This is a genomic window from Azospirillum humicireducens, assembly GCF_001639105.2.
In the GTDB taxonomy this organism is placed as follows: domain Bacteria; phylum Pseudomonadota; class Alphaproteobacteria; order Azospirillales; family Azospirillaceae; genus Azospirillum; species Azospirillum humicireducens.
On record NZ_CP028904.1, the window covers coordinates 173,015 to 228,917 of the forward strand.

Sequence of the window (55,903 nt, forward strand, 5' to 3'; positions counted from 1 at the left end):
GATCGCTGAGCGGCGGCGCCACCGGCAACTACACCCTCAGCTATGTCAACGGCACGATGAGCGTCACCCCGGCGACGCTGACCGTCACCGCCGCCGACAGCAGCATGGTCTATGGCGACACCCCGCCGTCCAACATCGGCTACACCGCCACCGGCTGGAAGAACGGCCAGACCGACAGCCTGCTGAGCAGCGTCACCACGTCCACGACCGCGACCGCCACCTCGAACGTCGGCAGCTACGCCACCTCGGCCTCCGGCGGCTCGCTGGGCGGCAGCGCCACCGGCAACTACAGCCTCAGCTATGTCGATGGCACGATGAGCGTCACCCCGGCGACGCTGACCGTCACCGCCGGCAGCGGCAGCATGGTCTATGGCGGCAGCGTGCCCACCATCGGCTACGCCACCACGGGCTGGAAGAACGGGCAGACCGGCAGCCTGCTGACCGGAGTCAGCACGGGCACCGCCGCGACCTCCACCTCGAACATCGGCAGCTATGCCACGTCGGCCTCCGGCGGCACGCTGGGGGGAGACGCCACCGGCAACTACACCATCCTCCATCAGTCCGGCGCCGTGTCGGTCACGCCGCGCCAGATCAGCGTGACGGCGGACGGCAAGAGCCGGGTCTACGGCGACGCCAACCCGACCCTGACCTACAGCGTCGGCGGCGACGGTCTCGTCAACGGCGACACGCTGTCGGGCACGCTCGCCACGGCCGCCGGGGCGACGGCGTCGTTGGGGTCCTATGCCATCGGCCAGGGCACGCTGGCGGCCTCGCTCAACTACAGCCTCGTCTTCAACCCCGGCACGCTGTCGGTCACCGCACGCCCGATCACAGTTACGGCGGACGGCAAGAGCCGGATCTACGGCGACGCCAACCCCGCCCTCACCTACAGCGTCGGCGGCGCCAGCCTCGTCAATGGCGACACGCTGTCGGGAACGCTCGCCACGGCAGCGGGGACGGCGTCGGCGGTGGGAGCCTATGCCATCGGCCAGGGCACGCTGGCGGCCTCGCTCAACTACAGCCTCGTCTTCAACCCCGGCACACTGTCGGTCACCGCGCGCCCGATCACCGTGACGGTGGACAGCAAGAGCCGGGCCTTCGGAGACGCCAATCCCGCCCTCACCTACAGCGTCGGCGGTGCCGGCCTCGTCAACGGCGACACGCTGTCAGGCGCACTCGCCACGGCAGCGGGGACGGCGTCGCCGGCCGGCTCCTATGCCATCAGCCAGGGCACGCTGGCAGCCTCGTCCAACTACGCGCTGACCTTTGGGACGGGCGTGCTCACCGTGCAACAGGCCGACAGCAGCAGTGTGCCGCCGACCAACGCACCGCCCCCGCAGGAGGTGGCACGTCAGGTCATTGTGGCGACGCTGCCGCGCAATCTGGTCGAAACCACGGGTCAGGGGACGGACACCGCGTTCTCCGGCGACGGTATCGTCCTGTCCGTCGGCGACAGTGCCCCCAACACCGGAACCCGAAGCGCGACCGCGTCCGCCAGCCCGGGTGCCGACAGCCAAGGCGGGAACGGCGTGCGGCAGGACGGCGGCGACGCCGCCTGCATCGGCGGGGCCGCCGGAGCAGCCTGTGCCGCTCAGCCGCATCCGGCCAACACGCGGGTCGGCCGCTTCCTGCGCTTCTTCCAACAGCCGTGACGGATTCAGTGATGATGTTTCAGATGTACGGAACCGAAGCCCGTCCGTCGCGGTCCCGTGGATCCGCCTCCCGCTTGCTCGGGGTGCTGGCAACGGGAGCGGCGATGGGGGCGGCGGCGATGGGACTCGCCGTCGGTGCGCCGGGCGCCGCCCTTGCCCAGTCCACGGCGATGGAACGCCACCTGCCCCCGGCGGCGGAAGGAACCGGCGGGGGACTGCGCCCTGGCCCGGCACCGGCGGCGTCCGGGGACGACACCCCGCTGGGGGTCGATGTCGCCGGCTTCCGCCTCATCGGGCTGAACGGCGCGATCATCCGCCAGCCGCAGGCCGGCATCACGGTCGCGGGCGCGGAGGGGCTGGATGATGCCGGGTTCCGCAAGGCGCTGGCCCCCTTCATCGGCAAGCCGCTGTCGCGCAAGCTGCTGACCGAAGTCCAGGCGGCGGTGGCGCAGGCCTACCGCGAGGCGGGCCGGCCCTTCGTCTCGGTCACGGCACCGCCGCAGGAGATCACCTCCGGCGTGCTGCATCTGCGTGCGGTGGCCTTCCGGACCGGCCGCGTGCAGGTCCAGGACGGCGACGGCGGGCCGCAGGATCCCGATCCGGCGCTCGCCGCCGGCCTGCGCGCGCCCACCGGCCAGTTGATCGAGGCGGACCGCATTTCCGAGGATCTCGACTGGCTCAACCGCTTCCCCTACCGGCAGCTCAACGGCGTGTTCGAGCCGGGGTCCGATCCCGGCACCAGCAACCTGACGCTGGAACTCAGCCGCCGCAAGCCCTGGCAGGCCTTCGCCGGTTGGTCCAACACCAGCAGCGTCAAGGATCACGACAGCAACCGCCTCTTCGCCGGCTTCAGCGCGGGCATCGAGGCGATGCATGACCTGACCGTTGCCTATCAGTTCACCGGCAGCCCGGATGTCGTGTCCAATCCCGCCTCGGTCGGGCGTTCGGACGGGCGCTGGCCGACCTATGTCAGCCATGCCGGGCGCATCGCGGCGATGACCTTTCCGCGGCAGGCGCTCAGCATCGCCCCGAACTACGTCGCGACAGGACAGGAGAGCGCCGGCAACCTCCTGACCTTCCACACCACCACCGTCGAGTTGCCCATTCTCTACCGCTCGGCGCTGTCCAACATCGACGAGCGGCTTGCCGGGTGGGGAGACATCTATGGCGGCATCACGCCGAAATGGATGTCGCGCAAGACCCTGTACCAGGGCACGACCCTCGGCAACGGATCGGCGGGCGTGTTCGACCTGACCGCCGGCTGGGCCGTCGCCTGGCAGCGCGCCGGCAACGACACGGCGGATGTCGACGTCCGCGCCGTGGTCAACAGGACCGGCATTGTGCCCGGCAACACCGATGCGAATTGGAACAGCTTCACCAACGGACGGGTGGCAGGGGCCGACTATGCCTATGGATACGGCACGTTCAACCAGGCGACGGCGCTCACCGCCATTCCCGCCCTGACCGGCTTCACCTGGACCACCGCCTTCACCGGCCAAATCGCCGGCAAGGCACTGCCAGAGACCGAGCAGCTTGCGCTTGGCGGATATTATGCCGCCCGCGGCTATACGCTGCGCGACGGCAGCGCCGACACCGGCTTCGTGCTGCGCAACGAGCTGCGATTGCCGGCATTCCCGATCCTGGGCGCTCTGGAGACAGCGGGTGTGCCCGGCGTCGGGCGGCTGGAGGATGCAGCCGCTCCCTTCGCCTTCCTCGATGTCGCCTATGGCCACACCTACAATCTCGATGCCCTGCAGGGGGTGAATGAACGCGCCGACACCAGACTCGTCGGCCTCGGCCTCGGCCTCGACTACACGCTGGGCCGGAGCGTGCAAGGCGGGCTGAGCGTCGGCGTCGCATTGACGGACGGGCCGGAAACGGACCGCGGCACCGTCACCGCCCAGGCACGGCTCTTGATGTCGTTCTGAGAGTCTGTTTGGCAACCTCAGTCGGCCTCCACCACATTGTACAGTGAACCGCACCGGGTTTGTCGGAGGCTCCGTTTTCTGAGAAACCGGGGTCATCATGACGAAGCAAGCATCACCCAAATACGCCCCTGAAGTCCGCGAGCTTGCGGTTCGGATGGTGTTCGAGCACGAAGGCGAACATGCGTCGCTGTTCGCGGCGATCAGCGAATTTCCACCACGAGCGCGGACGCTATCCCTCCGAGAAAATCGGCGCGGTTCAGACCCCTACCGGCTGGGGAAGCCCCCCACTGCTCAAAACCCAGGTGATGCTCTCAGCAAGCGCTGCTTACCGGCAGCGCCGGACGTTTCCGACCGACATTTTCGACAAGGCAAGCGACTCTAACTCCTGCGGATGGTCGCCAGGACACTGTCGACCTCTTCCTGGAGTTGATCGGATTGCTGCGCAAGGGTCCGGGCAGCGGCGAGAACCGAACCGGCCGCATCTCCGACCTCGGCCGACGATCGGGTCACGCCGGAGATGTTGGCCGACACCTCGCTTGTGCCCTGGGCTGCTTGGCTGACGTTTCTTGCGATTTCGTGGGTGGCCGCCGCCTGCTCCTCGACCGCCGACGCGATGGTAGACGCGATCCCGTTGAGTTCGCCGATGGTGCTCCCGATGCTGCGAATCGCACCCACCACGTCTTTCGAAATCCCCTGGACGGCAGCGATCCGCTGAGCAATGTCTCCACTGGCCTGAGACGCCTGCCGGGCCAGCGCCTTGACCTCGTTCGCAACCACGGCGAAGCCTTTGCCATGGTCCCCGGCGCGCGCCGCCTCGATGGTCGCATTCAGTGCCAGCAGGTCGGTCTGCGAGGCGATGGATTGGATCAGGCCGATGATCTCGCCGATCTTCTGGGCTGCGGTGGAGAGCTCCTCGACGGTTGTGTCGGTGCGGCGGGTCTCCTCGACCGCCTTGACCGCGATCTGTGCGGACCGGGCGACCTGCTGGCTGATCTCGCCAATGGAGGCCGTCAACTCTTCGGACGCTGCGGCAACTGTCTGCACGTTCGTCGTCGCCTGCATGGCCGCCGCCGCCGCCACGGTGGTCTGTTCGCTTGCCCGCCCCGATGTCACCGACATCGCGTGTGCGGTTTCCTGCATCTCCGATGCGGCGACGGTCAGTGTGCGGGCGATTGCGCCGACGCTTGTTTCGAACTGCCGGGCGACACGCTCCATATCCGCCCGTTGCCGCTCGACGGCCAGTCGCTTGTTCTGCTCCTGCTCCTCACGCAGCCGGTCGGCTTCCTGCGCGCTCGTCTTGAGCACCTCCACCGCACGGGCAATGCGTCCGATCTCGTTGCGACAGTCGGTGAAGGGGACCTGCGTCGCCCGGTTGCCTTGGGCCAAGCTGTCCAATGTTCCGCACAAGGCATGCAAAGGCCGGGTGATGCCGCGTCCGAGGACGGCAGCGCTTCCGCCGGTCAGCAGAAGCGCCAGAAGTCCGGTGCTGCCCAGCTTGATCGCCCGCTCGCGTACCGCCGTATCCACATCGTCGACGTAGACACCCGCCTGGATCGCCCATAGCCACGGGCTATAGCCGCCGACATAGCTCAGTTTCGGCAGCGCTTCGGTGCCGCCGCTCCGCGGCACGGCATATTCGGTATAGCCGCCACCCTGCTTGGCCGTCTCGACGATGTCGGAGACCAGACGCTTGCCATTCGCGTCCGTGTAATCCAGCCGGTTCACACCCTCGTTTTTAGGGTTGCTATGCACGATGGTGAGGCCATCGAACTGGTAGACGCCATAGTAGTCGCCATCCCCCCATCGCATCGAGCGCAGAGTGCGCTTGGCAAGATCCTGTGCCTGCTCCCGGGTCAAGCGGCCGGACTTCACGTCCTCATCGTAGGCTTCCACCATTTTCAGGACGCTGCCGACCATGTCGCGCAGCTTTTCCTGACGCTCCGTCAGAATGGTCTGCCGCAAGCTCATGATCTCACTGACCGAGACGCCACAGAATGCGATTGCCGCAATTCCGATGATCAGCGAAAGGCGCCAAAACATCGAGAGATGTTTCATTTGATAGATCTCCCTCCGGGAGCGCTTCCTTGCAGAGGACAGATTAAGGAGGAGCGCACTTCTCGAGCCGATCCTGTCCCATCTGGTTGCAGTCCATCGGAATCGATGAAAGAACAAGGCGTTGCTCAGCGGCGGTCAAGCGTGATGAAGCTCTCGATCCGACGGCATACAACCGCCGCAAGCAGAGCCTTGACAATGTCGCCGGGCACGAAAAGGAACGTGCCGGACATGGCTTTCCACCATCCGAGGCCGGTGACCAGAGAGAGCCAGATGACCCCGCAAGCGTGGACGACGATGACGCCGCCGAACAGGCAGGCGGCGACATCGCATGCGACGCGTGCAAACGGATGGGCGATCCGCTCGGATCGCCGGGCGAGGCCACCGACGAGAAGCGCAGCGGGAACCCAGCCGTAGATATATCCCGCAGACGGCCCGACGAGAACGCCGAAGCCGCCGCGGCCACCGGCCAGGACCGGCAAGCCCAAGGCAACGAGCGCGACGAACAGCAGCATCGCCGTCACCGCCCGGCGCGGTCCGAGCAGGAGCCCGGCCAGCATCACGCCGAACGTCTGCAACGTTATGGGAACCGGCAGGATGCCGAGCGGAATCGGTGGAGTGGCGCCAAGCGCCACGACCATTCCGGCACCCAGTGCAGCCAGGGTCATGTCACGAAAGCCAAGTGACGGTGCCATGCTGGTCATGGAGCGGCTCGCGAAGAAAGTGAGGGTTTCGCGATGGGCATGAGTCCATCGCGGTGGTAGCGGCGTGCTGAGGGTCTGGAGCGCAGATCGACCGCTTCGGCGATCTCCTCGGCACGGAGCAGGATGCGCAGCCCTAGAGGGACCGCAAGAGCAAGGACGGATCGGTTGAGCCCACGCAACGCCTGAGCCTCGCGAATTTCCGTCATCTCTTCGGACATGACAGGCACGAAGCGGATCGCGAGCATCAGGGTGAAGGCGCAACGCTCGGCATCGATCAGACCGATGCGGTCGAAGGGACGGAGCAACGTGACCAAGGCAGCGCTGAGTTCGGCCCAACTCCACAGCGTCGTGACGATCTGGGCGGCACAGACCAGCGCCGAAAAGCGCAGGAAGAGGCGAAGACCACTCATGCCGCCACCCGTCGCCACGTCGAACAGCGCGGTGATCGCGACGATGAGCAACGCGGTCCTGATGTCGCGGAAGGAGTCCCGAAGCGAACCGTTGGCGACGACGAGCCCGGCAGGGGCAACCACCGCGACCATCGCCAGAAACTCGATGCGGTCGACCTGGGTCAGCACGGTTCCAAGGGCGGCGAGGACGCACAGGGCGGTTGCAGCCCCGGACCGCCCCGCAGGATTGCCTTGCGACGTGTTCATCCATGCCTCCGACGATAGAAGGCAACCACATCCCCAGGACTTCCATCGGAGACAATGCGTCCGCCGTCGACCACCAGAACACGGTCGAATCCGGCGACGAGGTCCAGGTCATGGGTGACGACGACGGCCTGCTGCGGCAGGTCGGCAAGGACATCGCGCAAGCGGTTACGATTGGCGAGGTCGAGTTGCGAGGTCGGCTCGTCGAACAGAATAGTGCGCGGATGACGCGCCAGGACACCGGCGAGCGCGATCAACTGGCGTTCGCCGCCAGAGAGCTCGTGGATGCGCCTGTCGGCCAGACGGGCGATGCCAAGCCGGTCGAGCGCAGCCATGATGGCAGCATCGACTTCGGCCGCATTTCCTTCCAAGCCGAACGCAAGGTCCTCACGTACGATTGGATAGACGATCTGGTTGTCGGCGCTCTGGAAGAGAAAGCCGGTGCGTGTCCGGACGGCCGCGGCATCGGTGCTGGGCGAGAGCCCGTCGACGCTGACGCTGCCGGATGTCGGCACGATCAGCCCGACCATCAGTTTCAGAAGGCTCGACTTGCCCGAGCCGTTGAGGCCGAGCACGCCGATACGGCGCTCGTCGAGGACGAGATCGATTCCCGCAAGCGTATTGCGGCCGCCGCGGTTCAGCCGGACATCCGAGAAGACCACCGTCTGACCGAAGGAGCGAGGGTCGCGGCGTTGATCGCCGAGGGACCGTTCGGCGGCGAGCGGGCTGGCGGCGGCCTCTTCCAACGGCGGAACCCGGTAGAACGCCACATGGCGTATCGATCCCCTGCTGAAAAGGACCGATTCGCCACCTCCCGCGATGGCGGCTTCGCCCGGACCGTCGCCAAGGGAATTCCGCAGACGACGCAGCATGTCCGGCAATCGAGCTGTCAAACGCATGGTGACTTTCCTCCCGGTCGGCCAGCGAAACCGCCAACCGCCAAAGATTAGGCAACTTTTCACGATCGGCCCTTTGCGATTGAAAGGGGGCCGCGGCGCCCCCTTCAATGACGGGCCGACGATCTCAGCCGAAGATCGCCTTCATCAGGATGAAGCCGACCGACGGGCAGACGAGGCAGCCGAAACCGGTGTAGAAGGTCGCGGTCAGCGCACCGTAGGGCACCAGACGCGCATCGGTGGCCGCGAGGCCGGCGGCGGTGCCGCTGGTGGTCCCCATCAGGCCGCCATAGACCATGGCCGCGGCCGGGTTGGTCAGGCCGAAGGGCTTGGCCAGGAACGGCGTCAGGATCATCACCGCGATGGACTTGACGACGCCGGCGGCGACCGACAGGGCGATCACGGTGGAGGAGGCGCCGACCGCCGAGCCGGTCACCGGGCCGACGATGAAGGTCACCGCGCCGGCGCCGATGGTGGTCAGCGAAACCGTATCGCGGTAGCCGAAGGCATAGGCGACGGCAACGCCGACCACGAAGGCGAGCGCCGTGCCGATGACCAGCGACAGCACACCGGCAAGGCCGGCCTTCTTCAGCTCGGACAGCTTCACGCCATAGGCGGTCGAGACGATGCAGAAATCGCGCAGCATGGCGCCGCCCATCAGGGCGAAGCCGGCGAACATCGGGATGTCGGCGATGCCCTTCTTGCCGCCGGTGGCGATTCCGCCGAAATAGGCCAGGGCCAGCCCGACGATGATCGCCACCGCCGAACCGTGGATGCGGTTCCTGGTGATGTGTTTGGAGAAGGCGAAGCAGAGCCAGGTCAGGATGCCGACGATCACGAAGGCGAAGATCAGCGGACGGTCGCCGACCAGGGACGCGACGAATGCGTTGTTCATGACGATGTCTCCCCTGTCAGGCCTTGCTGGGTTCGGTTTCGTCGCCGAAGGTCGAGGTCGCGGCCCCGGCCATCGCGGCCAGCGGACGGATCAGGACGAAGCAGACGACGACGGACAGAATCCCGGCGATGAAGGCGATCCAGCCGCCCGACAGCGCTGCCGCGACGTTCTGGGTCGCTGCCATCGCGATGACGACGGGGATGTACATGGCGTTCCAGAACATGATGCCGTCTTCCGACGCCTTGGGCAGCCAGCCCTTCGCCTTCACCCATGGCGTCACGAAGACGAGCAGCAGCATCGCGAAGCCGACGCCGCCGATGTCGCTGGGAATCCCGAGCAGAATGCCGAGTGTCAGGCCGATTGCCGTTCCGATGAACATGCACAGGCCCAGGACCATCACACCGTAGATGATCATTTGGCGTATTCCTCGAAGAGAATGCCGGCTCAAGCCCCAAATGGAAGAGCCTGCATTCAAGGGGTGGTTTTATTTATGCGAAACCACTTCGACTTTGCCGATCGCCAATTCTGAAGAATTTTTTCGATGGAGGTCGGCCTCCCGAGAAATGCCGAAACATTCCCCGGGAGAGTTTTACTCAACTTATTCGACGACCATGATCAGGGCGCCGGGCTTGACGCGGTCGCCGACGGCGACGGCGATCGACTTCACCGTGCCGTCGACCGGGCAAACCAGCGGGTTCTTCATCTTCATGGCTTCCAGCACGGCGAGCTCCGTGCCCTTGGTCACGCTGTCGCCGACCGCGACCTTGATGGCTTCGATCTTGGACGGCATCTTCGACTTGAGTTCCATGGTGTCTTTTCCTTGATTTGATGCGGGCCTGCGGCCCTGGTTCACGGCGCCGGGCCGAGGGGGGGCAACGTGTCGATCTCGTCGAGCACCCGGCGTCTGTCGACGAGACGGACGCCGTCCATTCCGCGGCCTGCGACCGCAGCGACGTCCGACACGAGTTCTGTGAGCTTGATGCCGAGACCGCCGGGAGCGGCGACCTCGACGTCGTATTTCCGGTTGTGCCGCTTCGCGACATCGGCGAGCGCGGCATGGAAGGCGCGCAATCCGGCGGCCGAGCGGGCGACGACGACCGCGTCGATGTCGGAGGACGACTCCATGTAGGGCAGACCGGTCAGTGCCTGGAGAGCCGCCGATCCGAAGAGACCGACGGCGACCCCGTGGACCTGGCCGAGACCGGCGAGCTCCAGCAGCTCGCCCGCCGCCGGGAAGTCACCGGATCCGATGCGGCCGGCGATGTCCCAAGGCGTATGGATCCCGACGACGCCCGACCGCGGCAGCGCCACGGCGGAGCGCACCCGAACCCCGTCCTCGCGGAAGGGGAAGGACACACCGATCTGGATGCTGCCGTCCGGCAGCGGCGCCTTCGGCGTGCAGACGATCCCGGGAATCGCCGTGGCGAGAAAGACGTCGCGAATACGCTCCGCCACATCGGGGCGGCGATGCATCGGCAGCAGGCCGTCACGGAGCGCGTCGGCGACGGGACGGCGATGGGCCGGCCCGATGTCGACCATGACGTGGCGCGTCAACGCCGGCAGGGCTGGTGCGGGCGTCATCGCGTTTTCGTCCAGGTCGGATCGGTCTTCGCCATCGCCTGGACCTCGGCCTGGGCGCGGACCAGATCGTCGAAGGCACGGGTGGCGACGGGTCCGCTCAGTTCGAACGGCTCCGCCCCTTGGCCGATGCCGGGGACGAGATGGAGGACAGTGGCGGGGGCCGATGTCCGAAGGTCGGGATCCACCTTCACCACCCTGCCCTTGATGCGCAGGATCGTCCGTGCCGCCCGTTCGACGGTCTCGCTGCTGGCGAGCGTCGTCGCGCGGACGAAGACCTCGTATTCCGGGTGGGTGCGGCGGCGGCGATAGGTGATGATCCGCCCGGTCGGGGAACAGGCATGGCCCGTCTCCGAGATCGGGAAGCTGTCGCCCATCGGCAGCCCGCCGACCACCAGTTCCGCCCACCCTTCGCCGGCCGGCGACGGCGCGAGCGACAGGTCGTCGCGCAGGGGATGGCCGTCGAGGGTGAGCCAGCCGAATTCCTGGCAGCCGTAGAGGTCGTGGACGGGCCAGCCGAAGCGCTCGACCCGGCTCAGGAGGTCGAGATCCAGCGGCGTGCCCGCCACGACGATGCGGCAATGCTGAGGGAAATCGCCGGCGAGGCCGAGGGAGACGGCCTCGCCGATGCTGGCCCGGATGAAGGACGATTCACCCAACACGATGTCCGGGTGCCGTCCGCAGAAGGCGGTGATGAAAGCCCCGCGGCTCGACCGGTCGAGAAAGAACCACTCGATGCCGCAACTCTCCAACGCCAGACGGGAGAAGACGTTGACGAGCGGCGGGTAGGTGACGAGCATCCGGTCGCCCGGTTTCGCCCCGATGGCCTCCATCACCCGGCGGGTCGCCTCGCAGCGCGCCTCGATCTCGGTGTGGGCGACACCGACGATGTTCTGGAACGCCGACGATCCCGTCGTGAAGGTCAGATAGGCGAGGTTGAAGGGGGTGTGCACCTCCTCGACGATGTGCGCGGCCGTCGGACCGGCGATGCCCTTGTCCGCCAGCGTGCGGCGGGGCATCTCGGCGAAGGTCGGCACGGTCGAGAACGCGTCGGCCACCGCCGCGTACTGTTCGAAGATTTCGGACATGGCACACCCCTTTCCTGTTCGCCCTGTTCCCGGTCGTTGCGTCGTCAGTTGGCGCGCGGGCGGAAACGGTCCTCGACGGCGGCGAATTCGGCACGCAGCAGCTCCTGGACCTTCGGGCGGACGGTGCGCCCGCCGCGCTCGGCGCCGAGCGCGCCGCGGCCGCGCGGACCGGTCAGCGCCGTCGCGGCCCCGTCCGACTTGGCCTTGCGGATGTCGGCGATCTGGGCGGCGATTGCGGGACGCATGCCATCGATGCTCTCGACCAGGCGCTCCACGCCGCCGAGCTTGTAGAAGAAGGCCGGACCGGCGGCGAAAACCGGGTTCGCCTTGGCCAGCTCCTCCAGCAGCTCGACGTCCTTCTTGATGATTCGCGACACCGAGGTAATCGGCATGACGTGGATCATCGTCTGGAATTCGGAGGTCAGCGACAGGATGCGGTCGGCCTGCAGTCCATGGCAGAGGAAGGCACCGGAGATGGCGCGCCCGACCACCATCGCGACGATGGGATGTCCGGCCAGCCGCGCCTCGGCCAGTGCCAGCTGATAGGCGCCGGTCGCCTTGTTCATGCCGAACAGCTCCTCGACCTTGCCCGGACCGTTGCCGGGGGTGTCGACGATCAGCACGATGGCGCGCTTCCTGGCCGCTTCCTTCTCGGCATCGGCGGCGAGAGTGGCATAGACGGCCTGCGCCATCTTGTAGCCTTCCTCCATGCCGATGATGCCGGAATAGACGACCGGGAACTTCTCGTTGAAGGCCTCGGCGTCGGAGGCGATGACCGTGACCGTCTCACCGTCCAGCTGGGCGGTGCCGACCACGGCGCCGGGGCCGAAATCCGGATCGTCGAAGGTCCGCGCACCGACGGTGCCCTCGGTGAAGCTGCCGGCATCGACGATCAGGTCGATGGCCGCGCGGCCTTGTCCCAACAGAGTTTCCATGGGTCTTTCTCCGATCACAGCGCCAGACGGCGGACGGACTTGCGGAAGTCCGAAAGCGGGCCGTCGGCGAGACCGACAGGGTCGTTGTTGCCGGCATGGCGCCAGATGTCGCGCGCATCGGTCGGCTTGAGTTCCGCCGCCAGCGCGACACCGCGCAGCTGCTTCTCGACCAGTTCCGGCGAACCGATCCGGCGCATCGCCTCGAAGGACGCGACCGGCAGGGCGCAGAGGTCGGCAAGCTGGGCGCGGAAGGCGGCGACGGTGTCGTCCACCAGGAAGTTGGCGTCGCCCATCACGTATTTGTGGCGGCCGCCGGTGGTGCGGTACACAAGGGCGCGGTTCGAGGCGTCGAACTCGTCCTTGCCCATCTCCTGCTCGATCACCTCGGGACCGGTGAGGCCGAGGCGGCCGAACTCGCTCATCACGATGGCGTCGGTGGCGGCGGCGACGAAGCCCATGCCGCCGAAGCAGCCGATGCGCGAGCCGATGAGGGCGACAACCGGCACCTTGTGGCGGGCACGCTGCAGGGCGTCCATTACCTCGGCATGGGCGAGAAGCCCGGCGTTGGCCTCGTGCAGGCGGACGCCGCCGGTCTCGAAGGAGATGGCGACGAGCGGACGCGCCGCCGCCGGCAGGTCGGGGTTCTCGGCGACGAGGCGGTCGTTGAACTCGATGGCCATGTCGATGATGCCGACCATCTTGGCGCCGCCGACCTCGCCGACCGAACCGCCGATGAAGCGGCCTTCCTGCGAGATCACGAAGACCGGGCGGGTGCCGATGCGGCCGACGCCGGTCACGATGCCGTCGTCATTCTCCACCGCTTCGCCAAGGGCGACGAGATGGGGGCTGACCAGGCGGTCGAAGGGGCCGCCGAGTTCGACGAAGCTCCCCTCGTCGACAAGACCGACGGCGCGGTCGCGCGCGCTGCATTCCAGGAAGGAATTCGTCTGAAGTCTGCTCCAGTTGGGCATGCTCGGAACTCCTCGCTTCAAGCCCGCGCCTCGGCCAGCGCCTGGCGCAGGCGCAGGGCGACGATGGCGGGCGAAGCGTTGTTGTCGTTGATCTCGATGGACAGGCCGGCGACCCCGGATTCGGTGACGAAATGCTCGACCACGCGCTTCCACAGGGCGTCGAAGCCCTTGACGGGGGTGACGATCCGCACCGACACCGCGCTTTCGCCGGTCTTCGGCTCCAGCAGCACCTCAAGGTCGCCGGAGCCGACGACGCCGCAATGGGCACGCCCGGCGAGCGGGGCGGAGCGGCCATCCCCGGCGACGGTGAATTCGATCGTTTCGAGAGACATGTCGGACTCCGATCACCAGTTGCGGAAGCGGGTCGGCGGGTTGTAGAGGCCGCCCGAGATGTCGACGAGGTCGCGCATCGAGCGGGCCGCGAGCAGGTCGCGGTTGGCACGGTTGCGGTCGATGCCGAGGTCTTCCGGGGTCTTGAAGATGTTCGCTTCGCGCAGGCGCTTGGTTTCGGCCGGATCGGCCTTCAGCCCGACCTCGGTGTAGCCGGCGGCGGCGCGGATCGCGGCCATGCGGGTGGCCATGTCCGGCGCGCGGTTGAGGTAGGCCACGCCTTCCTCGGTCACGATGTGGGTGACGTCATCGCCGTAGATCATGACCGGCGGCAGGTCGAGACCGGCATTCTCCGCCAACTGCCAGGCGTCGAGCTTCTCGACGAAGGTCGGGGCGCGGCCCTCGCCGAAGGTCTCGGCACCCTGCACGACCAGACGCTTGCCGCGCGGCATGACGCCGATCTGGTCGGCCATGTGCGGAACCTCCTGCCCGCATTTCAGCCAGCTTTCGGTCACATGGCGCCGGCCCTTGGGGTCGCAGCCCATGTTCGGCGCGCCGCCGAAGCCGGAAACGCGGTTGGCCGTCGCGGTGGAGGAGTTGCCCCACGGGTCGATCTGCAGCGTGCCGCCGATGAACATGTCGAGCGCGTAATGCCCGGCGGTCTGGGCGAAGGCGCGGTTGGAGCGCAGCGAGCCGTCCGGCCCGGTGAAGAAGATGTCGGAGCGCGCCTTGACATACTCCTCCATCCCCAACTCGCCGCCGAAGCAGTGGATGGTGTCGACCCAGCCGGCTTCGATGGCCGGGATCATCGTCGGGTGCGGGTTCAGCACCATATGGGTGCAGACCTCGCCCTTCAGGCCGAGTTCGGCGCCGTAGGTCGGCAGGATCAGCTCGATGGCCGAGGTCAGGAAGCCGATGCCGTGGTTGATCCGCTTGACCTTGTATTCGGCATAGATGCCCTTCAGGGCCAGCATGCCGAGCAGGATATGGTTGTCGGTGACCAGGCCGGGGTCGCGGGTGAACAGCGGCTCGATGAAGAAGGGCTTCGGGCTCTCGACGACGGCGTCGACCCAATCGGCCGGGATGTCGACGCGGGGCAGCTTGTCGACGATCTTGTTCACCTGGGCGATGACGATGCCCTGGCGGAACTTGGTCGCCTCGACGATGACCGGCGTGTCTTCGGTGTTGAAGCCGGTGTAGAGGTTGCCCTCGCGGTCGGCCTCATAGGCACAGATCAGCGAGACGCGCGGCGTCAGGTCGAGGAAATAGCGGCCGAACAGCTCGAGATAGGTGTGGATGGCACCGAGCTGGATCTTGCCTTCGCGGATGAACTTGGCGACGCGGCCGGACTGCGGTCCGCCGAAGGCGAAGTCGAGCTTCTTGGCGATGCCGCGCTCGAACATGTCCAGATGCGAGGCCAGCGGCACGCAGGATTGGACCATATGAAGGTCGTGGATCTCGGCCGGATCGACCTGGTTCAGGCAATCGGCGAGGAAATCCGCCTGCTTCTGGTTGTTGCCTTCGATGTTGACGCGGTCGCCGGAGCGGATCACCGCCTTCAGCAGGGCGACGGTGTCCTCGGCCTTTACGCGCTTGCCGGCGCCGATGTAGGGCGCGGCGGCCTCGAGGCGCTGGCGGGTGTCGGCTGCAAGCTTATCCCACCGTTGTTCGGTCTTCATGAGAATGCCCCTATGCGGGTCTTGGGAAGTTGCGAGGGGATCGGGGCCACAGGCGGAAACAGGCCGGTTTCCCCGGATTGGATTTCACCGGAATGGACGTCGCGAACGGTTCCAGCGGCGTCGCAGATGCGCAGCGCCCCGTCGGCCGCGAGGCCGATGAGGGTGGCGCAGATATCCTCGTCGCCGTCGGTCAGACGGACGACATGGCCGAGATGAAGTGCGTGGGCGGTCCAGGCTTCGGCGAAGGCCGGCAGTCCCTGCCCTTCCCACCGCTTGACCCAACCGTCGAGAAGCATGGCCAGACTTGCCACCAAGCCATCCCGGTCGACCGGACGGCCCGAGAGCGTGGCCAGGGAAACGGCGCCTTGGCGCAGGTTTTCAGGGAACCCGGCCTCGGGAATGGCAAGGTTGATGCCCATGCCGATCACCACGAAATCGAGGTCCCCGTCACCATCGCAGGCCGCTTCGGCGAGGATGCCGCAGATTTTCCGTCCGCCAGCCAGCAGGTCGTTCGGCCATTTGACGCCGGCAGCGACACCGGTCTCCGCGAGGATCGCCTCGCGCAGTGCCACGGCGGCCAGCAGAGGCAATTGGGCCGCCTCTCGCAGGCCGCGGCCGGTCCTGACCAAAACGGACAGGCAGAGGCTGCCGTCGGGAGCGGAGAACCATCCCCGCTCGCCCTTGCCACGGCCGGCGGTCTGGTCTCGGGCGATCAGGATGGTGCCATGGCCGGCGCCGGCCCGGCCGAGTTCGACCAGACGGCGGTTCGTGCTGTCGAGCCGGTCGGCCTCGATGACGATCCGGCCGATGCCATCGCTCCGCTCGATCGCGGATAGCCGTGTGGCACCAGGATGTTGGCAGGGAGCGGTGGGCATGGGATCGATCTCCGGGCCGGAGCCGGGGTCAGTGGGCGGCAACGAGGCCGATGGTCGAAGCGAAGATGCCGACGGCGATGGCCGAGACGATCAGGCCGCAGACATTGGCGCCCATGGCGACCGGAAGAATCATCGCGTAGGGGTTGTCCTCGGCGGCGACCTTCTGGGCGAGCTTCGCTGTGGTGGGCACGCAGGAGACACCGGCGATGCCGACCAGCGGATTGAAGCCGTTCTTGTTGAACATCCACACGACCCAGCCGCCGAGCAGACCGCCAATACCGGACACCAGCAGCGCGGTGATGCCGAGGACGAGCAGGATGGCGACGCGGCCGTCGAGCAGGGTGGAGGCTTCGCAGAGCACGCCGAGGACCAGGCCCAGCATCAGGGTCGACGAGTAGGTGATCGTCTTCTCCAGCAGCTCCTGGTACGGCTCGATCTCCGCTTCCTTGATGGCGACGCCGAGGAAGAAGGACATGATCAGCGGGGCGGCGACCGGCAGCAGCAGGCACAGCAGGGCGGCGGCGACGATGGTGAAGATGAACTTCGACTTCGACGAAACCTCCGGGAACTCCATCTCGACTTCCAGCGCCCGATACTTGGCCGGCACCAGCAGCTTCATCAGGTACGGATAGCCGGCGTAGGTCAGCGACAGGTACAGGTAGGCGATGATCGAGATCGGAACGAAAAGTTCCTTGGCCATCATCAGCGAGGCGAACAGGACCATCGGGCCGTCGGCGCCGCCGATGGAGCCGACCGCAGCCGCCTCGCCGGGGGTCAGGCCACAGTAATAGCCGATCACCAGCGTGACGAAGGTGCCCATCTCGGCGAAGATCGCGCAGGTCATCGCCGCCCACGGGCGGGCGAGGATGAAGGAGATGTCCGCCATGGTGCCGATGCCGAAGAAAAGCATGCAGGCGACCAGAGAATTGGAGAAGGCGAAGTTGTAGATCGGCTGCAGGAAGTAGATCTGCATGTCGTTGACGAGCTGTACCGGATCCGAAATCATCGGATCGAGCATCAGGGTGCCGATCTTCTGAGCCTGCAGGAACATCACGCCGGCGTTGACGCACATCATCGCGATGCCCATCGGCACCATGATGAGGGGCTCCAACGTACGCTTGAAGCCGAGATAGGCCAGGAAGAAGCCGAAGACGATCAGGGCGATGCGGGCGAAGGCGATCATCGGCTCTTGCACGAAGAGCGTTCCGATGCCCGGAAAGACGGTGAAAAGTTGCTGTAGCACGGGAGTTCTCCTCAGCGCATGGCTTATTCGGCTGAACCAGCCATGGTTTTGTTGAGTAGAACGATCACCCCGATCACGGCGTAGGCGATCACCGCGGTGAGGCCGTAGGCCATCAGCGCGTAGGCGATGACGTTCATGGATTTTCTCCTGGAACAGGGGCGTTCGGTGGGGGCGGCTCGAAGCGCGAGGTGGCTGAGACCGGAAATGTCTCCGCCTCGAGCAGATGGACGGCGACGGTCACCGCCAGCAGGTCGGCGGCACCGCCAGGGCTTAGCCGTCGGGACACGCAGTCATCGGCAAAGCGATCGATCTCGGCGATGCCCCGTTCGCTGAGCGCGCCACCGAGGTCACGCACACGGGCAGCACGCTCGCGCACGAAGGCCAGGCCCTCGGGCCCGCCGCGCCAGAGGACGGTGGTGTCCTCGGCCTCGGCGACGATGGCGACGAGCGCATGAAGAAGGGCGCGATTGAGGCCGGCTCCCTGCGCCAGCGCGGCGCGCAAGGCCGGGAGACCATGACCGGATACGGTCGGGAAACCGGCTTCGACCTCACCCCGGATGCCGGTGACTCCATGGCGGGCATAGAGGATCTCGCCCGCAGTCAGGGGATCGCGGTACGACGTCGCCAGTTCACGTTCGACAATCCCGCGGGTGATGGCGGCGACGGCGGCGAACAGACGGTCGGGGGACACGGGGCGGTGGCCGTCGTGAGAAAGGCCGGCGGCAGCGGCGGTGAGACCGAGGGCGAAAAGTGCGCCACGCTGCGTGTTGACGCCGTTGGAAGCGGCGAACAGACGCCTGTCATAGTCGCGCCCGACGGCACGGACCGGCGTCAGGATCGCCGACGGTTCGCCGACATGGGCGAGGCCGATGGCCGCACAGCGATGGAAGCAGGGTGCGATGGCCGCAGACGTCAGCATGAACGTCTGCAGATCCATGTCCGAATGCGATCCCATCGAACGCGGCGTGACGAGGCCGGGCTTGGGATGAGCCGAAACTTCGAGAAGGATGCCGGTCAGGCAGGCCGAACCGATGGTCCAGACGGCGGGAGGCACCTTTTCATGTCGGTGCGGAGCGATGGTGGAGCCGGTGAGGCCAGCCAGCGGTGACAAATACATGATGGCAACCCATCGGGTATCATCCAGCGGATGATGACATCCGCTGACGAACCCAATAAACGACGCCCATGTCGATCGACACGCGTCGTTCAGAGATCACCCTCACGCAGTCACGGTATCACTTGGTGAATACCCGGCAAGCCCCCACCATTTCAGGCGATGCAAGGCGAGCCGGAGCCCATTTGGTCGATCACTTTTCTCTTTGCCGATCTCGCGACCCCGACGATTGGCGTAAAAACGAATGGCATAGCCCTATGGGGGGTGTCAATGGACCAAAACCGCGCCCAAGAGCTCCAACGGATGGATATTCGCGTCATATCGAAGGGTTTCCAAGGCCCTAGCCGATGAAGTGCGGCGGCATGCCGCATCGATTTGGCAAGATTTGCTCGATTGCCGACTGATGGGGATATCAACTTGTGTGTCGCTCACCAAGCCTGCCAGGCGGGCTTTGCAGTTGTCCGAAACGGGGCGCGGGGAGGAGTTGGGGGCAAACGGTCAGGGCAGCGCCAGAAGCACCACCTAAGCGAGAACATCACTGCAGCCGAACCAGATCGCCAGGGACGCCAAAATGTCGCAATCGACGATATCGACAATATGGCGGCGAGTGGGTAACGTTTTGAATATTGATATATAAGAAAACGATGTTCCCCCCAGATGTCGCCCCGGTTCCGGAGGATGAAAGGCCATTTCTCCTCTTCTGCAGGGTGCCGCAAACACACTCCAGCAGGTTCAGGGAACAATGAAAGGTTGCGCCATGAAAGCAGCCACTGCGGTGATGCTTCCGGTTCTGCTGCTGACTTCCCCCACTTTCGCGACTGAAACGGAACAGTTCATCTATAGTACGGGCGGAGGCGCCCAGGCGATTGTCGGGCTGCTCCTCGTCGCATTGTTCGGGTTGCTCATCGCGGAGGTCTGCCACAAGACGCTGGCCGCCGCCGCGGTCGTCGGAACGATGCTCCTCATTTCGGCGGCGACGCCCATGAAGATCATGGATTTCGCCTCCGCCATCCGGGCAGTCGACTGGAACGTGATCTTCCTGCTCGGCAGCATGATGGCCATCGTGTCGATTCTGGTCGAGACTCGGGTCTTCGACTGGCTGAACGGCCGCATGGTACGCTGGGCAAGGGGACGGCCAAGCGCGCTCGCCAACATCATCATTGCCGCCACAGCCCTTCTTTCCGCCTTTGCCGACAACGTCACCACCGTGCTGTTCCTGGCACCGGTCGTCTCCAAGGCGGCAAAGAGCCTGCGCCTGTCGGTTTGGGCCTTGGCGATGCCGATGGTCATGGCTGCGAACATCGGCGGCACCGCCACGCTGATCGGCGATCCGCCCAACGTCATCGTCGGAGTGGCCAGCGGTCTGTCCTTCATGGACTTCATCTTTTTCCTGGCCGTTCCGATCATCGTCATGGTCGTCGCTCTCTGCTTCCTTGCAGCCTTCTGGTATCGCGACGACCTTTCCAGCGCACATGCATCCGAAGCGGTGCCGGAGCGGGTGGAGTTGCGCGATCCCAATGTGCTGGCCTGGACACTGTGCATGGTGGGGCTGACGTTCCTGGGCTTCTTCACCCACAGCCTGACGCAGTTGCCGGTCGGCGTCATCGCCTTCGCCGGAGCGGCCTTGGCCATGCTGGGACGGCATGCCATCCTGCGGCGGCAACTCGGCGCGAAAAGGGCGGACCATGTGTTCGCCCATTCCTTCGAACATGGCATCGAGTGGCTGACGCTGGGCTTCTTCATCTTCCTGTTCATGGTCATCAGCGCGGCCGAGCACACCGGACTCATCGCCAGCGCCGCCGCCTGGCTGAATGACGTGGTCGAAACGGTGTCGACAAGTCTCGGCCTTGGGCTTCGGGCAAAGCTGCTGATGGCAGGACTGCTCATCCTGGTGTTCAGCGCGATCGTTTCCGCGGTGGTTGACAACATTCCCTACACGATCGCGGCGGTAACGATTGTGCGGGTGCTCGTGTCCGGCTTCGCGACGGAGTTGGAAGAAACCGGGATGGACGGGTCCGAAGTCCAGTTGATGAGCAATGTGCTCTGGTGGTCGCTGGCGCTGGGGGCATGTCTGGGTGGCAACGGGACGCTGATAGGGGCGAGCGCCAACGTGACGACCGTGGGGCTTCTTGAAAAGGACGGCCATCATATGCCGTTCATCGAATTCCTGAAATTCGGGGTTCCGGTGACGGCGATGACCGTGCTGATCGCGGCGGTGTATCTGACCTGCTACATCTATATCGGGCCGGTCAGGACGAACGTGATCGGTGCGGCCGCTCTGGCTCTGCTCGCTGCACTGGCCATTGTCCGGTACATCGTTCGCCGCCCACAGCGGAACATGTCAATGGCAAGCGCCGAGTGATGGCTACGGCTTGGCGCGTCAATGCCGTCCAGCACGAGTGGCATCCAGCTTATGGGGCATGACGGAAGACCAGTGGGGGTGCGGGGTGAACCGCGCCGGGTTTGCCAGGCCATGAGGCCTGCCCGCCCCCAATAGGGGCAGGATCACTCCTTGCATACATACATACAAGAGCTACAATGCCGTTGTTTTGTATGTGAATGAGGGTGAGGCATGTCGCGCGCCAATGACGATCTGGTTTGGATGCCGACAATCGATCGCGCGGCCGGCCCGGTGTACCGCTCCATCGCCGATAGCCTGGAAGAAGACATTCGGGCGGGGCGCGTCGCACAGGGTACTCGCCTGCCACCGCAGCGTCTCCTTGCAGGGAAGCTGGGCGTCGATTTCACGACCATCACGCGCGCCTATGCCGAGGCGGCACGACGCGGTCTGGTGGAGGGGCGCGTCGGTCGCGGCACTTTCGTGCGCGCAAACCGTGCGGAACCACCGATGCCGCCCGCCCCCCTGCAGGCGGCGCATCCCGCCGATCTCCGGATGAACGCGCCGCCTCTGCCCATGGGACTGGGCTTGCAGGACGACCTGCGGCACGACATGGCCGCCTTCGCAGCGGATATGGAACTGGATCTGCTGCTTCGCTACCAGCAGGTCGGCGGCAGTCAGGCCGACCGTCAGGCCGGAGCGCGTTGGCTGGAAGGCCGCTTGGCAGTGCCGCCGGAGCGGGTGCTGGCCTGTGCTGGCGCACAGGGCGCCCTCCTGGCCTTGCTCAGTGTCCTGTGCGAGCCAGGCGACGTGGTGTGCTGCGAAGCACTGACCTATCCGGGCTTCCGCAGCTTGGCGGCACATCAGCGGCTGCGGCTCGCGCCACTGACCATGGACGGCGACGGCCTGCTACCGGAGGCCTTTGAGGAGGCCTGCCGGACCCACCGCCCAAAGGCGCTCTATTGCACTCCGACCTTGCACAACCCCACCACGGCGACGTTGCCGCTGGAACGACGCAGGGCGTTGGTGGCCATCGCGCGCCAGCATGACGTGCGCATCATCGAAGATGACGCTTACGGCGCCTTGGCACCAGATGCACCACCTCCTCTGGCGGCACTCGCGCCCGAGTCCGTCTTCCACGTCTCCGGCTTGGCCAAATCTGTCTCACCTGCACTCCGCATCGCCTATCTCACCGTGGCCGATCCCCGCCAGGTTTCCCGGCTGGCGGCGGCTGTGCGGGCCACGGCGGGCATGGCCACGCCGCTGACCACGGCGCTGGCGACACGCTGGATCGACAATGGCACGGCGGCAAGCATCGTTGCGGGCATCAGGCAGGAGACGGCAGCGCGGCACGCGATCGCGAGGGAAACGCTGTCGGCAGGAGATGTCATGGGTAGCCCTTGCGCATTCCACCTGTGGCTGCGGCTTCCTGGCGAATGGACCCGAGGTGAGTTCATCATGCGCCTGCGCGAGACGGAAATCGGTATCGTCGGTAGCGATGCCTTTGCGGTTTCAACACCGCCGGAGGCTGTCCGTGTCGCCCTCGGCGCTCCGAAGGACCGCCAAGATTTGCAGGAGGCGTTACGGCACGTGGCCGAGCTTCTGGCTGGGACACCTGCCATGTCTTCCATGGTTGTATGAATTCTGACAGCATATTGCATGCATTTGAGTTGACATTGTCAGCCTCAATGGAGCATACGATCACACATTGCATGCAGACATTGCTCGCATAGCCTCGCGAAGGAACACGCGATGTCATCCGAACAGGAGTGGCCGCTTCTTCCCCTTCTCAACACCGGCCTGCCTACAGGGCGGGAGAGGCCCGTTTCGCTACGGCTGCACCAAGCCAGCCGCCTGAGGCCCTGCCCGCAGACAAAGACTTGCGCTCGACCTGACCGACGTCGGATTCCCCCGGAGGCAGATAGGGTCATAGTTGGAGATAGTCAGAATGTATGACTGGTTCCCTTTGGTCTTTTTCCCGTTCAAGATTATCGTGTTAGGCACGGGCATGTTCTTCGCCATCAAGTGGCATCACGATCAGGCGAAGAAGGATCGAGCGAAGAAGAATAACGAAACCAGCCGACAGTGAGCATCCGTCGACAAGCGTGGCAACACCGCCGCCGCCAGGCGCTTCCTGTCCAAGGCGCTGAACGGCTTGAAGGCGTGGGAGACGCCGGCGGCCATCAACACCGACAAGGGCGCCAAGATAAGGGCCGGCCTTGGCGGAACTGAAGGCCGAGCATGGCAAGCTGAAGCAGCTGATCCGCCCGGTGCGGGGCTTCAAGGCCCTGAAGACGGCCTAGGCGACGATCGAGGGATTTGAGGTGATGCGGGCGCTCCGCAACGGCCAAGCGTCCAGCTTCAATTTCACCCGCAACATGCGGGGCGAGGCACGCCTCGTCGAACGCGCCTTCAACATTGGCCACGGCACGCTCGCCGAGGCCGTGCAGTTCAACACCCAGCAGTTCGAGCGCCAGGACGCATAGCGTCGGCGGTGATGCCCATATCCATCATCTCGCGATCGCCGGCAAACTTTGCAACAGAGCCCGGCAGGACGGTTTCAGTGCGCCAGCGCCGCCTCCGAGTCTTTCGGACAAAGCCGGGCCCCTTCATTCGGCAACGCCCGGCCTTGCATTCGCTCTCATCGTCAGATTTGCCGACATGCCAACACGAATGCGTTGTTTCTGCACGTCGGACAGAGACGGCAGCGCCACACGAACCGCGAAGGAGGCGCCGGGCGACGCACTTCCATCGGCGGCCGTCGCCTGCTGCGCGATCCAGGCGACCTGTCCGGACAAGGGACTGTCTGGAAAGGCATCGCCGGTGACGTCAACCGGCTGACCGACACGCAGGCTGTTGATGTCCATCTCGTCGACCTGCGCCGCGACCACCAGGCTATCCATCTCGGCGATCAGGAACAGGCTTTGGTTTTGGGACAGCCCGGCCCCAACCTCGACCACCGTGACGCCGGACGTATTGGCTGTCGGGGCGGTTGGCGCCTTCATGACCATGCCGGAAGCCGGGGCCTTCACCACCGCACGCTCCATTTGCCGGCGCAGATCCTCGACCTTCGCCAGGGCGCCCATATGCTCCAGTTCAGCCATGCGGACGGCATCGCGCCCACCCTTCTTCGCGGTGGTGGCCAACTCCTCTTCCGCCGCCAGGCGGTTCAACCCCAGCACCTCGGCCTGCCTTTGCAGATCCTCATACTCTTGCCGTGGAATGATGCCCTGGGCAATCAAGGGCTTGGCATCCTGCACACGGCGCTGCGCCTGCTCGGCCTCCCGCCGGGCGGCGGTCGCCTGGCGTTGCGCACGCGCCATCTCCGCGCCGGTTGCCCAGGTCCTGACCTCATCCAGATGCTGCGCGGTCTTGAGGAGGGCAGCCTCCGCATCGCGCACGCGCATATCCATATCGAAGCCGTCAATGACCAGCAGCACCTGACCGGCTTCGACCCGTTGGCCGTAATCGAACCGCTTTTCCTTCACCGATCCGGCAAACGGTGCGACCACCGCCACCGTGCGGCCCGGTTCGACCGTTCCGGCCACGGACAGGACGGGAACCTGCGCGGCCATCTCCCGTTCCACCTCCCGAGGCATCGGCGCGGCCGTGCCGGTCGAGACGCGCTTTCCGGACAGCATGGCCTGCGCGTCCTCAAGCCAGGACGGGCCGCTCAGGACGAGGCCGGCGCACAGCGCGCCGCCGCAGAACCACACAAGCCTGTCCAGGGCCTGCCGCCGACGTGATCCGCCACCCGCCGGGCGCGGTGTCTGCGCGCTCATCGCCCCGCTCCTTGCATCCCTGTCGATCGCATCGGCGCTCATTCCCCGCGCAATGCCGCGACCGGCTCCAGGCGGGACGCCTGCACCGCCGGGTAAAGTCCGAAGAACAGCCCCACTCCGCAGGACATGCCAAGCCCCAGCGGCAGCGACGGGACCGAGGGCGCGAAGCTCCACCCCGCATTCCATGCATAGACCGCCGCCGCCGCGAGGCCCAGGAGGACGCCCGCCATCCCGCCGCTGAGCGAGAGGGCGAGCGCTTCGGCCAGAAACATTGCGCAGACATCGAAGGGCCGGGCGCCCAAGGCCATGCGCAAGCCGATTTCGCGCCGCCGCTCCACCACGCCCATCAGCATCACATTCATCACGCCGACCCCGCCGACAAGCAGCGACACGCCGCCGATGGCGGCCAGCAGCAGGGTGTGAACCCGCGCCTGATCGGTCATCGCGACGATCAACTGGCGGGCGCTCTGCACCACGACCGCGCGGGGATGAGCACCGCCCGAGAAATGGCCGGTCATCGATTGCCGCACCGCCCGATCGGCGGCAGCCGACGTCTTGCGGACCACGAGGTTGGTGATGTCGCTGTTGGCCGACACCCGCCGCGCACCGGACAGGGGCACGAACGCCGTGCTGTCGACATCCAGCGGCAATACCGGGTTCGGTACGCTTGCGGCGAGAACGCCGACCACCGTATGGTTGTATCCGCCCATCCGCAGCAGGCTGCCCGGCGCCGGGAGCCGGCCGTCTTCCGCAAGGCGGCGGGCCAGCCCGGCTCCAAGAACGACGGCGGTCGCGGTGCGGTCCTGATCCGTCAGCATCCGGCCTTGCGCGGCTTTCGCCTGGACCAGCGCAAAAAAATCGGGGGTGACGCCGGCGACGGCGCTGGGCAAGCGGGTGCGCCCCTGGCGGATCTCCACCCCCAGCATCGCCACCGGCGCGACCTCCTCGATGCCGGGAAGCGCCCGCAGCCGCTCGACATCGGCAAGGGTCAGGGCCGCCGGCCGGCCGGACAGGCCGAAATCCTTCTGGACCGTCAGGATGTCAGCCCCCATGGCCAGGAACTGGCGCATGGAGTGTTCCCTGGCATTCTCGCCGATGGAGATCAGGGCGACCACCGCCGCCGTTCCGATGGCGATGCCGAGCAGGGCCAGAAGCGAGCGCTGCCGCATCGCTCCAAGGTTGCGCACGGCGTCGGCCGCCAGCGCCCGCCACCGGCACCCGCCATACTCCCCGTCATCCATCGGCATCGGGGGCCTGACGGACTTCATGGGACGCCACCGGACGCCGCGCTGTCCAGACGCCCGTCCCGCATCACCAATTGACGCCCGCAACGCGCCGCAATGGCGGGATCGTGGGTGACGAGCGCCACGGTCACACCCAGATCGGCGTTCAGGGCGAAAAACAGGTCGATGATCTGGCGCGCGGTGGCGCTGTCCAGATTTCCCGTCGGCTCGTCGGCCAGCAGCAGGGCCGGGTCGCCGACCACCGCGCGGGCGACCGCGACGCGCTGGCGCTGACCGCCCGACATCTCTTCCGGCCGGTGATGCAGCCGGTCGCCCAGTCCGACCCGCCACAGCATCGCCGCCGCGCGGTCTCGCCCCACGCGCGGCGGCACGCCGCGGTACAGGAACGGCAGGGCGACATTCTCCAGCGCCGTCAGCCGGGGCAGCAGATGGAACGCCTGGAAGACGAAGCCGATGCGGCGGTTGCGCAGTGCGGCCAGCCGGTCCGCCGAGGCAGCGCCGACCTCCTCCCCCTCGAAGCGGAGCCGCCCGGAATCCGGACGGTCCAGCAACCCCATCAGCGAGAGCAGCGTCGATTTTCCCGACCCCGACGACCCGACGATGGCGCAGACCTCGCCATGCCGGATGTCCAGCGAGACGTCGCGAAGCACCTGAACCGTGCCTGCCGCGCGGCCATGGCTCTTGTGAACGCCGTCGAGAGCGAGGATGGGTTGGCGCATCATGGCGGCGGATCGTTCAGCTGGATGCCCCAGGTGTCGATGGTGGTGCCGATCTGCAGGTCCAGCAGGACGAGCGCATCGAGATAGGCCACCAGCGCCGCCAGCTCGCCGCTTTCGGCGGAACGCAGCTGGTCCTGGAACGACACGACCTGGAAGTTGCTCGACCGTCCGGCGCGCAGCTTGGCCATTTCGCCGGCCAGCGTCCGTTCGCCCAGTTCCCGCACCTGCCGGCTGAGCGTGTATTGGCGCCACATGGCGTCGACCGTCCGCACCCCGTCGCGCACCTGCTGATCGACCTGGGCGCGCAGCTGTTCCAGCAGAACCTCGTTCTGCCGCAGGCCGACGCTCGCCTGAACCTCCTGCTGTTTCAGGGACAGGTCGTTGATGGGGATGTTGAGCTGCAGCCCGGCCCGCAGATCGGTCTTGGTGGCAGGCAGGTTTTCCGACGCCCGCCAGCCGCTGCGCCCGGTCCCCGGCACGCTTACCCCGGCGACCACCGAAACGTCCCAAAGCCTTTGATTGCGGGCGACATCCAGCCCGACGCGTGCGCTTTCGATGGCGATGAGCTGCGACAGGTAATCCGGCCTGTTGTCGAAGGCCAGCGTCCTCACCTCGTTCACGTCGATCCGCACCGGCTTCGCCGTCAGCCGCTCGGCGGGAATGACCCGCGTGTCGGGATCGAGCGCCAGCAGTGTCAGCAGGGAGAGCCGCGCGGCATCGAACGCGCTTTGCGCCTGCGACAGCGCCAGTTCCTGGGCCGCCGTGGTCGCCTGGGCCTGGAACAGCTCGACAGCGGCCATCCGCCCGGCGGCGATCAGGGCGCGGTTGGTCGCCTCCAGATCGCGGGCGCGCTGCAGGGCGCCGTCGGCCAGGGCGATCTGCTGGCGGGTCTGGACGAATTGGTGATAGGCACGGGCGATGTCGGTCACGGTGTTGGCGACCGCGGCCTTCAGGCGAAGCTGGTTGTAGCGTTCCTGCAACCGCGCGATGCGCACCGGGGCCATCGCCATGTCGAAGCCGGCCCCCTTCAGCAGCGGCTGGATGACCGAAAGGGAGAGCGCCGACTCCCCCCGCAACAGTCCGCCGTTCGATTGCCGCCGGCTGCTTTGCCGCAGGTCCCAGCCGAACGTGATGACCGTCCCCAATGGCGTCAACGTCTGTACCGTCGGCGTCAGGTCGATGGCGACCCCGCGGTTGCCGCCGGTGCGGTCAACATCGACGGTGGAGAGCAGATTTCCCCGGGGGGTGAAGGCGGACTCCGCGACATGCAGGTTGTAGGCGTCGAGAACCCGTTGCAGATAGGCCCCCCGCACTCCGTGATTCCGCCGCAGCCCGAGATAGACCGCCTCAGGCAAGGTCAGGCGAAGCTCGGGACCGGTTGCCGGCGGCGGCGACCCGTACCCGTCGTGGGCATAGCGGGGTTGCGGTGCCACCTGGGCGTGTGCGGCCTCCACGCCGCCAACGGCAGATCCCAGAGCCAGGGCGACCGCAATGCAGCGTATGATCGCATCGCATGCGTCGAGAGCGCTCAGAGCCGCCACACAAACACCTTTGCCACAACCGCAACCATTCATACCATACGCAAAACGCCTGTGGCAGGCAAAGATCGAGCGGAACGGGCGATGACGTCCGTGCTCGCCGCCTGCGCCGGGCCTTGGATGCGGACATCCGTCGTGCCGACGGGTTCCTGCCTCCGGCCGGCGGCGTTCAGGTCTTCAAATCGACAGGCTTGTAGGAAGGCAGGGACGACGCCTCGTTCGCGGTCTCGACAGAGGACTTGTCGGCGGCGGGGTCGGTGTGGGAGGCAGCCAGCCAATGCGCCGAGCCGTTCCCGCCCGACCGGTCCTGCCCGGTCACGCCCTGCAGCAGCCGTTCGGCAAGCCGTGCCGCGTCCTCGCTCCGCGCCTTCATCCGGTCAAGCCGCGTGCCGCCGCCAGATGCCGGTGAGGCCCCATCGCCTTTCTCCCCTCGCGACTCCCTCTGCTGAGCTTCATAGGCCGCTTTGGATTCCTTTACACTCTGGGCGAATTTTTCATATTGATCTGGCGTAAAATTTTCTTTTACGTATTGAAGCTCTTCTTCCTCTGTCATCTTTGATGACTTTGTTCCGACCGAATCATTCATCTTGCCTACGGTCGAGACAAATTCATCGATATCGTCGCCACTGTCGGCAACTTTACCGCCACCTTCGCCGCCACCGACCTGCACGCCGTTGTCTGTCGTCTCCAGGCGATAGGATAGGGCATAGCCTGATTTGCCGTTTAAGTCGGTCCCATACTCGGATGTGATATTTACGGAAATCTCGCCATTGGCAGACCTGAAATTCGCCTTGAAACCTTCGACGCTTCCGGTTTCTTCGATTTTTTTCTTGGCTGCAGCGGCGGTATTTTCCATGAATTTCTTCAAAGCGGAACCGCCCGCAAGTGTGACGTTGGGGCCGTTGTAATCCGTGATCGCTCCAGCCATTTTCGACACTCCGTCAGCGGGAAGACTGGCGGGCATAGCAAGTGGATGCCCGCCATCGCATGTTACTGGATCGTGAACTTCACGTTGCCCGAGCAGGTGGGAGAGGGCTGCTGGCTCACGACCACATTGCTGCAAGTCCAGGAGCCTACTCCAAGCTTCGTCGAAAAGCTGGTCAAAGTACCGCAGAGCGGGCCGTTCTTAACCTGCTGCCCCGGCCGCGACCATGAGAAGCTGCAAGATTTCCCGCCCCCCGACACGGTCAAAACACCACTGTCCGGCTGACCGGAGGAAAAGCTGGATGTGCCCGATCCCGAGCTGCCGTTGTTGATCGAGGTCGGCAGGCCGATGCTGGTCCCAGACACCGTAACGGTTTGGCCGGAAAGATTCTGCACAACGACACCGGTGGTTCCAGCCAGAGCCGGCACGGCGGACAGCAGGGAGGCCGCAAAACCCAATGCTCCGGCAAATTTGACCGACATTCAAAATCCTCCAGTTTTTGGTCTCAATGCCCAAGACCTCCCGGCATGGTAGTCTTATTGGCAGATGACAAAACCTTTATAGCGCAAATTTGCGCCAGCAGACAATGCTTAAGGGTGAAAAAATAGAATGTGATAAATCCTTAGATAGCAAATTTAGCATTCCTGCCCTTGCCCTCCACGCCCGGTCCGCTCGCCGATTCCCGCCCGGCCTCTGGAAGGTCCGGCGCAGCTCGGTGCGAGGCGGGAGCCTTGATCACCGCCGACGCTATGCGTCCTGGCGCTCGAACTGCTGGGTTTGGCGCCTTGTCGGTGTTGATGACCATCGGCGTCTCCCACGCCTTCAAGCCGTTCAGCGCCCTGGACAGGAAGCGCTTGGCGTAGGTCTTGTCGACCCGCCAACTGGTTGACCGTGGGCAGAGCCGCTGCCAGCGTAGCCGCGTCTCGATCTCCAGCGCGTGCTTCTGCACCAAGCGGTAGATCGTTGAATGATCGACCGTGACGCCGCGCTCGGCCATCATCTGCTCGAGATCGCGGTAGCTGATGCCGGACCGGCAGTCCCAGCACACCGCACAGAGCACGGTCTCACCTTCGAAGTGGCGCCCCGTGAAGTCCGACACGGCTTGGCGCAAGGTGACTGGCCTTGCTCAGGTCAGCTGACCAACGCCCCAAAAGCGGGGCTGCACATCTTCATTGCGTCCTTGGCTGGTCAAGTTGGCAACACTCACCCCGTCATAAAGATATTCCAGCGTGCCAGCACCGCGATAGCCGACACTTTCGGCCACCGCCACACCGCGCTGCGGCACCGAATTGGTGCACTGCAGCACCGCAAACGTTTGCGCAAACGTTTCGATAACGCTAGGCTCCCGCTGTCCCGCCCAGTTGGAGCCCGCTTTGCCATGAAACGGATCGGCCTTCTCAATGCCCCGCTCAGCCACGCCGTCGCGTCGTTGGGCCATACCCAGGCGTTGACCATCGCCGATGCCGGACTGCCGATCCCCGCCGGTCCGGAGCGCATCGATCTGGCGGTCACGCCCGGCCTGCCCTCCTTCCTCCAGATCCTCGACGCCATTGCCGGGGAGATGATGGTCGAGCGCGCTGTGATCGCGGCAGAGATGGCGGCGGTGAATCCGTCCCTGCGCGCCGCTCTGGCCGAACGGCTGGAGCGCATGGCAGCGGCCCAGGGCCGTGCCATCGCCCTGGACGAGGTTCCGCATGAGGAGTTCAAGCGGCTGACCGCCGGCTCAGCCGCCGTGGTGCGCACGGGCGAATGCTCCCCCTACGCCAACATCCTTCTCCAGTCCGGCGTAACCTTCTGATCCGCGAGGCTGACATGGACCCAGAAACCGGGTTCCTGCTCGACCTCCAGGGGGTCGGCAAGGGGTTCAACGGCGTCACGGTGCTGGACGGGGTGGATTTCCGCCTGCGTGCCGGCGAGGTCATGGCGCTGATCGGCGAGAATGGCGCCGGCAAATCGACGCTGATGCGCATCGTCACCGGCATCGTCCTGCCGGACTCGGCGACGGCGATGAGGTTCCGCGGACGGTCGGTGAGCTTCACCGCGCCGCGGCAGGCCATCGACGCCGGCATCGCCATGATTCACCAGGAACTGAACCTGCTGCCGCACCTGTCGGTGTCCGACAACATCTGGCTGGGGCGCGAGCCCGTGAACCGGCTGGGACTGATCGACCGTGCCCGGATGCGGCGGGAGGCGGCGGCCCTGCTGGCGCGGCTGCGCCAGTCCATCGACCCGGACCGGCCGGTCGGCAGCCTCAGCGTCGGCCAGCAGCAGATGGTGGAGATCGCCCGCGCCCTGTCGCTGAACGCCGAACTCATCATCATGGACGAGCCGACCGACGCCCTGACCGACGTCGAGACCGCCGTCCTGTTCGAGGTGATCCGCGGCCTGAAGGATGAGGGCAAGGGCATCGTCTACATCTCGCACCGGCTGGGCGAGATCTTCGCGCTGTGCGACAGCGTCACCGTTCTGCGCGACGGCCATATGGTCCACCGCGGCGCGGTGGCCGACCTCGACGAGGCCGGACTGATCCGCCACATGGTCGGCCGCTCCATCACCGACCAGTACCCCTACCTGCCCTGCCCCGCCGGGCCGGAGCGGCTGGCGGTGGAAGGCGTGAGCGCCGAGGGCGTGAACGACGTCAGCTTCACCGCCACCGGCGGCGAGATCCTGGGCTTCGCCGGATTGATGGGCGCCGGGCGGACCGAACTGGGCAAGGCGATCTTCGGCGCCAGCCGGCTGCGCGCCGGGCGCGTTCTGGTCGATGGGACGGAGGTGCGGCTGCGCCACCCCCGCGACGGCGTGACCGCCGGCATCGCCTATGTGCCCGAGGACCGCAAGGCGGAGGGGCTGATCCAGTCCCATTCCATCCGCACCAACATGTCGCTGGCGGCCCTCAAGCAGCTCTGCGGCCCGGCCGGCATCGTCCGGCAGGCCGACGAGCGCACCGCCATCGACCGCTTCATGGCCGCCTTCTCGGTCAAGGCGCACGGCATCGGGGCGGAGGTGAGGACGCTGTCGGGCGGCAACCAGCAGAAGATCTCGCTGGCCAAGGCGCTGATGCTGTCGCCGAAGGTCGTGATCCTGGACGAGCCGACGCGCGGCGTCGATGTCGGCGCCCGCCGGGAAATCTATGGCCTTATCAACGGCCTCAAGGCCCAGGGCCTGTGCATCCTGCTGATGTCGTCGGACATGCCGGAACTGCTGGGCCTGTCGGACCGCATCCTCGTCATGGCCGGCGGGCGGATCACCGGCCGCTTCGGCCGGGACGAGGCTACCCAGGAAAAGATCATGGCCTGCGCCATCGGATGAGGGCCGGCAGAGAGACGACGATGACCATGCTGATACGATTCCTGTCCCGCAACAAGCCGCTGGTCGGCCTGATCGTGCTGATGGCGGTTGTCGCCATCCTCAGCCCCAGCTTCCTGACCGTCGACAATCTGCTGAACATCCTGCGGCAGACCTCGATCAACGCGGTGATCGCGGTGGGCATGACCTACGTCATCCTGTCGGGCGGCATCGACCTGTCGGTCGGCTCGGTCCTGGCCTTCTGCGGGGCGGTCTGCGCCTGGCTGGTGGCGGGGGACATGTCGATCTGGCTCGCCATCCCCATCAGCCTGCTGCTGGGCGCCGGGCTGGGCGCCGTCAACGGCGTCGTCATCGGCACCGGCGGCGTGCAGCCCTTCGTCGCCACGCTGGTCGCCATGACCATGCTGCGCGGCGCCACGCTGGTCTTCACCGACGGACGGCCGATCACCACGGGGAGCGGTGCGGCGGCCGACGCCTTCTGGAGCGTCGGCGGCGGCTATCTGCTCGGCATTCCGGTGCCGGTGGTGATCGCGGGCGTCGTCTTCGCCGTCTGCGGCCTCGTCCTGACCCGCACCCGCTTCGGCCGCTACACCTATGCGGTCGGCGGCAACGAGGTGGTGGCCCGGCTGTCTGGCATCCGCGTCAATTTCGAGAAGACGACCATCTACGCCCTGTCGGGCCTGCTGGCGGCGCTGGCCGGCGTCATCCTGACCGCCCGGCTGGAAAGCGCGCAGCCGACCGCCGGCGCCGGCTACGAGCTGGACGCCATCGCCGCCGTCGTGGTCGGTGGAACCAGCCTGTCCGGCGGCAAGGGCACCCTGTTCGGCACGCTGGTCGGCGCCCTCATCATCGGGGTGCTGAACAACGCGCTGAACCTGATGGACGTCTCCTCCTATTACCAGATGATCGCCAAGGGTGCGGTCATCCTGCTCGCGGTGCTCGCCGACAGCCGCAAGTCGCCGTAAGACGACCATTTATCCGGATCGGCCCTCTCCTATTGTCCCCGCTGCACGAACAAGAACGATGAGGAAGGAAAACCCAGCATGCGTAAGTTTCTGACCGCCGCCACCGTCGCCGCCACCGCCCTGTTCGCCTCGGCAAATGCCCAGGCGGCCGACACCATCGCCCTGGTCGTCTCGACCCTCAACAACCCCTTCTTCGTCACGCTGAAGAACGGGGCCGAGGCCAAGGCCAAGGCGCTGGGCTACAATCTGCTGGTCCTCGATTCCCAGAACGACCCGGCCAAGGAGCTGGCCAATGTCGAGGACGTGGTGAACAAGAAGGTCAAGCTTCTGCTGGTCAACCCGACCGATTCCGACGCTGTGCGCTCGGCGGTCCGTTCGGCCAACCGCGCCAAGATCCCGGTGGTGACGCTCGACCGCTCGGCCAATGGCGGCGAGGTCGTCTCCCACATCGCGTCCGACAACGTGGCGGGCGGGCGGATGGCCGGCCAGCTGGTGGTCGACATGCTGAAGGGCCAGGGCGCCGTCGTCGAGCTGCAGGGCCTGCCGGGCGCCTCGGCCGCCCGCGACCGCGGCAAGGGCTTCCACGACGTGGTCGACAAGGCCGCCGGGATCAAGGTGGTGGCGAGCCAGCCGGCCGACTTCGACCGCACCAAGGCGCTGAACGTCATGGAGAACATCCTCCAGGCCCAGCAGAAGATCGACGTGGTGTTCGCCCACAACGACGAGATGGCGCTGGGCGCCGTCAAGGCGGTCCAGGCGTCGGGCCGCAAGATCCCGGTGGTCGGCTTCGACGGCACCGACGAGGGCGTCGCCGCCATCAATGCCGGCACCCTGACCGCCTCGGTCGCCCAGCAGGCCGGCCTGATCGGCGAGAAGGGCGTCGAGACCGCCGACAAGGTGCTGAAGGGCGAGAAGGTCCCGGCCTTCACCCCGGTTGAGCTGAAGATGGTGACGAAGTAAGTACAGCCTCCCCCGGCCGGCACACCTCGTGCCGGCCGGGGAGACGCGTTGGGGAGCGGCGGCATGGCGACGATCAGGGATGTGGCCCGCGAGGCCGGCGTGTCGATGAGCACCGTCTCCCACGTCGTCAACGCCACCCGCTTCGTGGCGCCGGAGACCGAGCAGCTGGTGCGCGCCGCCATCGAACGGCTGGGCTACACGCCGAACGGCATCGCCCGCGCGCTGAAGGGCAACCGCACCCGCACGCTCGGGATGATCGTCACCGCCAGCTCCAACCCCTTCTTCGCCCATGTCATCCATGGGCTGGAAACGGTCAGTTCCGACCGCGGCTACAGCCTGATCCTCTGCAACACCGACGACGAGCCGGGCAAGCAGCTCCGCGCCTTCGAGGCGCTGCACAACCGCCGGATCGACGGGCTCGCGGTGATGACCAGCGATGCCGATCCCGGCTTTCTCGACGACGTCCAGGGCCGCGCCCCCGACCTGCCGCTGCTGCTGCTCGACACCGACCCGCGTGCGGGCGCCTGCACGGTGACCGACGATTCGGTGATGGGCGGGCGGCTGGCCGCCCGGCTGCTGGCGGAACGCGGCTTTCGCCGCATCGCCTGCATCACCGGTCCGGGTCGCCATCCGCGCTCCCGCGCCCGGCTGGCCGGCTTCGTCGAGGAGTTGGGCACGGCCGGCCTGACGCTCGACCCGGCCCGGCTGCGCGAGGCCGACCTGACCATCGCCGGCGGCTTTGCCGCGGCGGCGGACTTGCTCGATGCCGGGGATGTACCCGACGCGATCTTCGCCTTCAACGACCTGATGGCGGCCGGCGTGCTGCGCGCCGCGGCGGAACGCGGGCTGACGGTTCCGGACCGGCTGTCGGTGCTGGGCTATGACGACATCGAGCTGGCCGCCTACCTCACCCCGCCGCTCTCCACCATCCGCCAATCGGCGAGCCTGCTCGGCGCCCGCGCGGCGGAGCTTCTGATCGATCACCTGGAAGACGGCCGGCCCCTGCCGGACCTGTTGTCCCTGCCGCCCGACCTCGTGCTGCGCGCCTCGGTCGGCCGTCCCTGCGAGAGGCTTTCATGACCATGACACGTCCGATCACCGTCTTCGGCAGCGTCAACATCGACGTCTGCGCCTATTCCGACCGGCTTCCCCGTCCGGGTGAGACGGTGCATGGCGGCAGCTATGCCATGGGGCTTGGCGGCAAGGGCGCCAACCAGGCCGCGGCGGCCGCACGGCTGGGCGGACAGGTGGAGATGGTCGGCCGCACCGGAAACGACGCCTTCGGCGAGATGGCGCGCAGCCGGCTGGCCGGCTTCGGCGTTCGCACCGGCCATCTGTCGGCGGACCCGGACCATCCCACCGGCATCGCGGTGATCGGCGTCGAGTCCTCGGGCGAGAACTGCATCACCGTGGTCGGCGGCGCCAACATGGCGGTGAGCACGGACGACGTGGTCCGAGCCGGCCCGCTGTTCGCCGCCTCCGCCATCCTGCTGCTTCAGCTGGAAACCCCGCTCTCCGCCGGACTGGCCGCGGCCGCGGCGGTGCGGGCCGGCGGCGGGCGCGTCATCCTCGACCCGGCGCCGGCACCGCGCCATGGCCTGCCGGCGGACGTGTTCCGGGCCGTCGACGCTATGACGCCGAACGAGACCGAGACCGAGACCCTGGTCGGGCTGCGGCCGACCTGCCCGGAGGACGCCGCCGCCGCCGCGGACCGGCTGTTGGAGCGGGGCCTGTCCATCGCCATCGTCAAGATGGGGGCAAGGGGCGTCTATTACCGGGGGCCGGGCCAGCAGGGCTTCATCTCCCCCTTCCCGGTGACGGCGATCGATACGGTCGCGGCCGGGGATTGCTTCAATGGCGGTCTGGCCTTTGCCCTGGCGCGCGGTGAGGATCTGGCCAGCGCGGTGCGCTTCGCTGCCGCCTGCGGCGCACTCGCCACCACCCGCGCCGGTGCGGCGGACTCGGCGCCGACGCTGGCGGAAGCGGCGGCCCTGCTCGGGTAGACCGGCATCTTGATCCGAGCCGTCAGATCAAATCCCACGCCATGCCCGACCGGATCAGCCGATCGCTGCCGGGCGAGAACCACGCCTTCAGCGGCAGCATCGCCGCCTGCAGTACGCGGGCTGTCGGGCCAATCGACTCCGCCATCACCGGTGCTGCCCTCAGTCCCGAACGGTTGAAGCGCTCCACCGCAGCGGACAGCTGTTGCGTGGAGCGGTCGCACCAGGACGGTGGCAGGAAACCGTCGACGACCACCTCCTGGACGTCGATGAGGCTGAGCGCGGAGGCGACGGCGCGCGACAGTTCGGCGCATGCCGTTTCGGTCCAGGCGTCGAAAGATTGCGTCCGCCCGGCCGCCGCAGCGATCGGCCAGCGCCGCCGACGGGCCGATCCCGGCAGCCTCCAGGTCGCATCGCAGCAGAACGATAGCTGACCGAGCAACGGCCCGACCGGAGAAGTATCGCCGTCCTGCGTGGTCGTCAGTTCCAAGGCGAGGATTTCACCGCTATCGGGATCGACGGCGAGATGCAGCTTGCGCCAACTCCGGCGTGCTTGGCCACCGTGCTTTTCCAGGTGCCGCTCGTCTTTCCCACCCCCTTCGCCCGGTGGAATCGAGCGGGCGCGGTTGGCGCGTTGGTGCGGTCTCGGCATCGATCGCCCCTTCGGATTCTCGGAAATGCACCATGCTGCGGCGGCCCGCCGCTGCGATGGCCGCTTCACAGTCCAGCGCGCCTGCGTATCCTTCTGCCGCGCCTTGGCCGGTGGCCGGGCTGGGTCGGATGTGCCGCTCCTCCTCCTTGCTCAGCCGCTGCCTGGGCGCTTCCACGATGGAGGCATCGACGATCTGACCGCCCAGCGCAAAGTAACCGCGCTCCTTCAGGCCAGCGTCGAAGCGGGCGAACAACTCCTCCATCGCCACCGCCGTCACCACGGCCTCGCGGAACAGCCAGATCGTCTTGCGATTCGGAACCCGGTCGCCCAATCCCAGCCCGGAGACCCGCATGAACGACATGCCGGCCGCGAACCTGATACGCCGCCTGCTCGTCCGACAGCCCATACAGCGCCTGGAGCACCAGGATCTTGAACATCATCACAGCGTCCAACGGCGGACGACCGTCCCTGGAACGATCCGTGCGCCCCAAGGCCGTATCCCGCGTCGGACGAAAAACCTCGAAGTCCACCACCGACAACAGACCTTCAAGCAGATCGCCGCTCTTGCTCAGTTCTGCGTAGCGATCCTGAAGATCGAACAGCCCTGCTTGACCGGCCATTGCTCCCCCGAGCGCCCTTCAGGGCAAGGGAATCACGATAACGCCCGCAGCACTACAGTTTTTCGAGGCGTCCACATTCGCAGCCAACTTCTGAAACTCATAATATTTATTGATTCAAAATAAGAGCTTGCATGATCATCATCGCTGCACAACAAATAATCAACCGATATCGGCGATATGCAACCGTCGATACGGCTGATGGTAAAATTCTAGCAATCATAAAAATTTCCGAGTTGGAACTTTGGGCTTATTTTCGGCTATAAGCCAGTATTCACTCTGATTTTGTCATGCTGCATATGTGAGGGAGTTCCCCGAATGGACATCCACCCGGACCGCCTCGGTAAGATTGCTATTCTTGCAGCAATCAGCTCGCGAGAGGAGGAGGATATATTCAAGGAACATATAGCCAAAAATACAAAGGTAAAATTAGGATTTACTATGGTCTCCGGACCAAGATCGGATGTAACTAGAACATTTGTCAAATCGATTGTTGGATGCGCTTTACAGTCAGGTCTAATTCACCATCACCACAATGAGATTCATGCCGTAATCCATGCCGGACTGGAATGCCTGAAAGGCTTGAGTTCGGACGTTGCTGCAGAATCGAGCCTGAAGGTAAAGGTTGCCATAGCAACGGACGGCCGTTGGATCGTTGTCGCAGCTTATGGAGAATCTGCCTTCCATCCGGAAACGAACCACGAGCGGGTTGGCTTCGGCGTCATGCATATTTAGTTCTACAATTGGGATTTCCTGAGGCAGACGGTGGGAACCGCCGTCTGTTGAGGTGTTGTGGTGGACGGCCCCTCCGACGCAAAAGGGAAATCCGGGCTGGCTGGCCGGGAAGGATGCATCCATGTGTCCGGCCTGTTGTCGCAGCCGCTGGCTGCTGGCCTTGATGAAGTCCGCGGATCGACGCCCAAATCACCTCATCGCGCTCGGCGGCGCTTCGTCCCCAAGGATTTGGCCGATCCCCGGTCCTGCCGGTACGTCATCACGTCTCACCACCCAGGCAATGCGCGCGGCCTTGTTGGCCAGGGCCACGGCGGCCAGCTTGACTGGCTTACGCTCCAGCAGCTTTGTCGCCCAACTGCGGCTGGCATCGTCCTTTCGGACCAGCCGCATCACTGCCGTTGCAGCAACGACGAGCAGGCGCCGAAGATAGCCGTCGCCCAGCTTGCTGATACCGACCTGGCGCTCCTTGCCGCCGCTGCTGTGGGCCTTCGGCGTCAGGCCGAGCCATGCGGGGAACCGCCGGCCGGATCGGAACAGCGTGCCGTCCGGCACAGCCGCCGCGAGAGCACTCGCAACGATCGGTCCAATGCCGGGAATGGTCGCCAAACGCCGGCTGATGTCGCTGGCCCGATGCCAAGCGAGAATGCGCTTTTCCAGCCGCTGAGCTCAATCTCGGCCTCGAGCTGTCGGAGTTGATCGACGATGCCGTGCAGCGCCTGCCAGCTCCGGCAGGCGATCCTGCGCCTCATGGAGGGCCTCGGTCGCCGCTTTCACGCCCCCAGGTCCCTTGGCCGCAATGCTCCCGAACTCTGCAAGGTGCCCACGCAAACCGTTGATCAGCATCGTTCGCTGCCGCACCAGCAGGTCGCGCGTCTTGTGCAGCGTCAGCGCGGCCTGCTGGCCCACGGTCTTGACGGCCACATAGCGCATGGTCGGCCGCGTGACCGCTTCGCAAATCGCCTCGGCATCGGCCGCGTCGGTCTTGCCCCGCTTCACAGACGGTTTGACGTAAGCGGGCGGCATCAGTCTCACCGTATGCCCCAAAGATGAAATCTCCCGAGCCCAGTGATGCCCCGTGCCACAGGCTTCCATCCCGACCAGGCATGGCGGCACGCTCTGGAAGAACTTCAGAACCTCGCCCCGTCGCAGCTGCCGACGAACCAGGATCTTTCCATTCGCATCGATCCCATGGACCTGGAAAACCTTCTTCGCCAAGTCCAGAGCGATCGTCACCACCTCTTCCTTGGACGACTGCTCTGAGCTGGTTTCTTCGACGGCATCAGCTTCCCACCGATCCCAAAAGGTCAAAGGACCGTCCACCACATCAGTTCAGTCAAAAAATCGGAGCTTGCTGTGCACCGGCCCAGTTCTCGTGTCAAAGCCAACCAGCTCCGTGGGGAAGTTCCAAAGGGTGTGGGGAAGTTCCAAGCTCTTCCCCGATTCGCCCTTCTACGAGCACAAACACCATAACAAAGCGCCCTTCTCCCAGCCAAACAGCATTGGACCTTCCCCACGCCGGTTTGGAGCTTCCCCACGCGACTCGGCGTTATCCCTTGGACCTTCCCCGCACATTACAAATAGAGTCTCAATTAGCTTACCAATTAGCTTCCGTGGGGAAGTTCCAAGTGGAAAGTCAAACGGCATCGTGGTTCCGTTGGGAAGGATAGGTGGAGGCTCGGCATGACACAGGTTCACAAGCTGATCGTCCAACACGGACGTGAGGCTGCTCGCCGCATGATCAGCGAGCAGGAGATCCCGTATTTCAACATCGCTGCCAGTATCCTGGAAGAGGAAAGCAACGAAGTCGGAATCACCTACTCCGGATTCTGTTTGACCGCCCTGCCCCACCGCCGTCTGGATGACGAACAGAACTGGGTTCGCAGCAACGGCAATCTATCGCTTTTGATCAAGCCCGGCGAGACTAAGAAGGTTCCGAATCCGCGCACGGCCGATGATTACCGCAAGATCGGCGTCCCATATGGCTCGAAGGCACGCCTTATCCTGCTATACCTCCAAACCCAAGCCGTCCGAACCAATTCGCCCGTAGTCGAACTCGGCCGCTCCATGAACCAATGGCTGGACAGGATGGGCGTCGCGGTGGGTGGAAAGACCTATACCGAGGTCCGGAACCAAGCCGAGCGAATCTCGCGCTGCACCCTGACCTTCGACTGGTGCGATGGCCAAACTGAGGGCTTTCGGAACGGTTCTTTCGTCGAAGGCGGCATCAGACTTCGCGGCCTTGACCAGCAGGGTGATCTCTGGGATGATCGCGTGTCGCTGTCGGAAGCGTTTTTCCGCCTGTTAAAGGAACATCCTGTCCCGGTCTGGGAACCGGCGATCCGCCACATCGCCGGTAAGAGCATGGCCTTCGACATCTATGTCTGGCTGGCCTACCGCCTTCATGTGCTTGAAAAAGCAAAGCCGGTGAGCTGGAAGGCTGTATTTGACCAGTTCGGAACAGGTGCGACTCTCCGCTACTTCAAACCCGAATTCCGGACCGCTCTGGCCTATGCGCTGTCGGTCTACCCGGAAGCCAGAGTCATCGAAGACGAAGAGGGTAGGGGCCTCGTCCTGCACCCCTCCCCTCCTCCGATTCCCGAACGGCTCATCGGTCGTTGACCGTGGGGAAGTTCCAATAGGAAGTTGGAACTTCCCCACACCCGTTGACACCCTCCCCTTCCGTCTCCCATCCTCCGGCTGAATTTTGGAGGCTGCGGTGAAAATCTTGTTGGTGCTGAACGGCAAGGGGGGCGTTGGAAAGACCACGACCGCCCGCAACGTGGCTGCAGCAGCGGCGGCGGCCGGGCTTCGTGTAGCAACCCTGGACACCGATCCCCAGGGCACGCTGACCCGCTGGTGGCAGAAGCGGCCCGATAACGCGCCGGCCATTGACCATTACCAAGACTCACTTGCCGAAATGTCGGATCCGGTCGAGCCATTGGACGGCATCGACCTGTTGGTGATCGACACCCCGACAGCGATCGAGATGACGGCTATCCGTCCCAATGCTGAAAAGCTGATCGATCAAGCCGACTTGATCCTGACACCTCTCCAGGCGACGCCCGAGGATCTCGAGTCCGTTCGCGGCACTCTTACGCTCGTCCGTTCGCGGGGGAAAGCAACCACCTTCGTCCTCAACAAGGTAAAGCCCAGGGTCAAGGAAGTCACCGATGCACGGCGCGGTCTTGCTGGAGGTGGCGAAGTGGCGCCCGTGGACCTCCCCGACCTGGCAGAGGTCTACCGCAGTTATGCCGCTGGCCTCGGCGTCGTCGAAGTAACCGGAGCCAAGTCGGTGGAGGATTTCGTGGCGCTCTGGAAATACGTGGCATCCAAGCTGGGGTTCAAGTCATGAGGAAGGCCACCAAGACGGCGGTGTCAGACATCCGGTTCGATGACATACAGGCCCCAGGGCCTGTCATAACCGGAGCCATCAAAACTCTAGCCGGCGAGAGTTTTGAAGACGCCATCAACCGCCTCCTGGAAGAGAGCCGGGAACGGTTCGTGCTCGTCGGCGAGGTCCTTCTCGACTGGAAAGCGAGCGTACCGCATGGGCAGTTCGTGAAGCTCATCAACGATAGGATCAAGAGCGGTGCCTTGCGCAACCTCAGCTACCAGAGCGCCAACCGGTACATGACGGTAGCCGCTGCGCTGCGCAACGGCTTCGTCGGACCGGACGAGCTACCGAAGGAATCGGAAGCGGCATATCTGCTGACCTCCCTTAAGGAGGATGAGCTGAAGATCGCCAAGCAGGAAGGGCTTGTTCGGCCGACGGTGCGAAAGTCCGAACTGACGGCTTTCCGTAAGCGTCTGCGAGCACCCTCCCCTCCCCCGTCAACTGACCGTCGTGCTGAATTGTTGCGGGAAATCAAACGGGCGATGAATGAAAAGCGGCACTGGGCCGAGAGGCTTGCCGAGTTGGAAGCGGAACTGGCCGCCTTGTCCTGAGCGGCCACCCCTTCCCTGTCGCGACATCCGCGGCAGCGTTGGCAAGCACAGGCCGCTGGATGTGAGGCTTTATACCGGCTTGCCTGGATGGGCCGATGCCTCCCTGACGATTACGGGGCCTCCACCTTGCGGGCTATCTTCCGGTCGTCACTGCGCCAGACCAAAAGGTCTGGTCAACTCCATCGTTCTTCCGCCCGTTGTGAAGTTGACAGGTCGAACCATTCCACCCTCAGTGCGGTGCGCCGGGACCGTACATGGGGCGATGCGATCCGAACTGATCCGCATCAGGGTTTCGGCACCTGAATGGCTGGCTGGTTCGCGCAAGCGGGACAATCACTAACGGCATGGTCGGGCGCTTCACCGGCCGCATCGGGCGGGAGGTGCTGGTGATGGGTATCGGCCCTATCAGGCCTTGGAGTGCCTACTGAAAGGCTACAACCTCGCCTACAACGCTCGCCGCCATCGGGTCTTGGATGGCCGATCCCCCGACGAGGTCGTGAGCGAGCGCCTGAAAGCAAGACCGGAGCTGATCAATCCAACCTATCGACCTCCCGATCCCTGCTCCCTGACCAAAATCAAGGAAGCATGGGGCGGCAACCATAGCATGGTCACGCGCCGTTCACTCCGGAGCCGCGCGCGGTCAGTGGCGGCGGACCGCCAGCGGCGCTCCGGCGTCGAGGACGGCGACGATGGGCTTGGGCGTGCGCTGTCCGGTGCCCAGCAGGATGGCGGGCAGGGTGAACAGGCAGGTGGCGCGGGTATGGCAGGAAAAGGATGGACGGAAGCCGCCGTAGCGGCCTGAGAGGTCGGGCGGGGGCGGGCACCATCGGCTTTGCGGAAGTTCGCTATAAACTTCAATCTCCATCAAATCTCCACACTCCCTCGACCGAAACGCAATCTGCTGCCTTCAGTTTGTCGGCGTTCTTGTTGAGACCGGCCGGCGCCTGAAGGAAAGAGAATGAGGATCGACCAGTTGCGCCGCCATGGCGGCGCCTGTGCCTTGATGGCCGTGATGCTGATGGCGGGGTGCGAGCGGTCCGAACCGGCCGTGGTCCCTCCGGCCCCGCAGGTTTCCGTTCTCACCCTTGCGCCATCCCGACTGGAACTGACGGACGATCTGCCGGGCCGTGTCGCCGCGTTGCGGGTTGCCGAGATACGGCCGCAGGTCAGCGGCATCGTGCTGCACCGAAGCTTCGAGCAAGGCAGCGAGGTGCGTGCCGGCCAGCCACTGTTCCAGATCGATCCAGCGCCATTCAAGGCCGAGGTGGACATTGCCGCCGCCGCCCTGCAGCGGGCAACGGTGGGGCTGGAGCGCGCCAGGGTGCAGGTGGCGAGGCTGCAGCCGCTGGTGAAGTCCGACGCCGTCAGCCGACAAGTCTATGACAATGCGGTGTTCCAGCATGATCAGGCCGTGGCCGAGGTGGCGCAGGCTCGCGCCACCCTGGCACGCCGCACACTCGACCTGAAATTCGCCACGGTGGAGGCGCCGATCCCGGGACGCGTCGACCAGGCACTGGTGACCGAGGGGGCGCTGGTCGGCGGCAGCGACGGCAATCCGATGGCGCGCGTCCAGCAGATCGATCAGGTCTATGTGGACGTGCGCCAGCCGGCATCCTCGCTCGCTTCCCTGCGCAAGGCCCTGGCCCTGCGGCAAGCGGAGGCCGGGGATGGCCTGCCGGTCGCCATTCTGCGCGACGACGGCAAACCGTACGACACGACCGGGCGCGTGCTGTTCTCGGGCATCTCCGTCGATCCCGGCACGGGCGACGTGCTGCTCCGCATCCTTGTCGACAACCCGCAGCGAGATCTGCTTCCGGGCATGTTCGTTCGCGCGCGGGTGCCGCGCACGAGCTACGCCGATGCCCTGACCCTTCCCCAGCAGGCGGTGGTGCGCGTCGGTGGCCAGCCGCAGGTCTGGACGCTCGACGGGAACGATCAGGCCTCGCTCAAGCCGGTGGAACTCGGCGAACTGGTGGACCGCTGCTATCGCGTCGGCGCCGGCCTCGAAGCCGGGCAGAAGATCGTGGTCGAGGGCATGGACCGTCTGTCCGAGGGCGTCCCGGTGGCCGCGCGTGACTGGCCGGTTTCCAAACCAACCGCCACCACCATGCGCTGAGCGAACAGGACAATTCCAAAATGCCCCAATTCTTCATCCGGCGCCCGGTGTTCGCCTGGGTCATCGCCCTGTTCATCATCCTGTTCGGCGTGATCGCCATTCCACAGCTGCCGATCGCCCGCTACCCCTCGGTGGCGCCGCCAACCGTCAGTATTCTGGCAACCTACCCCGGGGCCACGCCGCAGACGATGAATGACGGCGTGATCAGCCTGATCGAACGCGAACTGTCGAGCGTCAAGAACCTGCTCTATTTCGAATCGGTGTCCGACGCCTCCGGATCGGCCACCGTCACCGCCACCTTCAAGCCCGGCACCGCGCCGGACATGGCCCAGGTCGATGTGCAGAACAAGCTCAAATCCATCGAGCCGCGGCTGCCGCAGGTGGTGCGCCAGAACGGCCTGACCGTCGAATCGTCGTCGTCGGGCTTCCTGATGATCGTCGGGTTGAAATCCGATGACGGCCGGTTCGACGAAACCGCCCTCAGCGACTACATGGCGCGCAACATCGTCGAGGAACTGCGGCGTATCGACGGCGTCGGCCGGGTGCAGCTGTTCGGTTCCGAGCAGGCGATGCGCGTGTGGGTCGATCCGGCAAAGCTGATGGCCCGCGGGCTGTCGATGGGCGACCTTATGACGGCCATCGGCCAGCAGAATGTCCAGATCGCTCCCGGCAGCGTCGGCGCGTCGCCTGCACTTCCGGGGCAGGCCGTGACGGTGCCGCTCACCGTCCAGGGACAGCTGACCACACCCGAGGAGTTCGCCGGCATCGTGCTCCGCGCGGAGTCCAACGGCTCGAAGGTGACGCTCGGCGATGTGGCGCGCGTCGAGCTCGGCGCGCAGTCCTACAGCTTCATCAACCGGGAAAACGGCAAGGCCACCACCGCGGCGGCCGTGCAGCTCACGCCCGGCGGCAACGCGGTCAGAACCGCCGATGGCGTGCAGGCCCGCATGGAGGAGTTGAGCCGGACCTTGCCAGCCGGCATGAGCCATTCAATTCCCTTCAACACCGCTCCCTTCGTGAAGGTGTCCATCGAGAAGGTCATCCATACGCTGGCCGAGGCGATGCTGCTGGTCTTCCTGGTGATGTACCTGTTCCTCCAGAACGTGCGCTATACGCTCATCCCCGCCATCGTCGCGCCGATCGCGCTGCTCGGCACCTTCGCCGTGATGCTGGCCGCGGGCTTTTCGATCAACGTCCTGACCATGTTCGGCATGGTGCTGGNTCTGATGGTGCTGGCCATCGGCATCATCGTCGACGACGCCATCGTCGTGGTCGAGAACGTCGAGCGCATCATGGCCCGCGAAGGGTTGGCGCCGAAGGACGCGACGGTCAAGGCGATGAAGGAGATCACCGGGGCGGTGATCGGCATCACGCTGGTCCTGACCGCCGTGTTCATTCCCATGGCGTTGGCGAGCGGGTCCGTCGGCGTGATCTACCAGCAGTTCACGCTGTCGATGGCGGTGGCGATCCTGTTCTCCGCCTTCCTGGCGCTCACCCTGACGCCGGCGCTCTGCGCGACGCTCCTCCTGCCGGTCGATCCCGCGCATCACGAAAAGCGCGGTTTCTTCGGCTGGTTCAATCGTGGCTTCGACCGCCTGACGCTGGGTTACGAGCGGAGCGTCACCGGGCTGGTGGCGCGCACCGGGCGCGTGATGCTGGTGTTCGCCGCACTCGTCGCGGTCCTGGTGCTGGCTTACCGGCAACTGCCCTCGTCCTTCCTTCCCGAGGAGGATCAGGGTTACTTCATGACATCCATCCAGCTTCCTGCCGACGCCACGACCGAACGCACGCTGAGGATCGTCAAGACGTTCGAGGAGCATGTCGCCTCACGCCCGTCGATCCAATCCAATCTGTCCATCGTGGGGTTCGGCTTCTCTGGCTCCGGCACGAACGCCGCAATGGGATTCACCATGCTGAAGGACTGGGGTCAGCGCGACGGCGCCACGCCTCAGAGCGAGGCGGCTCTCGCACAGCAGGCCATGGCCGGCACGACGGAAGGCACGGTGATGAACCTGCTGCCGCCCGCCATCGAGGAGTTGGGCACCAGTTCCGGCTTCTCCCTGCGCCTTCAGGACCGCGCCAACCAGGGCCATGCCGCGCTGAAGGCCGCGGAGACCCGGCTGCTGGAACTTGCGGCGCAAAGCAAGGTCGTGACCGGCGTTTATCCCGACGGCTTGCCCGCCGGCGCCAGCATCCGACTGGAGATCGACCGCGGGAAGGCCGAGGCGCTCGGCGTGGCGTTCACCAGCGTCAGCGACACGCTGTCGACGGCGATGGGGTCGAGATACGTCAATGACTTTCCGAATGCCGGGCGCATGCAGCAGGTGATCGTCCAGGCCGACGCGCCGGCGCGCATGCAGATCGACGACGTGCTGAAGCTGTATGTCCGCAACCTGGCCGGCGGGATGGTGCCGCTGTCGGAAGTCGTTCGGCCGGTCTGGAGCGAGACGCCGCTGCAACTCGTCCGCTACCAGGGTTTCCCGGCCGTGCGCATTTCCGGCAGCGCCGCGCCCGGCGTCTCCAGCGGCAGCGCCATGGCCGAGATGGAGCGGCTGGCCGCGCAGTTGCCGTCCGGCTTCGCCATCGCCTGGACCGGGCAGTCCCTGCAGGAGCGGCAGTCCGCCGCCCAGGCCCCGATGCTGATGGCGCTGTCGATGCTGGTGGTGTTCCTCGTGCTCGCCGCGCTGTACGAGAGCTGGGCCATTCCGCTGTCGGTCATGCTGGTGGTGCCGCTCGGCCTCCTTGGCGCGGTGCTCGCGGTGACACTGCGCGGCCTGCCCAACGACGTGTACTTCAAGGTCGGCATGATCACCGTGATCGGCTTGTCGGCCAAGAACGCCATCCTGATCGTCGAGTTCGCCAAACAGCTGCGCGAAGAGGGGATGGGGCTGGTGGAGGCCGCCGTGGCCGCGGCCCGCCTGCGCCTGCGCCCGATCCTGATGACGTCCCTGGCCTTCGGCCTTGGCGTCGTGCCGCTGATGATCGCCATGGGCGCCAGTGCCGAAACCCAGCACGCCATCGGCACCGGCGTGTTCGGCGGCATGGTCAGCGCTACGGTACTGGCCATCGGCTTCGTTCCCGTCTTCTTCGTGGTCGTGATGGGCTGGAGGGAGCGCCTCGAAACCTGGCGGACGGCCCGCCGCACCGTGCCTACGGCCGGCGAGGGAGGCAAAGCATGAAAAGGCTTCCCATGTTCCCCGGCACGCGATGGCTGATCCTGGCCACCGTTTCCAGCGCCCTGTTCCTGATCGTCGTCGATATGACGGTGCTCTACACCGCCTTGCCGACGCTCACGCGTGAGCTTGGAGCCACCGCCTCCCAGAAACTCTGGATCGTGAACGCCTATCCCCTGGTGATGGCAGCGCTGTTGCCCGGGCTGGGCACGCTGGGTGACCGGCTTGGGCACAAGGCGATGTTCACCGCCGGCCTCCTCGTATTCGGCGCGGCCTCGTTTGGCGCGGCTCTCGCGCCTTCGTCGCCAATCTTGATTGCGGCGCGAATGGTGCTGGCGGTCGGCGCGGCGATGATGATGCCGGCGACGCTATCCCTGATTCGCCTGACCTTTACAAACGCGGGGGAGCGGTCGCTTGCCATCGGCATCTGGGCAGCCGTCGCTTCTGGCGGTGCAGCGGCCGGTCCGGTGATAGGAGGGGCGCTGCTGGAGCATTTCTGGTGGGGCTCGGTCTTCCTGATCAATGTGCCGGTGGTCGTGGCAGCGGTTGCCGCCAGCACCCTTCTGCTGACCAACCGCCCTGGAGACGCCGGGCGCCCCTGGGACCTGATCGGTTCCGTTCAGGTCATGGTCGGCCTTGGTGGCCTGATCTATGCTCTGAAGGAAACCGCCAAGCGCGACCCCTCGTGGGGAATGGCGGGGCTGACGCTGGTCGCCGGTCTGCTCGCCATGGCGCGGTTCGTGCGGCGGCAGCGCCGCAGCCGCTTTCCGTTGATCGATTTCTCACTCTTCGCCGACCCGTGCTTTTCGGCGGGTGTGGCGACCGCCATGGCTGCGGCGGCGGCGCTGATCGGGGTGGAGCTGGTGTTCAGCCAACGTCTCCAACTTGTGCTGGGGCTTTCCCCGCTGGAGGCCGGTTGGCTGATCCTGCCGATCCCGCTTGCCGCTCTGGTCGCGGCGCCGCTGACCGGGGCGGCACTGTCGCGGCTTGGATCCGCGCGTGTGCTCTGGGCGGCGCTCCTGGTGACCGGTTTGGCCCTGCTGGCTTTCCTCGCCAGCTCCGACGGTCCGGCCGGGGTGTGGATCCCGGCCCTCACGGTGATGGGGCTTGGGAGTGGCGCCGCGATGACGGCTGCGTCTTCGGCCATCATGCTCTCCGCCCCCGAGAGCCGGGCGGGAATGGCGGCTTCGGTCGAGGAAGTTTCCTACGAATTGGGAGGAACGCTCGGCATCGCACTGCTGGGCAGCCTGATGTCGGTTCTCTACACACGGGCTATGCACTTACCGCCAGGGATCGCGATTGCTCCCGAGGCGCGCGACAGCATCGATGAGGCCTTCGCGCTATCGGAACAACTGGCGCAGCCTCAAGCCGAGCAGGTAGCAGCCATGGCCCGGATGGCCTTTGACCAAGCCTTCACCGGTGTCGTCGGGGCCGCCGCGGTGATGTTGATCACCGTGGCTTTCATCGTGCGTTGGATGCTTGCCGGACAAGACGGGGCGAAAGACACCGGTTCTTCGGAGCAGCGGGTTGATGAATGCTGATGCTAATTTGACTGGCGGACGGCTCCACGCTTCCAATCGGCTTCCGTCAGGAGTCGCGTCATGTCCGGCCGAGAATAGACACGGCAGGGGAGTGTCTGGAATTTCGTGCTCGGCGGGGTTATCCTGAAGCGAACGGAGTCCCTGCATGGCACGACGCAGAGAGCCCGTTATCCCGGACGCGATCCTCGACCAACTGTTGGCCGGTGCTGACGCCAAGACGGCGTTCGATCCGAACGGCCTGCTCGACCAATTGAAGAAGGCGCTGACCGAGCGGGCGCTGAAGGCGGAGCTGGATCATCACCTGGCCGGTGACGAGAGCGGCAACCGTTGCAGCGGCTACGGCATCGAGGCCTCGGCCGACCTGATCTCCACGGTGACGGACGCGGTGATCGGGGAGGTGACGACCTGGCAGAACCGGCCCCTGGAGGCGATCTATCCCCTGGTGTTCCTCGATGCCATCCGGGTCAGGATCCGCGACGAAGGCTTGGTGCACAACAAGGCCATCCATGTGGCCATCGGCGTGCGGGCCGACGGCGCCAGGGAGGTGTTGGGCCTATGGATTGGGCAGAACGAAGGCGCCAAGTTCTGGCTGCGCGTCCTGAACGAGTTGAAGAACCGGGACGTCGAGGACGTCCTGCTGGCCGTGGTCGATGGGCTGAAGGGCTTTCCCGAGGCGATCGCCGCCGCGCTGAAGACGGTCTACGACGCCGTCGACGATAAGGTCGCCGAGGCGAACGCACACCCCAAGCCGTCAGTCCTCGGCGGACGGCAGGCGAAGCTCGACGCGAAGCCCGCCGAGCGGCGAGTCCGCAAGCCGGATGTCGCCGCCGTACAGGCGCGCCAAATCCCGCACCACGGCCAAGCCCAGGCCGCTTCCGGGGACACTCTCGTCGAGCCGGACGCCGGGGCTGAGGACGATGTCGCGGCGCCCTTCCGGCAGGCCGGGGCCGTCGTCGTCGACGGTGATGCTCAGCAGGCCCTGCGCATCGATCCGTGAGGCGACGGCGACGCGGTGGCGCGCCCACTTGCAGGCGTTGTCCACCAGATTGCCCAGCATCTCGTCGAGATCTTCCCGTTCGCCGGCGAAGACATGCTCCGGAGCGACGTCGATCGCGATCTCCAGCATCGCCGCGGCGTGCAGTTTCCCCATGACGCGGACCAAGGCGGAGACGCAACCGGCCACCGGGGTGCTGATGCCGGGCACGCCGCGCGCGGCCGCCGCCCGCGCCCGCGCCATGTGATGGTCCACATGCCGGCACAAGATATTCACCCGGTGGACAATGCCCGCCCCGACCGCCCGCGCGTTGCGTTCGTCCAGCGCGCCCGCCTCGTTCGCCAGAACCGCCAGATTCGTCTTGAGGGCGTGCGCCAGATTGCCGGCCTGCAACCGTCCCCGGCCGATGATCTCGTCCGCGTGGGCCAGCAGCGCGTTCAGGTCCTCGACCAGGGGCTGGATCTCGGTCGGCATCGCTTCCGCAAAGCGCTTCTTCCGGCCGGCGCGCACCTCGGTCAACTCGAAGCGCAGGCGGGACAGCGGCTTGAGCCCGACCTCCACCTGAACCAGCGCCGCCAGGATCAGCGTCGCGGCGAGAACCCCGAGCGACAGCGTGAGGGTGAGGTTGAACGCCCGCGTGACTTGGGCCAGCTCCTCGTGGTCGGCGCCGACGGCGATCCGGTAGGGATCGGGCCGTTCGGGAAGCACGACCGAGCGTTCCAGAACCGTCAGGGGCTGGCCGGCCGGTCCCGCCACGACGTGGTGGTGGATCTCGCCGTCGGCGACCTCGTCGGCGGGCAAGGCCAGGACGCCATCCCACAGCGACCGCGAGCGCAGAAACGAGTCCCCGGCACCGCCGACCTGCCAATACAGGCCGGAAAGCGGCCGGCGGAAGCGCGGATCGCTCAAGGGCTGGCGCAGCGTCGGCCGGCCATCCGCGTCCGGTTCCAGCGCGGCCGCCAGCTGCTCCAGGTGATTGGCCAACTCGGCTTCGAAGCGTTGGCGGACGTGGTCGCCAAACAGGCTGGCGAGGATGAACCCGGCGACGGCAAGGGCCAGAGCGATCCACACCGCCGCGCCGACCAGCAGCCGGAAACGCAACGAACCGGTCTGGATCGTGGCCCATCTCATGGCTCGTCCACCCGATACCCCAGGCCGCGCACCGTCTTGATGATGTCGACGCCGAGCTTGCGGCGCAGACGCCCGACGAACACCTCGACCGTGTTGGAATCGCGGTCGAAGTCCTGGGCGTAGACGTGCTCGATCAGTTCGCTGCGCGAGACCACCTGTCCCTTGCGGTGCATGAGGTAGGAGAGCACCCGGTACTCGTAGGCGGTGAGTTCCACCAGCTCGCCGTGCGCGCTCACCCGGCCGGTCCGCGTGTCGAGCGTCACGCCGCCGCAGACGATCTCCGCCGTCGCGTGGCCCTTGGCGCGGCGGATCAGCGCCCGGATGCGGGCGAGCAGCTCCTCCATGCTGAACGGCTTGGCGAGGTAGTCGTCGGCACCGGCATCGATGCCCTGCACCTTCTCGTTCCAGGCGCCGCGAGCGGTGAGGATCAGCACGGGCACCGTCACCGCGTTCCGCCGCCAGCCGCGCAGCACCGACAGCCCGTCGATCTTCGGCAGGCCGAGGTCGAGAACCACCGCGTCGTAGGGTTCGGTCTCACCGAGAAACCGCCCCTCCTCGCCGTCCGTCGCCAGATCGACGGCATAGCCTTCGGCTTCCAGCCGCAGCTTCAGCTGGCGCCCCAGATCCGGGGTGTCTTCCACCACGAGCACGCGCATGGCCCTACCTCCGTTCCCCGTGGCGTCGGTCGCGTCCCTTGGCGCGCAGGAGCTCGCCCGTCGCGGCATCGTATTCCAGCTTCAGGATGCGGCCGTCGCCGGCGATCAGCTTGAGTTCGTAGTGGAAGCCGGCGTTCTCGTCCTCCAGTTCGACATCCAGGATCTCGCCGCCGAACCGCGCCTTGGCGCTCTCGACGATCCGCTCCAGCGGCAGGATGCGTCCGGCCTGCAAGGCTTCCCGCGCGCGGTCATGGTCGTCCCCGGCCGAAGCGCCGGCCATTCCCGCGAAGAGCAGGCCGCCGGCCAGGATGGGCAGTGCTGAACCGATGGACATGCGCACCTCGAACTCCGGCTTGAGTCTCGCCCGCCGCTGGGTGGGGTGGAAGCCAGCGTATCGTCGCATCCCTGAACCGCCGATGAACATTGGCAGCGCCCGGGCGGCGCATGGCGCGTTTGCTGAACGCCCGATGAACCGCCCGTTCAGGCTCGCCTCAGGCAACCTCGCGCAGAGTGCGGTTCATCGAGCGCTGCGGCGCTCACCGACACCACAGGTGAAGCCATGCCCAAGACCGCAATCGTCGCCGTCCTCGCCGCCCTGACCCTGTCGGGGGCCGCCCATGCCGGCGACCGCCACCGTGACCGGACGTTCCAGACGACCGGCCCGCTGCCGATCGCCGAGATCCTCAAGGCCGGCGGCGGCATTGCCACCGGCACGGTCGGCCGGGTCGCCGCCAATTGGTTCGTGCTCAACGACGGCCGGACCGAGATCGACGTCACCAGTCACGATCTCCTGCCGGAGGGAATCCAGGCCGGCGCTCCCATCACCGTCGTCGGCGCGGTTCGGCACGGCTCCATCCAGGCCAGCCGGATCATCCGCGATGACGGCACCGCCTTCGGCAGCGACGTCTTCCAGGACCGTGGCCACCGTCACCATGACGACGATTGAACCGGGAGCGGCCCCATGCTCAGGACGATGATCGTTCACAGCCTCCTCGCCGCGCTCGTCATCGGCACGCTGGCCATCGGCTATCAGGCGTCCGCCCAGGGGCTGCCGAGCCTCGCCGGTCTCTGGAGCGCCGACGCCGCGCACGACGACTGACCCCCAGCCCGAACCGCCCCAGTCTGCACCGACGCCAAGAGAGACCGCCATGGCCAACCGCAAGCCGACCGTCGCCGAAAGGACCTTCCTCCTCCTGTTCCACGCGACGGTCTCGGGGGGCTTCCTCGTCGCTTACCTGACCGGGGACGAGGACACCTACGGCATGCACGTCTTCTCCGGCTATGCCGTCCTGGCCGCCTTGGCCTTGCGGGCGGTCGCCGGGGTGGCGGTGGCCGAAGGCAGTCCGCTGCGTTTCCCGAAACCGGCCGTCCGGCCGGTGCTGGACTGGCTGGCCCGCCTGTTGACCGGCGATGCGAAGGCCCGCGCTGAACGCAGCCCGCTGATTGCCTGGGTGGCCGTGCCCCTTCTCGCCGGGGTCGGCCTCGCGGCCATCTCCGGTGCCGGGGCGGATTTCGTAGTCAAGCTCGAAGACCTGCATGAAGCTCTCGGCGAGGCCGCCCTGTGGATCGTCGCCATGCATGTCGGACTGGTCCTCTGGCTGCACTGGCTGATGCGTCTCCGGCCGATGACCGTGCCCCGTTGGCCGTCGCGCCGCCCCGATCCCTCCCGCCGAGTGAACCCATGAAATCGCCCCTCCTCCTCTTCGCCGCCGTCGCGACGCTCGCCACCGGCGTCGCTCTGGCGGCGACCGCCGATCCCAACCGTACGAAGATCCTCGACGGCTACGCCGCCCAGGCGAAGGCGCAGAGTCCCGACTTTGCGGGCTTCTCGGCCGACCGTGGCCGCGCCCTCTACCTGGGTCCGCACAGCGGCGGCAAGGCCGAGACCCCAGCCTGCGCCGCCTGCCACACCGAGAACCCCACGGTGCAGGGGCGCCATTACAAGACCGGGCGCGCCATCGAACCGATGGCGGTCTCGGTCACGCCCAAGAGGTTCACCGACCCGGCCGAGGTCGAGAAGCGTTTCGAGCGCGATTGCCCCAACGTCCTCGGCCGGGCCTGCACCGCCCGTGAGAAGGGCGACTTCATCACCTTTCTGGCGAGCCGATAGATATGCGCTTTTCGATCGCGGCCACGGCCGCCCTGCTCCTGACCGGCAACGCCACGCTGGCGAGCGAATTCGAACGGGTGCCACCCGTGACCCATGCCGCAACGCTGAAGCAATGTGGCGAGTGTCACATGGCCTATCAGCCGGGCCTGCTGCCCGCCGCCAGCTGGACCCGCATCATGGACGGGCTGGCCGACCATTTCGGCGACAAGGCCAGCCTGCCGCCCGACGTTGCGGCGGATATCCGTGGGTACCTGACCCGGAATGCCGGCGGCGGCGACGGGCGGCTCGTCCGCATCACCGATCAGCGCTGGTGGCAACGCAAGCACGGCTTCGAATCGACCGTTTGGCAGCGCAAGACGGTGGGCGCCAAGGGCAACTGCGAGGCGTGCCACCGCACGGCGGCCAAAGGCCTCTACGAGGACGACTGGGCTCTGTTGCAAACTTTTGCTGTAGGCGCGAGATGATGAATACGGGCATCACCGCCGACGCTATGCGTCCTGGAGTTCGCGCAACTTAGTTGTGTTTGGTCCCAAACCAACTCGGGCTGGCCCGGCGGCGATACCGTCAGGCCATACTTTCTTCTTTGGACAAGAAAAAGGGCCGGGACGGACATGCCGCCCCGGCCTGACCCCGGAAGTGTCTGCCACCGGTCGAAACCGAAAGGATCAGGGAAGGCGGCTTTCAGCGAGACGCAGGCGGCCTTCCGGGGACAAGCGGGACATGGTTTCGGCTACGCGTGCCTCGAACTCCCTTCGAAGCGTGGCGTCGTTGGCGTGGATGTTGTCGAACAGGTCTGTCAGCCGCTTCGGATCGAAGGATTCGGCCATCAATTCGCTGCGCAGGCGCGGCGCGAACTCCTCACGCCCGATGCGGATGCGGACGAAGAGCGGACGCGCATCGTCGAGCGCCTTGCGCAGGATCGCGGCGTCGGCGGGGGACAGCCGGCCCGAAACCTCGTTGACCAGCCGTTCCAGCATTTGTTCCGGTCCTGGCGGCGGGGGCGGCCGGAAGCTGTGGGCGACGACAAAGCCGCCGGCCAGCATGTTAAGCGCGAGAGACCCCACCAGCAGGAACCAGGGCCAGCGGCGTCGGATGGACGGCGTCATCGCACGTCTCCCAGATAGCTGACGATCATCACGCCCGACAGGCTGGGCGCGCTCGTCTTTTCGAAGGTGACCAGACCCTGGCTGTAGCTGAGGAACCCGACCGCCGCCATGACGGCCAGCAATCCGGCGAGCGGGGCAGGGCGGAAGGGCGGTCGCGACAGGAACCACGGCACGAATTCAGGAACGACCCTTTGGGCCAGACAGTCGGCGATGCGGGCATAGACCTGCGCCTCCCGCCTTGAGGAAACGAGCGGGGTCGATGCGGCATCCAGCAGCGTGTCGGTGACGGCGGCATCGGTCAGCAGGTCGCGGGCCTCGGCACTTTCGTCCAGAAGGGTCAGCGCATCCACCCAGACGGAGCGCGGCCACCGGTCCAGATCGGCGCCATAGGCCGCGGCATAGCGTTTGAACTCTTTGAGTGTCATGACCGTGCACCGTCCTTCTGACGGATCAGGGGTTGAAGCCGGGCCCGCACCACACGGCGCGCCCGGACCAGCAGACTTTCCATAGCTGAAACAGACACCTGCAATACCTCCGAAGCCTCAGCGCACGTCATCTCCTCATGATAGCAGAGGCTGAGGGCCGCCCGTTGGCGTTCGGGCAACGCCGCGATCGCGGCGTCCACCGCTGCACCGATCCTGATGCCGTCGATCACCGTTTCGGCGCTCCAGGCTGGATCGGCGATCTCTCCGGCATCGTCGAGCGAGGCGAAGCTGCGCCGCCGCTTGTAATCGATGGCGCGGTTCACCACGATCCT

General features: G+C 66.0%; 54 protein-coding genes and 6 pseudogenes (2 of these 60 cut by a window edge). 26 read left to right on the forward strand and 34 right to left on the reverse strand.

The window, feature by feature from the left end:
* Positions 1-1,652 carry the final stretch of an MBG domain-containing protein gene (locus tag A6A40_RS22850; protein ID WP_158279347.1) on the forward strand. Its footprint begins 7,762 nt before the window's first position, so the window shows 1,652 of its 9,414 coding nt (coding positions 7,763-9,414); the start codon falls outside the window, past its left edge; the stop codon is at positions 1,650-1,652.
* An 11-nt stretch (positions 1,653-1,663) separates the two neighbouring features.
* A complete protein-coding gene (locus tag A6A40_RS22855; RefSeq protein WP_108548189.1) occupies positions 1,664-3,580 on the forward strand; it encodes a ShlB/FhaC/HecB family hemolysin secretion/activation protein in 1,917 nt (638 codons plus the stop codon).
* 378 nt (positions 3,581-3,958) lie between these two features.
* On the opposite strand, the gene A6A40_RS22865 is transcribed toward A6A40_RS22855, so the two are convergent.
* The 16 genes from A6A40_RS22865 to mdcB form a co-directional block, all read right to left on the reverse strand.
* Positions 3,959-5,635, reverse strand: coding sequence for a methyl-accepting chemotaxis protein (locus tag A6A40_RS22865; RefSeq protein WP_108548191.1), 1,677 nt, complete (start codon positions 5,633-5,635; stop codon positions 3,959-3,961).
* A gap of 125 nt (positions 5,636-5,760) precedes the next feature.
* Positions 5,761-6,336, reverse strand: coding sequence for a biotin transporter BioY (locus A6A40_RS22870; RefSeq protein WP_162363839.1), 576 nt, complete (start codon positions 6,334-6,336; stop codon positions 5,761-5,763).
* Positions 6,333-6,992 (reverse strand): energy-coupling factor transporter transmembrane component T family protein, encoded by a 660-nt coding sequence (locus tag A6A40_RS22875; RefSeq protein WP_108548192.1) that lies wholly within the window; start codon positions 6,990-6,992, stop codon positions 6,333-6,335. Before A6A40_RS22875 ends, A6A40_RS22870 begins: the two co-directional genes overlap by 4 nt.
* Positions 6,989-7,888 (reverse strand): energy-coupling factor ABC transporter ATP-binding protein, encoded by a 900-nt coding sequence (locus tag A6A40_RS22880; protein WP_418208627.1) that lies wholly within the window; start codon positions 7,886-7,888, stop codon positions 6,989-6,991. The genes A6A40_RS22875 and A6A40_RS22880 overlap by 4 nt, the downstream gene beginning before the upstream one ends.
* 124 nt (positions 7,889-8,012) lie before the next feature.
* Positions 8,013-8,780: a malonate transporter subunit MadM gene (madM, locus tag A6A40_RS22885; RefSeq protein WP_108548194.1), complete on the reverse strand. Its 768-nt coding sequence runs from the start codon at positions 8,778-8,780 to the stop codon at positions 8,013-8,015.
* A 16-nt stretch (positions 8,781-8,796) separates the two neighbouring features.
* Positions 8,797-9,195 carry a malonate transporter subunit MadL gene (madL, locus tag A6A40_RS22890; RefSeq protein WP_108548195.1) on the reverse strand — a complete coding sequence of 133 codons (399 nt, stop codon included), beginning with the start codon at positions 9,193-9,195 and terminating at the stop codon, positions 8,797-8,799.
* Between the two features lie 183 nt (positions 9,196-9,378).
* A complete protein-coding gene (locus tag A6A40_RS22895; protein WP_108548196.1) occupies positions 9,379-9,588 on the reverse strand; it encodes a biotin/lipoyl-containing protein in 210 nt (69 codons plus the stop codon).
* A gap of 41 nt (positions 9,589-9,629) precedes the next feature.
* Positions 9,630-10,361, reverse strand: coding sequence for a malonate decarboxylase holo-[acyl-carrier-protein] synthase (mdcG, locus tag A6A40_RS22900; RefSeq protein WP_236783976.1), 732 nt, complete (start codon positions 10,359-10,361; stop codon positions 9,630-9,632).
* A complete protein-coding gene (locus A6A40_RS22905) occupies positions 10,358-11,446 on the reverse strand; it encodes an AMP-binding protein (RefSeq protein ID WP_108548197.1) in 1,089 nt (362 codons plus the stop codon). The genes mdcG and A6A40_RS22905 overlap by 4 nt, the downstream gene beginning before the upstream one ends.
* A gap of 44 nt (positions 11,447-11,490) precedes the next feature.
* Entirely contained in the window at positions 11,491-12,381 is an 891-nt protein-coding gene (mdcE, locus tag A6A40_RS22910; protein ID WP_108548198.1) for a biotin-independent malonate decarboxylase subunit gamma, read from the reverse strand.
* Positions 12,382-12,395: 14 nt separating this feature from the next.
* The gene (locus A6A40_RS22915) at positions 12,396-13,352 is read right to left on the reverse strand and encodes a biotin-independent malonate decarboxylase subunit beta (RefSeq protein ID WP_108548199.1); all 957 of its coding nucleotides are present in this window, start codon (positions 13,350-13,352) and stop codon (positions 12,396-12,398) included.
* A gap of 17 nt (positions 13,353-13,369) precedes the next feature.
* The gene (gene mdcC / locus A6A40_RS22920; protein ID WP_108548200.1) at positions 13,370-13,684 is read right to left on the reverse strand and encodes a malonate decarboxylase acyl carrier protein; all 315 of its coding nucleotides are present in this window, start codon (positions 13,682-13,684) and stop codon (positions 13,370-13,372) included.
* A 12-nt stretch (positions 13,685-13,696) separates the two neighbouring features.
* Positions 13,697-15,361, reverse strand: a complete 1,665-nt coding sequence (gene mdcA, locus A6A40_RS22925) for a malonate decarboxylase subunit alpha (protein ID WP_108548201.1) — start codon at positions 15,359-15,361, stop codon at positions 13,697-13,699.
* Complete coding sequence (locus A6A40_RS22930) at positions 15,358-16,236, reverse strand: biotin--[acetyl-CoA-carboxylase] ligase (RefSeq protein WP_108548202.1); 879 nt, start codon at positions 16,234-16,236, stop codon at positions 15,358-15,360. Before A6A40_RS22930 ends, mdcA begins: the two co-directional genes overlap by 4 nt.
* Positions 16,237-16,264: 28 nt before the next feature.
* The gene (madB, locus tag A6A40_RS22935) at positions 16,265-17,479 is read right to left on the reverse strand and encodes a Na+-transporting malonate decarboxylase, carboxybiotin decarboxylase subunit (protein WP_108548203.1); all 1,215 of its coding nucleotides are present in this window, start codon (positions 17,477-17,479) and stop codon (positions 16,265-16,267) included.
* A 133-nt stretch (positions 17,480-17,612) separates the two neighbouring features.
* Positions 17,613-18,596 (reverse strand): triphosphoribosyl-dephospho-CoA synthase MdcB, encoded by a 984-nt coding sequence (mdcB, locus tag A6A40_RS22940; RefSeq protein WP_108548204.1) that lies wholly within the window; start codon positions 18,594-18,596, stop codon positions 17,613-17,615.
* A 754-nt stretch (positions 18,597-19,350) separates the two neighbouring features.
* Here mdcB and A6A40_RS22945 point away from each other — a divergent pair.
* The 4 genes and pseudogenes from A6A40_RS22945 to A6A40_RS31660 form a co-directional block, all read left to right on the forward strand.
* Complete coding sequence (locus A6A40_RS22945; protein ID WP_158279348.1) at positions 19,351-20,955, forward strand: ArsB/NhaD family transporter; 1,605 nt, start codon at positions 19,351-19,353, stop codon at positions 20,953-20,955.
* Positions 20,956-21,165: 210 nt separating this feature from the next.
* Positions 21,166-22,572 carry an aminotransferase-like domain-containing protein gene (locus A6A40_RS22950; protein WP_108548206.1) on the forward strand — a complete coding sequence of 469 codons (1,407 nt, stop codon included), beginning with the start codon at positions 21,166-21,168 and terminating at the stop codon, positions 22,570-22,572.
* Between the two features lie 307 nt (positions 22,573-22,879).
* Positions 22,880-23,020: a hypothetical protein gene (locus tag A6A40_RS31015; protein ID WP_167562519.1), complete on the forward strand. Its 141-nt coding sequence runs from the start codon at positions 22,880-22,882 to the stop codon at positions 23,018-23,020.
* 21 nt (positions 23,021-23,041) lie between these two features.
* Positions 23,042-23,417, forward strand: a pseudogene (locus A6A40_RS31660) (DDE-type integrase/transposase/recombinase); the annotation flags it as partial.
* A 123-nt stretch (positions 23,418-23,540) separates the two neighbouring features.
* Here the strand turns inward: A6A40_RS31660 and A6A40_RS22960 are convergent.
* From A6A40_RS22960 to A6A40_RS30515, 8 genes and pseudogenes are all read right to left on the reverse strand, one after another.
* Positions 23,541-24,713, reverse strand: coding sequence for an HlyD family secretion protein (locus A6A40_RS22960; protein WP_108548207.1), 1,173 nt, complete (start codon positions 24,711-24,713; stop codon positions 23,541-23,543).
* 38 nt (positions 24,714-24,751) lie between these two features.
* The gene (locus A6A40_RS22965; RefSeq protein WP_108548208.1) at positions 24,752-25,981 is read right to left on the reverse strand and encodes an ABC transporter permease; all 1,230 of its coding nucleotides are present in this window, start codon (positions 25,979-25,981) and stop codon (positions 24,752-24,754) included.
* Positions 25,978-26,679: an ABC transporter ATP-binding protein gene (locus A6A40_RS22970; RefSeq protein ID WP_108548209.1), complete on the reverse strand. Its 702-nt coding sequence runs from the start codon at positions 26,677-26,679 to the stop codon at positions 25,978-25,980. The genes A6A40_RS22965 and A6A40_RS22970 overlap by 4 nt, the downstream gene beginning before the upstream one ends.
* The gene (locus tag A6A40_RS22975; protein WP_236783977.1) at positions 26,676-28,109 is read right to left on the reverse strand and encodes a TolC family protein; all 1,434 of its coding nucleotides are present in this window, start codon (positions 28,107-28,109) and stop codon (positions 26,676-26,678) included. Before A6A40_RS22975 ends, A6A40_RS22970 begins: the two co-directional genes overlap by 4 nt.
* 274 nt (positions 28,110-28,383) lie before the next feature.
* Positions 28,384-29,142 (reverse strand): hypothetical protein, encoded by a 759-nt coding sequence (locus A6A40_RS22980; protein ID WP_236783978.1) that lies wholly within the window; start codon positions 29,140-29,142, stop codon positions 28,384-28,386.
* 62 nt (positions 29,143-29,204) lie between these two features.
* Positions 29,205-29,621 (reverse strand): hypothetical protein, encoded by a 417-nt coding sequence (locus tag A6A40_RS30510; RefSeq protein ID WP_146191615.1) that lies wholly within the window; start codon positions 29,619-29,621, stop codon positions 29,205-29,207.
* Between the two features lie 296 nt (positions 29,622-29,917).
* Positions 29,918-30,238 (reverse strand): annotated as a pseudogene (locus tag A6A40_RS22990) (IS6 family transposase); the annotation flags it as partial.
* A gap of 27 nt (positions 30,239-30,265) precedes the next feature.
* On the reverse strand, positions 30,266-30,445 hold the full coding sequence (locus A6A40_RS30515) for a hypothetical protein (RefSeq protein WP_146191616.1): 180 nt from the start codon (positions 30,443-30,445) through the stop codon (positions 30,266-30,268).
* A 72-nt stretch (positions 30,446-30,517) separates the two neighbouring features.
* Here A6A40_RS30515 and rbsD point away from each other — a divergent pair, with 72 nt between their 5' ends.
* The 6 genes from rbsD (at position 30,518) to rbsK (ending at position 36,373) form a co-directional block, all read left to right on the forward strand.
* Positions 30,518-30,937, forward strand: a complete 420-nt coding sequence (gene rbsD, locus A6A40_RS22995) for a D-ribose pyranase (protein WP_108548213.1) — start codon at positions 30,518-30,520, stop codon at positions 30,935-30,937.
* Positions 30,938-30,951: 14 nt separating this feature from the next.
* Positions 30,952-32,448 (forward strand): sugar ABC transporter ATP-binding protein, encoded by a 1,497-nt coding sequence (locus A6A40_RS23000; RefSeq protein WP_108548214.1) that lies wholly within the window; start codon positions 30,952-30,954, stop codon positions 32,446-32,448.
* Positions 32,445-33,410, forward strand: a complete 966-nt coding sequence (rbsC, locus tag A6A40_RS23005) for a ribose ABC transporter permease (protein WP_108548215.1) — start codon at positions 32,445-32,447, stop codon at positions 33,408-33,410. The genes A6A40_RS23000 and rbsC overlap by 4 nt, the downstream gene beginning before the upstream one ends.
* A gap of 78 nt (positions 33,411-33,488) precedes the next feature.
* Positions 33,489-34,370, forward strand: a complete 882-nt coding sequence (gene rbsB, locus A6A40_RS23010; protein ID WP_108548216.1) for a ribose ABC transporter substrate-binding protein RbsB — start codon at positions 33,489-33,491, stop codon at positions 34,368-34,370.
* A 63-nt stretch (positions 34,371-34,433) separates the two neighbouring features.
* Positions 34,434-35,450, forward strand: a complete 1,017-nt coding sequence (locus tag A6A40_RS23015) for a LacI family DNA-binding transcriptional regulator (RefSeq protein ID WP_108548217.1) — start codon at positions 34,434-34,436, stop codon at positions 35,448-35,450.
* Positions 35,447-36,373, forward strand: coding sequence for a ribokinase (gene rbsK / locus A6A40_RS23020; RefSeq protein WP_108548218.1), 927 nt, complete (start codon positions 35,447-35,449; stop codon positions 36,371-36,373). Before A6A40_RS23015 ends, rbsK begins: the two co-directional genes overlap by 4 nt.
* Before the next feature lie 424 nt (positions 36,374-36,797).
* Here rbsK and A6A40_RS31665 read toward each other — a convergent pair.
* Positions 36,798-36,941 (reverse strand): annotated as a pseudogene (locus A6A40_RS31665) (transposase); the annotation flags it as partial.
* Positions 36,942-37,087: 146 nt separating this feature from the next.
* On the reverse strand, positions 37,088-37,642 hold the full coding sequence (locus A6A40_RS32545; protein WP_472240643.1) for a transposase: 555 nt from the start codon (positions 37,640-37,642) through the stop codon (positions 37,088-37,090).
* A 315-nt stretch (positions 37,643-37,957) separates the two neighbouring features.
* Between A6A40_RS32545 and A6A40_RS23030 the strand changes: the two genes are divergently transcribed.
* A complete protein-coding gene (locus tag A6A40_RS23030; RefSeq protein WP_108548219.1) occupies positions 37,958-38,374 on the forward strand; it encodes a HutP family protein in 417 nt (138 codons plus the stop codon).
* 189 nt (positions 38,375-38,563) lie between these two features.
* Here the strand turns inward: A6A40_RS23030 and A6A40_RS23035 are convergent.
* Positions 38,564-39,610 (reverse strand): annotated as a pseudogene (locus A6A40_RS23035) (IS110 family RNA-guided transposase).
* Between the two features lie 444 nt (positions 39,611-40,054).
* On the opposite strand from A6A40_RS23035, the gene A6A40_RS23040 reads away from it, so the two are divergent.
* From A6A40_RS23040 to A6A40_RS23050, 3 genes are all read left to right on the forward strand, one after another.
* Complete coding sequence (locus tag A6A40_RS23040; RefSeq protein WP_108548220.1) at positions 40,055-40,993, forward strand: replication protein RepA; 939 nt, start codon at positions 40,055-40,057, stop codon at positions 40,991-40,993.
* Positions 40,994-41,090: 97 nt separating this feature from the next.
* A complete protein-coding gene (locus A6A40_RS23045; RefSeq protein ID WP_158279350.1) occupies positions 41,091-41,726 on the forward strand; it encodes a ParA family protein in 636 nt (211 codons plus the stop codon).
* Positions 41,723-42,319 carry a hypothetical protein gene (locus A6A40_RS23050; protein ID WP_108548222.1) on the forward strand — a complete coding sequence of 199 codons (597 nt, stop codon included), beginning with the start codon at positions 41,723-41,725 and terminating at the stop codon, positions 42,317-42,319. Before A6A40_RS23045 ends, A6A40_RS23050 begins: the two co-directional genes overlap by 4 nt.
* 640 nt (positions 42,320-42,959) lie before the next feature.
* Here the strand turns inward: A6A40_RS23050 and A6A40_RS30520 are convergent.
* Complete coding sequence (locus A6A40_RS30520; RefSeq protein WP_146191617.1) at positions 42,960-43,184, reverse strand: hypothetical protein; 225 nt, start codon at positions 43,182-43,184, stop codon at positions 42,960-42,962.
* A gap of 93 nt (positions 43,185-43,277) precedes the next feature.
* Here A6A40_RS30520 and A6A40_RS23060 point away from each other — a divergent pair, with 93 nt between their 5' ends.
* The 5 genes and pseudogenes from A6A40_RS23060 to A6A40_RS23075 form a co-directional block, all read left to right on the forward strand.
* A complete protein-coding gene (locus A6A40_RS23060) occupies positions 43,278-44,435 on the forward strand; it encodes an efflux RND transporter periplasmic adaptor subunit (RefSeq protein WP_108548223.1) in 1,158 nt (385 codons plus the stop codon).
* A 20-nt stretch (positions 44,436-44,455) separates the two neighbouring features.
* Positions 44,456-45,656, forward strand: a 1,201-nt coding sequence (locus A6A40_RS31675; RefSeq protein WP_236783979.1) for an efflux RND transporter permease subunit, incomplete at its 3' end; no start/stop codon positions are given.
* 1 nt (position 45,657) lies between these two features.
* Positions 45,658-47,614, forward strand: a pseudogene (locus A6A40_RS31680) (efflux RND transporter permease subunit); the annotation flags it as partial.
* Positions 47,611-49,149: an MFS transporter gene (locus A6A40_RS23070; protein WP_269467688.1), complete on the forward strand. Its 1,539-nt coding sequence runs from the start codon at positions 47,611-47,613 to the stop codon at positions 49,147-49,149. The pseudogene A6A40_RS31680 and the gene A6A40_RS23070, both read left to right, overlap by 4 nt.
* 145 nt (positions 49,150-49,294) lie before the next feature.
* A pseudogene (locus A6A40_RS23075) lies at positions 49,295-49,834 on the forward strand (transposase); the annotation flags it as partial.
* Positions 49,835-49,900: 66 nt separating this feature from the next.
* On the opposite strand, the gene A6A40_RS23080 reads toward A6A40_RS23075, so the two are convergent.
* The 3 genes from A6A40_RS23080 to A6A40_RS23090 are packed head-to-tail and all read right to left on the reverse strand — an operon-like array spanning position 49,901 to position 52,264.
* The gene (locus A6A40_RS23080; RefSeq protein WP_108548226.1) at positions 49,901-51,274 is read right to left on the reverse strand and encodes a sensor histidine kinase; all 1,374 of its coding nucleotides are present in this window, start codon (positions 51,272-51,274) and stop codon (positions 49,901-49,903) included.
* Positions 51,271-51,930: a response regulator gene (locus A6A40_RS23085; RefSeq protein ID WP_108548227.1), complete on the reverse strand. Its 660-nt coding sequence runs from the start codon at positions 51,928-51,930 to the stop codon at positions 51,271-51,273. Before A6A40_RS23085 ends, A6A40_RS23080 begins: the two co-directional genes overlap by 4 nt.
* A 4-nt stretch (positions 51,931-51,934) precedes the next feature.
* A complete protein-coding gene (locus A6A40_RS23090; protein WP_108548228.1) occupies positions 51,935-52,264 on the reverse strand; it encodes a PepSY domain-containing protein in 330 nt (109 codons plus the stop codon).
* Between the two features lie 225 nt (positions 52,265-52,489).
* Between A6A40_RS23090 and A6A40_RS23095 the strand changes: the two genes are divergently transcribed.
* From A6A40_RS23095 to A6A40_RS23110, 5 genes are read left to right on the forward strand one after another with little or no spacing between them, the layout of a single operon-like run.
* Positions 52,490-52,876, forward strand: a complete 387-nt coding sequence (locus tag A6A40_RS23095) for a hypothetical protein (protein WP_108548229.1) — start codon at positions 52,490-52,492, stop codon at positions 52,874-52,876.
* A gap of 15 nt (positions 52,877-52,891) precedes the next feature.
* The gene (locus tag A6A40_RS30800; protein ID WP_158279351.1) at positions 52,892-53,029 is read left to right on the forward strand and encodes a hypothetical protein; all 138 of its coding nucleotides are present in this window, start codon (positions 52,892-52,894) and stop codon (positions 53,027-53,029) included.
* Between the two features lie 49 nt (positions 53,030-53,078).
* Positions 53,079-53,615, forward strand: coding sequence for a hypothetical protein (locus tag A6A40_RS23100; protein WP_108548230.1), 537 nt, complete (start codon positions 53,079-53,081; stop codon positions 53,613-53,615).
* On the forward strand, positions 53,612-54,040 hold the full coding sequence (locus A6A40_RS23105) for a DUF1924 domain-containing protein (RefSeq protein WP_108548231.1): 429 nt from the start codon (positions 53,612-53,614) through the stop codon (positions 54,038-54,040). The genes A6A40_RS23100 and A6A40_RS23105 overlap by 4 nt, the downstream gene beginning before the upstream one ends.
* A gap of 2 nt (positions 54,041-54,042) precedes the next feature.
* Positions 54,043-54,504, forward strand: coding sequence for a diheme cytochrome c (locus tag A6A40_RS23110; RefSeq protein ID WP_108548232.1), 462 nt, complete (start codon positions 54,043-54,045; stop codon positions 54,502-54,504).
* 201 nt (positions 54,505-54,705) lie between these two features.
* On the opposite strand, the gene A6A40_RS23115 is transcribed toward A6A40_RS23110, so the two are convergent.
* The 3 genes in view from A6A40_RS23115 to A6A40_RS23125 are tightly spaced (each overlapping or abutting the next) and all read right to left on the reverse strand, a layout consistent with a single transcriptional unit that may run on beyond the window.
* Positions 54,706-55,146 carry a periplasmic heavy metal sensor gene (locus A6A40_RS23115; RefSeq protein ID WP_108548233.1) on the reverse strand — a complete coding sequence of 147 codons (441 nt, stop codon included), beginning with the start codon at positions 55,144-55,146 and terminating at the stop codon, positions 54,706-54,708.
* Positions 55,143-55,571 (reverse strand): hypothetical protein, encoded by a 429-nt coding sequence (locus tag A6A40_RS23120; protein WP_108548234.1) that lies wholly within the window; start codon positions 55,569-55,571, stop codon positions 55,143-55,145. The genes A6A40_RS23115 and A6A40_RS23120 overlap by 4 nt, the downstream gene beginning before the upstream one ends.
* Positions 55,568-55,903: the 3' portion of a sigma-70 family RNA polymerase sigma factor gene (locus tag A6A40_RS23125; RefSeq protein WP_236783980.1), read on the reverse strand. It continues 222 nt past the right edge of the window; 336 of the gene's 558 nt are visible here — the last part of the coding sequence; its start codon lies beyond the right edge, outside the window; it ends in the stop codon at positions 55,568-55,570. Before A6A40_RS23125 ends, A6A40_RS23120 begins: the two co-directional genes overlap by 4 nt.

Coding starts and splice junctions, on each gene's coding strand:
- A6A40_RS22855 (WP_108548189.1), top strand. CDS start 1,664: ATGATGTTTCAGATGTACGGAACCGAAGCCCGTCCGTCGCGGTCCCGT.
- A6A40_RS22865 (WP_108548191.1), bottom strand. CDS start 5,635: ATGAAACATCTCTCGATGTTTTGGCGCCTTTCGCTGATCATCGGAATT.
- A6A40_RS22870 (WP_162363839.1), bottom strand. CDS start 6,336: ATGACCAGCATGGCACCGTCACTTGGCTTTCGTGACATGACCCTGGCT.
- A6A40_RS22875 (WP_108548192.1), bottom strand. CDS start 6,992: ATGAACACGTCGCAAGGCAATCCTGCGGGGCGGTCCGGGGCTGCAACC.
- A6A40_RS22880 (WP_418208627.1), bottom strand. CDS start 7,888: ATGCGTTTGACAGCTCGATTGCCGGACATGCTGCGTCGTCTGCGGAAT.
- madM (WP_108548194.1), bottom strand. CDS start 8,780: ATGAACAACGCATTCGTCGCGTCCCTGGTCGGCGACCGTCCGCTGATC.
- madL (WP_108548195.1), bottom strand. CDS start 9,195: ATGATCATCTACGGTGTGATGGTCCTGGGCCTGTGCATGTTCATCGGA.
- A6A40_RS22895 (WP_108548196.1), bottom strand. CDS start 9,588: ATGGAACTCAAGTCGAAGATGCCGTCCAAGATCGAAGCCATCAAGGTC.
- mdcG (WP_236783976.1), bottom strand. CDS start 10,361: ATGACGCCCGCACCAGCCCTGCCGGCGTTGACGCGCCACGTCATGGTC.
- A6A40_RS22905 (WP_108548197.1), bottom strand. CDS start 11,446: ATGTCCGAAATCTTCGAACAGTACGCGGCGGTGGCCGACGCGTTCTCG.
- mdcE (WP_108548198.1), bottom strand. CDS start 12,381: ATGGAAACTCTGTTGGGACAAGGCCGCGCGGCCATCGACCTGATCGTC.
- A6A40_RS22915 (WP_108548199.1), bottom strand. CDS start 13,352: ATGCCCAACTGGAGCAGACTTCAGACGAATTCCTTCCTGGAATGCAGC.
- mdcC (WP_108548200.1), bottom strand. CDS start 13,684: ATGTCTCTCGAAACGATCGAATTCACCGTCGCCGGGGATGGCCGCTCC.
- mdcA (WP_108548201.1), bottom strand. CDS start 15,361: ATGAAGACCGAACAACGGTGGGATAAGCTTGCAGCCGACACCCGCCAG.
- A6A40_RS22930 (WP_108548202.1), bottom strand. CDS start 16,236: ATGCCCACCGCTCCCTGCCAACATCCTGGTGCCACACGGCTATCCGCG.
- mdcB (WP_108548204.1), bottom strand. CDS start 18,596: ATGTATTTGTCACCGCTGGCTGGCCTCACCGGCTCCACCATCGCTCCG.
- A6A40_RS22945 (WP_158279348.1), top strand. CDS start 19,351: ATGAAAGCAGCCACTGCGGTGATGCTTCCGGTTCTGCTGCTGACTTCC.
- A6A40_RS22950 (WP_108548206.1), top strand. CDS start 21,166: ATGTCGCGCGCCAATGACGATCTGGTTTGGATGCCGACAATCGATCGC.
- A6A40_RS31015 (WP_167562519.1), top strand. CDS start 22,880: ATGTATGACTGGTTCCCTTTGGTCTTTTTCCCGTTCAAGATTATCGTG.
- A6A40_RS22960 (WP_108548207.1), bottom strand. CDS start 24,713: ATGAGCGCGCAGACACCGCGCCCGGCGGGTGGCGGATCACGTCGGCGG.
- A6A40_RS22965 (WP_108548208.1), bottom strand. CDS start 25,981: ATGAAGTCCGTCAGGCCCCCGATGCCGATGGATGACGGGGAGTATGGC.
- A6A40_RS22970 (WP_108548209.1), bottom strand. CDS start 26,679: ATGATGCGCCAACCCATCCTCGCTCTCGACGGCGTTCACAAGAGCCAT.
- A6A40_RS22980 (WP_236783978.1), bottom strand. CDS start 29,142: ATGGCTGGAGCGATCACGGATTACAACGGCCCCAACGTCACACTTGCG.
- A6A40_RS30510 (WP_146191615.1), bottom strand. CDS start 29,621: ATGTCGGTCAAATTTGCCGGAGCATTGGGTTTTGCGGCCTCCCTGCTG.
- rbsD (WP_108548213.1), top strand. CDS start 30,518: ATGAAACGGATCGGCCTTCTCAATGCCCCGCTCAGCCACGCCGTCGCG.
- A6A40_RS23000 (WP_108548214.1), top strand. CDS start 30,952: ATGGACCCAGAAACCGGGTTCCTGCTCGACCTCCAGGGGGTCGGCAAG.
- rbsC (WP_108548215.1), top strand. CDS start 32,445: ATGAGGGCCGGCAGAGAGACGACGATGACCATGCTGATACGATTCCTG.
- rbsB (WP_108548216.1), top strand. CDS start 33,489: ATGCGTAAGTTTCTGACCGCCGCCACCGTCGCCGCCACCGCCCTGTTC.
- A6A40_RS23015 (WP_108548217.1), top strand. CDS start 34,434: ATGGCGACGATCAGGGATGTGGCCCGCGAGGCCGGCGTGTCGATGAGC.
- rbsK (WP_108548218.1), top strand. CDS start 35,447: ATGACCATGACACGTCCGATCACCGTCTTCGGCAGCGTCAACATCGAC.
- A6A40_RS32545 (WP_472240643.1), bottom strand. CDS start 37,642: ATGGCCGGTCAAGCAGGGCTGTTCGATCTTCAGGATCGCTACGCAGAA.
- A6A40_RS23030 (WP_108548219.1), top strand. CDS start 37,958: ATGGACATCCACCCGGACCGCCTCGGTAAGATTGCTATTCTTGCAGCA.
- A6A40_RS23040 (WP_108548220.1), top strand. CDS start 40,055: ATGACACAGGTTCACAAGCTGATCGTCCAACACGGACGTGAGGCTGCT.
- A6A40_RS23050 (WP_108548222.1), top strand. CDS start 41,723: ATGAGGAAGGCCACCAAGACGGCGGTGTCAGACATCCGGTTCGATGAC.
- A6A40_RS30520 (WP_146191617.1), bottom strand. CDS start 43,184: ATGGAGATTGAAGTTTATAGCGAACTTCCGCAAAGCCGATGGTGCCCG.
- A6A40_RS23060 (WP_108548223.1), top strand. CDS start 43,278: ATGAGGATCGACCAGTTGCGCCGCCATGGCGGCGCCTGTGCCTTGATG.
- A6A40_RS23070 (WP_269467688.1), top strand. CDS start 47,611: ATGAAAAGGCTTCCCATGTTCCCCGGCACGCGATGGCTGATCCTGGCC.
- A6A40_RS23080 (WP_108548226.1), bottom strand. CDS start 51,274: ATGAGATGGGCCACGATCCAGACCGGTTCGTTGCGTTTCCGGCTGCTG.
- A6A40_RS23085 (WP_108548227.1), bottom strand. CDS start 51,930: ATGCGCGTGCTCGTGGTGGAAGACACCCCGGATCTGGGGCGCCAGCTG.
- A6A40_RS23090 (WP_108548228.1), bottom strand. CDS start 52,264: ATGTCCATCGGTTCAGCACTGCCCATCCTGGCCGGCGGCCTGCTCTTC.
- A6A40_RS23095 (WP_108548229.1), top strand. CDS start 52,490: ATGCCCAAGACCGCAATCGTCGCCGTCCTCGCCGCCCTGACCCTGTCG.
- A6A40_RS30800 (WP_158279351.1), top strand. CDS start 52,892: ATGCTCAGGACGATGATCGTTCACAGCCTCCTCGCCGCGCTCGTCATC.
- A6A40_RS23100 (WP_108548230.1), top strand. CDS start 53,079: ATGGCCAACCGCAAGCCGACCGTCGCCGAAAGGACCTTCCTCCTCCTG.
- A6A40_RS23105 (WP_108548231.1), top strand. CDS start 53,612: ATGAAATCGCCCCTCCTCCTCTTCGCCGCCGTCGCGACGCTCGCCACC.
- A6A40_RS23110 (WP_108548232.1), top strand. CDS start 54,043: ATGCGCTTTTCGATCGCGGCCACGGCCGCCCTGCTCCTGACCGGCAAC.
- A6A40_RS23115 (WP_108548233.1), bottom strand. CDS start 55,146: ATGACGCCGTCCATCCGACGCCGCTGGCCCTGGTTCCTGCTGGTGGGG.
- A6A40_RS23120 (WP_108548234.1), bottom strand. CDS start 55,571: ATGACACTCAAAGAGTTCAAACGCTATGCCGCGGCCTATGGCGCCGAT.